This is a genomic window from Actinomycetospora callitridis, from assembly GCF_028737265.1.
In the GTDB taxonomy this organism is placed as follows: Bacteria; Actinomycetota; Actinomycetes; order Mycobacteriales; family Pseudonocardiaceae; genus Actinomycetospora; species Actinomycetospora callitridis.
Genome location: NZ_JAQZAK010000002.1, coordinates 738,134 through 794,338 on the forward strand (window position 1 = coordinate 738,134; position 56,205 = coordinate 794,338).

General features: G+C 71.9%; 58 protein-coding genes and 1 pseudogene (1 of these 59 running past the window's edge). 6 read left to right on the plus strand and 53 right to left on the minus strand.

Features of this window, described 5'->3' with window-relative positions; translation table 11 throughout:
- Together PH191_RS09345 and eccCa are read right to left on the minus strand one after the other, a co-directional pair.
- On the minus strand, positions 1-552 hold the beginning of the coding sequence (locus PH191_RS09345; RefSeq protein ID WP_274194334.1) for a type VII secretion-associated protein. The gene continues 1,572 nt to the left of window position 1, outside the view; only the first 552 of its 2,124 coding nucleotides appear in the window; the start codon lies at positions 550-552; the stop codon falls past the left edge of the window.
- Positions 549-4,616: a type VII secretion protein EccCa gene (gene eccCa / locus PH191_RS09350; RefSeq protein ID WP_274194335.1), complete on the minus strand. Its 4,068-nt coding sequence runs from the start codon at positions 4,614-4,616 to the stop codon at positions 549-551. The genes PH191_RS09345 and eccCa overlap by 4 nt, the downstream gene beginning before the upstream one ends.
- Positions 4,617-4,781: 165 nt before the next feature.
- On the opposite strand from eccCa, the gene eccD reads away from it, so the two are divergent.
- Genes eccD through PH191_RS09380 form a run of 6 tightly spaced genes read left to right on the plus strand, consistent with a single transcriptional unit; the run spans position 4,782 to position 10,371 of the window.
- Complete coding sequence (gene eccD / locus PH191_RS09355; RefSeq protein ID WP_274194336.1) at positions 4,782-6,302, plus strand: type VII secretion integral membrane protein EccD; 1,521 nt, start codon at positions 4,782-4,784, stop codon at positions 6,300-6,302.
- Positions 6,299-7,636, plus strand: a complete 1,338-nt coding sequence (gene mycP, locus PH191_RS09360; protein ID WP_274194337.1) for a type VII secretion-associated serine protease mycosin — start codon at positions 6,299-6,301, stop codon at positions 7,634-7,636. Before eccD ends, mycP begins: the two co-directional genes overlap by 4 nt.
- Positions 7,633-8,865 carry a type VII secretion protein EccE gene (eccE, locus tag PH191_RS09365; RefSeq protein WP_274194338.1) on the plus strand — a complete coding sequence of 411 codons (1,233 nt, stop codon included), beginning with the start codon at positions 7,633-7,635 and terminating at the stop codon, positions 8,863-8,865. The genes mycP and eccE overlap by 4 nt, the downstream gene beginning before the upstream one ends.
- Complete coding sequence (locus PH191_RS09370; protein ID WP_476293809.1) at positions 8,862-9,617, plus strand: hypothetical protein; 756 nt, start codon at positions 8,862-8,864, stop codon at positions 9,615-9,617. The genes eccE and PH191_RS09370 overlap by 4 nt, the downstream gene beginning before the upstream one ends.
- 16 nt (positions 9,618-9,633) lie before the next feature.
- Positions 9,634-9,948, plus strand: a complete 315-nt coding sequence (locus PH191_RS09375; protein WP_274194339.1) for a Rieske (2Fe-2S) protein — start codon at positions 9,634-9,636, stop codon at positions 9,946-9,948.
- A 45-nt stretch (positions 9,949-9,993) separates the two neighbouring features.
- Positions 9,994-10,371, plus strand: a complete 378-nt coding sequence (locus PH191_RS09380; protein ID WP_274194340.1) for a VOC family protein — start codon at positions 9,994-9,996, stop codon at positions 10,369-10,371.
- An 82-nt stretch (positions 10,372-10,453) separates the two neighbouring features.
- Here the strand turns inward: PH191_RS09380 and truA are convergent, their stop codons facing one another.
- The 51 genes and pseudogenes from truA to PH191_RS09635 form a co-directional block, all read right to left on the minus strand.
- Positions 10,454-11,266 (minus strand): tRNA pseudouridine(38-40) synthase TruA, encoded by an 813-nt coding sequence (gene truA / locus PH191_RS09385; RefSeq protein WP_274194341.1) that lies wholly within the window; start codon positions 11,264-11,266, stop codon positions 10,454-10,456.
- A gap of 50 nt (positions 11,267-11,316) precedes the next feature.
- Positions 11,317-12,069, minus strand: coding sequence for a 50S ribosomal protein L17 (gene rplQ, locus PH191_RS09390; RefSeq protein WP_274194342.1), 753 nt, complete (start codon positions 12,067-12,069; stop codon positions 11,317-11,319).
- An 86-nt stretch (positions 12,070-12,155) separates the two neighbouring features.
- Positions 12,156-13,229, minus strand: a complete 1,074-nt coding sequence (locus PH191_RS09395; protein WP_274194343.1) for a DNA-directed RNA polymerase subunit alpha — start codon at positions 13,227-13,229, stop codon at positions 12,156-12,158.
- A 102-nt stretch (positions 13,230-13,331) separates the two neighbouring features.
- On the minus strand, positions 13,332-13,937 hold the full coding sequence (rpsD, locus tag PH191_RS09400; RefSeq protein WP_274190744.1) for a 30S ribosomal protein S4: 606 nt from the start codon (positions 13,935-13,937) through the stop codon (positions 13,332-13,334).
- 19 nt (positions 13,938-13,956) lie between these two features.
- A complete protein-coding gene (gene rpsK / locus PH191_RS09405; RefSeq protein WP_116708483.1) occupies positions 13,957-14,367 on the minus strand; it encodes a 30S ribosomal protein S11 in 411 nt (136 codons plus the stop codon).
- A gap of 32 nt (positions 14,368-14,399) precedes the next feature.
- Positions 14,400-14,780, minus strand: a complete 381-nt coding sequence (gene rpsM, locus PH191_RS09410; protein WP_274190745.1) for a 30S ribosomal protein S13 — start codon at positions 14,778-14,780, stop codon at positions 14,400-14,402.
- Between the two features lie 183 nt (positions 14,781-14,963).
- A complete protein-coding gene (gene rpmJ / locus PH191_RS09415; RefSeq protein WP_018330934.1) occupies positions 14,964-15,077 on the minus strand; it encodes a 50S ribosomal protein L36 in 114 nt (37 codons plus the stop codon).
- 22 nt (positions 15,078-15,099) lie between these two features.
- Positions 15,100-15,321 carry a translation initiation factor IF-1 gene (infA, locus tag PH191_RS09420; RefSeq protein WP_030532868.1) on the minus strand — a complete coding sequence of 74 codons (222 nt, stop codon included), beginning with the start codon at positions 15,319-15,321 and terminating at the stop codon, positions 15,100-15,102.
- A 215-nt stretch (positions 15,322-15,536) separates the two neighbouring features.
- Positions 15,537-15,989 carry a DUF1707 SHOCT-like domain-containing protein gene (locus tag PH191_RS09425; RefSeq protein WP_274194344.1) on the minus strand — a complete coding sequence of 151 codons (453 nt, stop codon included), beginning with the start codon at positions 15,987-15,989 and terminating at the stop codon, positions 15,537-15,539.
- Between the two features lie 64 nt (positions 15,990-16,053).
- Positions 16,054-16,815 carry a type I methionyl aminopeptidase gene (gene map / locus PH191_RS09430; protein ID WP_274194707.1) on the minus strand — a complete coding sequence of 254 codons (762 nt, stop codon included), beginning with the start codon at positions 16,813-16,815 and terminating at the stop codon, positions 16,054-16,056.
- Between the two features lie 88 nt (positions 16,816-16,903).
- On the minus strand, positions 16,904-17,461 hold the full coding sequence (locus PH191_RS09435; protein ID WP_274194345.1) for an adenylate kinase: 558 nt from the start codon (positions 17,459-17,461) through the stop codon (positions 16,904-16,906).
- A gap of 60 nt (positions 17,462-17,521) precedes the next feature.
- Positions 17,522-18,841: a preprotein translocase subunit SecY gene (secY, locus tag PH191_RS09440; protein WP_274194346.1), complete on the minus strand. Its 1,320-nt coding sequence runs from the start codon at positions 18,839-18,841 to the stop codon at positions 17,522-17,524.
- 212 nt (positions 18,842-19,053) lie between these two features.
- On the minus strand, positions 19,054-19,512 hold the full coding sequence (gene rplO / locus PH191_RS09445) for a 50S ribosomal protein L15 (protein WP_274194347.1): 459 nt from the start codon (positions 19,510-19,512) through the stop codon (positions 19,054-19,056).
- On the minus strand, positions 19,505-19,696 hold the full coding sequence (gene rpmD / locus PH191_RS09450) for a 50S ribosomal protein L30 (protein WP_274190759.1): 192 nt from the start codon (positions 19,694-19,696) through the stop codon (positions 19,505-19,507). The genes rplO and rpmD overlap by 8 nt, the downstream gene beginning before the upstream one ends.
- A complete protein-coding gene (rpsE, locus tag PH191_RS09455) occupies positions 19,696-20,331 on the minus strand; it encodes a 30S ribosomal protein S5 (RefSeq protein WP_274190760.1) in 636 nt (211 codons plus the stop codon). The genes rpmD and rpsE overlap by 1 nt, the downstream gene beginning before the upstream one ends.
- Before the next feature lie 40 nt (positions 20,332-20,371).
- A complete protein-coding gene (gene rplR / locus PH191_RS09460; RefSeq protein WP_274194348.1) occupies positions 20,372-20,800 on the minus strand; it encodes a 50S ribosomal protein L18 in 429 nt (142 codons plus the stop codon).
- The gene (gene rplF / locus PH191_RS09465; protein WP_274194349.1) at positions 20,800-21,336 is read right to left on the minus strand and encodes a 50S ribosomal protein L6; all 537 of its coding nucleotides are present in this window, start codon (positions 21,334-21,336) and stop codon (positions 20,800-20,802) included. Before rplF ends, rplR begins: the two co-directional genes overlap by 1 nt.
- Before the next feature lie 25 nt (positions 21,337-21,361).
- Positions 21,362-21,760, minus strand: coding sequence for a 30S ribosomal protein S8 (rpsH, locus tag PH191_RS09470; protein ID WP_274194350.1), 399 nt, complete (start codon positions 21,758-21,760; stop codon positions 21,362-21,364).
- Positions 21,757-22,020: a hypothetical protein gene (locus tag PH191_RS09475; protein ID WP_274194351.1), complete on the minus strand. Its 264-nt coding sequence runs from the start codon at positions 22,018-22,020 to the stop codon at positions 21,757-21,759. Before PH191_RS09475 ends, rpsH begins: the two co-directional genes overlap by 4 nt.
- Positions 22,017-22,202, minus strand: a complete 186-nt coding sequence (locus PH191_RS09480; RefSeq protein WP_133829609.1) for a type Z 30S ribosomal protein S14 — start codon at positions 22,200-22,202, stop codon at positions 22,017-22,019. The genes PH191_RS09475 and PH191_RS09480 overlap by 4 nt, the downstream gene beginning before the upstream one ends.
- A gap of 2 nt (positions 22,203-22,204) precedes the next feature.
- Positions 22,205-22,777, minus strand: coding sequence for a 50S ribosomal protein L5 (gene rplE / locus PH191_RS09485; RefSeq protein ID WP_274194352.1), 573 nt, complete (start codon positions 22,775-22,777; stop codon positions 22,205-22,207).
- Positions 22,774-23,097 (minus strand): 50S ribosomal protein L24, encoded by a 324-nt coding sequence (gene rplX / locus PH191_RS09490; RefSeq protein WP_274194353.1) that lies wholly within the window; start codon positions 23,095-23,097, stop codon positions 22,774-22,776. The genes rplE and rplX overlap by 4 nt, the downstream gene beginning before the upstream one ends.
- A gap of 3 nt (positions 23,098-23,100) precedes the next feature.
- Positions 23,101-23,469 (minus strand): 50S ribosomal protein L14, encoded by a 369-nt coding sequence (rplN, locus tag PH191_RS09495; RefSeq protein ID WP_133829612.1) that lies wholly within the window; start codon positions 23,467-23,469, stop codon positions 23,101-23,103.
- A 43-nt stretch (positions 23,470-23,512) separates the two neighbouring features.
- On the minus strand, positions 23,513-23,755 hold the full coding sequence (gene rpsQ / locus PH191_RS09500) for a 30S ribosomal protein S17 (protein ID WP_274190952.1): 243 nt from the start codon (positions 23,753-23,755) through the stop codon (positions 23,513-23,515).
- A 146-nt stretch (positions 23,756-23,901) separates the two neighbouring features.
- Positions 23,902-24,138 carry a 50S ribosomal protein L29 gene (rpmC, locus tag PH191_RS09505; RefSeq protein WP_274190767.1) on the minus strand — a complete coding sequence of 79 codons (237 nt, stop codon included), beginning with the start codon at positions 24,136-24,138 and terminating at the stop codon, positions 23,902-23,904.
- Positions 24,138-24,554, minus strand: coding sequence for a 50S ribosomal protein L16 (gene rplP / locus PH191_RS09510; RefSeq protein ID WP_274190768.1), 417 nt, complete (start codon positions 24,552-24,554; stop codon positions 24,138-24,140). Before rplP ends, rpmC begins: the two co-directional genes overlap by 1 nt.
- Before the next feature lie 3 nt (positions 24,555-24,557).
- The gene (gene rpsC / locus PH191_RS09515) at positions 24,558-25,430 is read right to left on the minus strand and encodes a 30S ribosomal protein S3 (RefSeq protein ID WP_274190769.1); all 873 of its coding nucleotides are present in this window, start codon (positions 25,428-25,430) and stop codon (positions 24,558-24,560) included.
- Positions 25,430-25,840 (minus strand): 50S ribosomal protein L22, encoded by a 411-nt coding sequence (gene rplV, locus PH191_RS09520; protein ID WP_274190770.1) that lies wholly within the window; start codon positions 25,838-25,840, stop codon positions 25,430-25,432. Before rplV ends, rpsC begins: the two co-directional genes overlap by 1 nt.
- Before the next feature lie 53 nt (positions 25,841-25,893).
- The gene (gene rpsS, locus PH191_RS09525; RefSeq protein WP_116708465.1) at positions 25,894-26,175 is read right to left on the minus strand and encodes a 30S ribosomal protein S19; all 282 of its coding nucleotides are present in this window, start codon (positions 26,173-26,175) and stop codon (positions 25,894-25,896) included.
- A 23-nt stretch (positions 26,176-26,198) separates the two neighbouring features.
- Complete coding sequence (gene rplB / locus PH191_RS09530) at positions 26,199-27,041, minus strand: 50S ribosomal protein L2 (protein ID WP_274190771.1); 843 nt, start codon at positions 27,039-27,041, stop codon at positions 26,199-26,201.
- Positions 27,042-27,043: 2 nt separating this feature from the next.
- A complete protein-coding gene (gene rplW / locus PH191_RS09535) occupies positions 27,044-27,349 on the minus strand; it encodes a 50S ribosomal protein L23 (RefSeq protein WP_274194354.1) in 306 nt (101 codons plus the stop codon).
- Positions 27,346-28,011, minus strand: coding sequence for a 50S ribosomal protein L4 (gene rplD / locus PH191_RS09540; RefSeq protein ID WP_274194708.1), 666 nt, complete (start codon positions 28,009-28,011; stop codon positions 27,346-27,348). The genes rplW and rplD overlap by 4 nt, the downstream gene beginning before the upstream one ends.
- Before the next feature lie 218 nt (positions 28,012-28,229).
- Positions 28,230-28,883 (minus strand): 50S ribosomal protein L3, encoded by a 654-nt coding sequence (gene rplC / locus PH191_RS09545; RefSeq protein WP_274194355.1) that lies wholly within the window; start codon positions 28,881-28,883, stop codon positions 28,230-28,232.
- A gap of 59 nt (positions 28,884-28,942) precedes the next feature.
- Positions 28,943-29,248 (minus strand): 30S ribosomal protein S10, encoded by a 306-nt coding sequence (gene rpsJ / locus PH191_RS09550; RefSeq protein WP_116708461.1) that lies wholly within the window; start codon positions 29,246-29,248, stop codon positions 28,943-28,945.
- 442 nt (positions 29,249-29,690) lie between these two features.
- Positions 29,691-30,884: an elongation factor Tu gene (gene tuf, locus PH191_RS09555; protein ID WP_274194356.1), complete on the minus strand. Its 1,194-nt coding sequence runs from the start codon at positions 30,882-30,884 to the stop codon at positions 29,691-29,693.
- Positions 30,885-31,072: 188 nt separating this feature from the next.
- On the minus strand, positions 31,073-33,175 hold the full coding sequence (fusA, locus tag PH191_RS09560) for an elongation factor G (RefSeq protein WP_274190774.1): 2,103 nt from the start codon (positions 33,173-33,175) through the stop codon (positions 31,073-31,075).
- Between the two features lie 99 nt (positions 33,176-33,274).
- Positions 33,275-33,745, minus strand: coding sequence for a 30S ribosomal protein S7 (gene rpsG, locus PH191_RS09565; RefSeq protein WP_274190775.1), 471 nt, complete (start codon positions 33,743-33,745; stop codon positions 33,275-33,277).
- A 1-nt stretch (position 33,746) separates the two neighbouring features.
- Positions 33,747-34,121, minus strand: coding sequence for a 30S ribosomal protein S12 (rpsL, locus tag PH191_RS09570; protein WP_116708457.1), 375 nt, complete (start codon positions 34,119-34,121; stop codon positions 33,747-33,749).
- 659 nt (positions 34,122-34,780) lie between these two features.
- Complete coding sequence (locus PH191_RS09575) at positions 34,781-38,692, minus strand: DNA-directed RNA polymerase subunit beta' (RefSeq protein ID WP_274194357.1); 3,912 nt, start codon at positions 38,690-38,692, stop codon at positions 34,781-34,783.
- Positions 38,693-38,774: 82 nt separating this feature from the next.
- On the minus strand, positions 38,775-42,254 hold the full coding sequence (gene rpoB / locus PH191_RS09580; protein ID WP_274194358.1) for a DNA-directed RNA polymerase subunit beta: 3,480 nt from the start codon (positions 42,252-42,254) through the stop codon (positions 38,775-38,777).
- Between the two features lie 425 nt (positions 42,255-42,679).
- A complete protein-coding gene (locus tag PH191_RS09585; RefSeq protein WP_274194359.1) occupies positions 42,680-43,906 on the minus strand; it encodes a hypothetical protein in 1,227 nt (408 codons plus the stop codon).
- 31 nt (positions 43,907-43,937) lie between these two features.
- Positions 43,938-44,420, minus strand: a complete 483-nt coding sequence (locus PH191_RS09590) for a hypothetical protein (RefSeq protein WP_274194360.1) — start codon at positions 44,418-44,420, stop codon at positions 43,938-43,940.
- Between the two features lie 159 nt (positions 44,421-44,579).
- Positions 44,580-45,866: an MCE family protein gene (locus PH191_RS09595; RefSeq protein ID WP_274194361.1), complete on the minus strand. Its 1,287-nt coding sequence runs from the start codon at positions 45,864-45,866 to the stop codon at positions 44,580-44,582.
- Entirely contained in the window at positions 45,863-47,071 is a 1,209-nt protein-coding gene (locus PH191_RS09600) for an MCE family protein (RefSeq protein WP_274194362.1), read from the minus strand. The genes PH191_RS09595 and PH191_RS09600 overlap by 4 nt, the downstream gene beginning before the upstream one ends.
- Complete coding sequence (locus tag PH191_RS09605) at positions 47,068-48,468, minus strand: MCE family protein (protein ID WP_274194363.1); 1,401 nt, start codon at positions 48,466-48,468, stop codon at positions 47,068-47,070. The genes PH191_RS09600 and PH191_RS09605 overlap by 4 nt, the downstream gene beginning before the upstream one ends.
- Positions 48,468-49,775, minus strand: a complete 1,308-nt coding sequence (locus tag PH191_RS09610; protein WP_337994055.1) for an MCE family protein — start codon at positions 49,773-49,775, stop codon at positions 48,468-48,470. Before PH191_RS09610 ends, PH191_RS09605 begins: the two co-directional genes overlap by 1 nt.
- Positions 49,763-50,803: an MCE family protein gene (locus PH191_RS09615; protein ID WP_274194364.1), complete on the minus strand. Its 1,041-nt coding sequence runs from the start codon at positions 50,801-50,803 to the stop codon at positions 49,763-49,765. The genes PH191_RS09610 and PH191_RS09615 overlap by 13 nt, the downstream gene beginning before the upstream one ends.
- Positions 50,800-52,257 carry an MCE family protein gene (locus tag PH191_RS09620; protein ID WP_274194365.1) on the minus strand — a complete coding sequence of 486 codons (1,458 nt, stop codon included), beginning with the start codon at positions 52,255-52,257 and terminating at the stop codon, positions 50,800-50,802. The genes PH191_RS09615 and PH191_RS09620 overlap by 4 nt, the downstream gene beginning before the upstream one ends.
- Positions 52,254-53,090: an MlaE family ABC transporter permease gene (locus PH191_RS09625; protein WP_274194366.1), complete on the minus strand. Its 837-nt coding sequence runs from the start codon at positions 53,088-53,090 to the stop codon at positions 52,254-52,256. The genes PH191_RS09620 and PH191_RS09625 overlap by 4 nt, the downstream gene beginning before the upstream one ends.
- Before the next feature lie 42 nt (positions 53,091-53,132).
- Complete coding sequence (locus PH191_RS09630) at positions 53,133-53,864, minus strand: MlaE family ABC transporter permease (RefSeq protein ID WP_274194709.1); 732 nt, start codon at positions 53,862-53,864, stop codon at positions 53,133-53,135.
- 1,055 nt (positions 53,865-54,919) lie between these two features.
- Positions 54,920-55,918: pseudogene (locus tag PH191_RS09635) on the minus strand (ABC transporter ATP-binding protein); the annotation flags it as partial.
- Positions 55,919-56,205 lie beyond the last annotated feature (287 nt).

Consider the following 56,205-nt stretch of genomic DNA (forward strand, 5'->3'; position numbering starts at 1 on the left):
GCGCGCCCCGAGGTCGAGCACCGCGACGGGCCCGGGCCGCGCGCGACCCTCGTCCTGCGGGCGCATCCACGCGGCGTGCGCGACGGCCGCGACGGGCTCGGCGAGCAGGGTGAGCCCGGCGGCGAGCCCGGACCCGGCCCGCCGCAGCACCTCGCGGCGCCCCGCGTCCCAGCCGGCCGGGTGGGTGAGGACGAGGTGGCGCGGCCGGTCCCCGCGCAGCAGCGGGCCCGCCCGCTCGAGCGCCCCGGCGAGCACGGCGCCCCACGCCTCCGCGATCCCGACCACCCGGGTGCCGAGCAGGAGGTCGGGATCGTCGACCCGCAGACGCGGCGTCGGCTCGTAGCGCGAGGGATCGGTCGGGGCCAGCCGCCGGGCGGCCGCCCCGACGGCGAGCGCCGTGCCGTCGGCGGGGGCGAACACGGCGGCGAGGTCGAGCGGCACCTCGGCGGGTTCGACGGTCTCCGCGGAGGCGCGTGGGTCGGGCGACACGTCCACGGCCGCGGCCACCGTCGTCACCCCGAGGTCGATCGCGACCGTGGGGCCCTCGCTCACGGTGCGGCGTCCGGGCCGGTGATCGGCGGATCCGGGGCGCGCCACCCGACCTGCACGAGCCGCTCCCCGTGGCGTCGCCCGACGAGCCACCCGCGCCCCGGCGGCTGCGGACCCGGCCGCACGGTGCCCAGCAGCACGCCCTCGTCCCGGCTGCCGCTCATGACGATCCCCGGGGACGAGAGCTCACGCAGGCGGGCGAGCACCGGCTCGAACACCGCGCGGGACGCGCCGCCCGTGCGCCGCGCGACGACGAGGTGCAGGCCGACGTCGCGGGCCTGGGGCAGCAGGTCGAGCAGGACGGCCAGCGGGTTGGTCGCGGCGCCCGCGACGAGGTCGTAGTCGTCGACGAGGACGAAGACGTCCGGGCCGGTCCACCACGAGCGCGCCCGCAACTGCTCGGGCGTGACGTCGGGGCCGGGCAGCCGGCGCTGCAGCGACTCGACGAGCTCGGCGAGCGCCTGGGTCAGCGCCGCGGCCGACGACGTGTAGGAGATGAGGTGGTCGCTGGCCACCGCCCCGAGCAGCGAGCGCCGGTAGTCGACGATCACCAGCCGGGCCTGGTCCGGCCGGTACCGGGTGACGATCTGGTGGGCCAGCCCCCGCAGCAGCGCCGTCTTGCCCGACTCGGCGTCGGCGAAGCAGACGAAGTGCGGGTCGGCGGAGACGTCGAGCAGGACCGGCGCGAGGCGCTCCTCGGACAGCCCGAGCGGCAGGAGGTGCGGCGGGCCCTCGTCCGGGCCGGGCAGCGCCTCGACCCCCACGCGGTCCGGGAGCAGTCGCACCCGCGGCGCCCCGGTGCCGCCCCAGGCCGCCGCGACGCGGGCGACGAGCTCGCCGGTGGCGCGCCCGAGGTCGGCCGTGTCGGCCACGCCGTCGAGACGCGGCAGGGCCGTGAGGACGTGGCGCTTGTCCGGCGAGAGCCCGCGCCCCGGCCGCCCCGACGGCACGACGGCGGCGACGCGGCGGTCGACCTCGGACTCCGACGGGTCCCCGAGCCGCAGCTCGAAGCGGGTACCGAGCAGGTCCTTGAGGGCGGGCCGCAGCTCCGCCCAGCGGCTCGCCGTGATCACGACGTGCACCCCGTACGAGAGGCCGCCGGTCGCCAGCGAGATCACCGTCTGCTCGAGGCCCTCGTGCTCGGTGCGGAAGGCGTGCCAGCCGTCGACGACGAGGAAGACGTCGCCGAGCATGTCGCTGCCGCCGGTGCCGGGCGCGAGCTCGCCGCGGCGGCGCCGGGCCCGCAGGTCGGCCATCGACTCGACCCCGGCCTCGCGGAACCAGCGCTCCCGGCCCGCGAGCAGTGTCGTCACCTCGGCCACCGTGCGCCGCACGAGCTCGGGCTCGCCGCGCCCCGCGACCGTGCCGACGTGCGGCAGCCCCGCCAGCCCGGAGAGCGTGCCGCCGCCCAGGTCCACCGCGTAGAACTGCACCTCGGCCGGCGTGTGGGTCAGCGCGGCCCCGGCGACGAGCGTGCGCAGCAGTGTCGACTTCCCCGACTGCGGCCCGCCGGCGACCACCACGTGCCCCGCCGCACCGGCGAGCTCGGCCCACAGCACGTCGCGGCGCTGGTCGTAGGGGCGGTCGACGACGCCCACCGGCACCGCGAGCTGCCCGTTGGCGGGGAAGCCGGGCGCAGTGAGCCCGCGGTCCGGGGTCGCGGTCAGGGGCGGCAGCAGCGCGTCGAGCGTCGACGGGTCGGCCAGCGGCGGCAGCCAGACCTCGTGCGCGGGCGGGCCCTGGCCGCGCAGCCGTTCGACGACGACGTCGAGCACCGACGGCGTCCCCGCCCCGCGCGGCACCGACGGCCCGTGCGGGCCGATCACCGCGGGCGGCCCGCCGGCCGGGGCGTGACCGTTGCCGTTGCCGTGGCTCTCGAGCACCGCGCCCGGCTCCACCCAGCTCGCGGTGAAGGGACGCGGGCGCATCTCGCGGGGCACCGGGGACGGGTCGGGCGCGGCGGGCTCGGCGGAGCGGTACGGCGCCGACACGTAGCCGGCCTTGAACCGGGTCATCGTCGACGACTCGACCTTCAGGTAGCCCGAGCCCGGGACCGGCGGCAGCTCCGCCGCGTCCGGGACCCCGAGCACCGCCCGCGAGTCCGACGGCGAGAACGTCTTGAGCCCGATGCGGTAGGACAGGTGCGAGTCGAGGCCCCGCAGCCGTCCCTCCTCGAGGCGCTGCGATGCGAGCAGCAGATGCATCTGCAACGAGCGGCCGAGCCGCCCGATCGCGACGAACAGCTCCGCGAAGTCGGGCTTCTGGCTCAGCAGCTCCGAGAACTCGTCGACGACGACGAACAGGGTCGGCAACGGGTCCAGCGGCGCGCCGTTCTCCCGGGCGCGCTCGTACTCGGTGACGTTGGCGAGGTTGCCCGCGGCGCGCAGCTTCTCCTGCCGGCGCTGCATCTCGCCCGCCAGCGCGTCCTGCATGCGGTCGACGAGGCTGAGGTCGTCGGCGAGGTTGGTGATCACCGCGGCGACGTGCGGTGCCCCGGCGAGCCCGGCGAACGTGGCACCGCCCTTGAAGTCGACCAGCACGAGGTTGAGTGCCTCGGACGAGTGCGTCGTGATCAGCCCGAGCACGAGGGTCCGCAGCAGCTCGGACTTGCCCGACCCGGTGGCCCCGACGCACAGCCCGTGCGGGCCCATCCCCTCCTGGGCGGCCTCCTTGATGTCGAGCTCCACCGGCTCGCCCTCGGCCGAGACCCCGAACGGCACCCGCAGCCGGTCGCGCACCGGGCGCGGGCGCCAGGCCGCGGTGACGTCGAACGTGTCGGGCTCGCCGTCGACGCCGAGCAGCTCGAGGATGCCGGGGCTGGTCAGCAGCGGTTCCTCGTCGTGCGCGCCGGCCGCGGGCGGGCGGCAGGGCGCGAGCCGCCGGGCGAGCGCCTCGGCCTCGGCACCGCCGAGGGTGTCGGGCCGGCCGAACCACTCGACGCCCTGCTGGCCCCGGGCCCCGATGCGGCCCTCGCCGTCCGCTCCGAGGACCAGCCCGAGCCCCCGGCGCGCGGTCAGCGTGCCGAGCGCGTCCGACAGGTCGATCACGGTGACGCCGGCCAGGCCCTCGTCGAGCACGACCTGCTCCGAGCGCGTGACCTCGGCGTCCTCGAGCACGACGACCACGTGGCGGGTGTCGGCGGCCGGCGCGGCGCCCCGGGTGAACCGGCCCCGCCCGGCGAGCTCCGGGGCCAGCCACGACTCGACCGCGGCCAGCGAGGACGTCACCATCCGCACCGGCCCGGCGCCGTCGGACAGCCGCGGGTGCGCGACGTGCGGGAGCCACTTCACCCACTCCCACTCCGCGCGGGCCGGACCCGTGGCGGCCACGGCGACCACGAGGTCCTCGGGGCTGTGGAACGTCACGAGCTGCGCGAGCAGCGCCCGCACGAGCCCGCGGCGGCTCGCCGCGTCGCCGCCGGTGACGCCCACCGACGCGAACGCGCGCAACGACACCGCGGTGGGCAGGTCCGGGACGATCGAGTGGGTGCGCACGAAGCGGCGCAGGGCCACCGTCGACACCGGCTCGAGGTCGTCGACGGGGCCGGTCTGCGGGGGGACGAGGGCGGTCGCGAGGCGCTGGGAGCCCCGGCCGACGCGCACGTGCGCGAAGTCCGGGTCGGACGGGCGGCGCTCCCACATCCGCGGGCCACGCGCGAGACCGACCAGGGTCGCGGGCTCGGGGTGGGTCCACTCGAGGGCGCGCCGCTGGTCGACCGCCGTCTCGCGGGCCCGCCGGCGCATCTGCGCGAGGTAGCGCAGGTAGTCCTTGCGGTCCTCGTCGGCCTCCGCACGGCGCTGCCCGCCGCCACGCGTCGCGCCACCGGCGACCATGCCGATGGTGGAGAGCGCGAACATCCCGCCGAAGAGCCACGAGGTGGGGTTGTCGACGCCGATGACGACGATGAACCCGAGCGAGCCGAGCACCATGAGCAGCGGCAACAGCCGCAGCAACGGGGACGTCGGCACCGCGCGGGGGATCTCCGGCGGGGCCTCGAGGTGGACCTCGCCCGACGGCACCTCCGGGGGCGCCGGGCGGGCGGCGCGCCGGAAGACCCGTGTGCCCACCGGTCGCCCCCCATCCTCCGAACGCACCACCCGGCCCCCGCGGTCCGGCCATACTAAGGAGCCGCGGCCCGCCCGGGGTCCGTCTCGGCGAACCTCCGGACGGTCCCCGGACGGCACCGATGCCAAGATCCCCGAACGACGGTCGCCGAGAGCCGGGAGGAGCGCATGACGGACACCGCCCGCCCGGGTCGCGCGCTGCCGGGGGCCGCCGGCGACGGGGCCCGCGCCTCGTTGCCCGCGGGGTCGGCCGCGCCGGTCACGGCCGCGAGCCGGGTGTCGGTCCTCGCGCCCCGCACGCGGGTCGACGTCGCCCTGCCCCCGGACGTCCCGCTGGCCGACCTGCTGCCGGTGCTGCTGGACATGACCGGCGAGTCGGGCGCCGGCGCCCGCGGCGGCGCCTGGACGCTCGCCCCGCTCGGGCAGGGCCCGGTCGACCCGTCGCGCACGCTCGCGTCCCTCGGTGTCCTCGACGGCGACCAGCTCGTGCTGCGACGACGGGCCGACGCGGCGCCGCCCCCGCTGTTCGACGACGTGGTCGACGCCGTCGCCGAGGCCACGCCGGCGAGCTACCGGGCGTGGGGGCCGGGGCTCGCGGGTGTCCTCGGGCTCTGCGGGCTGGCCCTCGGACTGGCGGGGGCGGTCCTCGCGCTCGTCGTCGCCGGCCGGGGTCCGGGCACCGCCGGGGGGCTCGGCACGGCCGCGGTGGCCGGCGTCGCCGCCCTCGGGGCGCTCGCCGCGGCCGCGGTGTGCACCCGGGTGGTCGACGGCACGGCCGCCGGATCGGTCCTCGCCGTCGGCGCCGTCGCCCTCGCGGGGGTGGCGGGCGTCGCCGCGGTGCCGTGGGGACCCGCCGGTCCCGCTGCCTCGCTCGCCACGACGTCCGGGGCGCCGCAGCTGCTGCTCGGCGCGGTCCTCGCCGGGGCCGTCGCCGCCGCCTCGCTCCTGGCGCTCGGACGGGCCGGGCGCGCCGGCGTCGCCGCCCTGCTCGGCGCCCTCACCGCGGCGGTGCTCGTCGCCCTGGCCGCCGGCATCGCCACCGTGGTCGACGCGGGCGACGCCGCGGGCATCGCCGCCGGGGCCGGCGCGCTCGCCCTCGTCGCGTCGGCGCTGCTCCCGCGCACCGGGATCGCGTTGGCGCGCCTCCCGCTGCCCCGCGTCCCGGCGTCGGCCGAGGAGCTCGCCGACGACCCCGGTGTCGCCGAGCACGCCGACATCGAACGACGCGCCGACCGCGCCCACGCCGCCCTCTCCGGCCTGGTCCTCGGGTGCAGCGCCGTCACCGCGGGCGCCGTCACGGTGCTCGCGCTGGCGCCGGTGGGCGGCTGGCGGGGTGTCGCCGGCTGGGTGCTCGCGGTCCTGCTGACGCTCCTGCTCGCCCTGCGCTCGCGCACCTACGCCAACGGCGTCCAGGCCGTCGCCCTGCTCGTCTGCGCGCTGCTCGCGGGCGCGGGGCTGGTCGTCGGCTGGCTGCTCGTCGCCCCGCCGGCCGTCGCGATGCTGGCCGTGCCGGCGGTCGCCCTCGCGGTCGGCGCGGGAGCGTTCGTGCTCGGCGTCGTGGTGCCCCGGCGGCGGTTCTCCCCGGTGGCCCGGCGGGCCGTCGACATCGCGGAGGCCGTCGGGATCGCGGCCGTGCTCCCCGTGGCGCTGGCCGTCATGGACCTCTACACCGCGATGCGGCTCCTGTGACGCGCTCGCTCGCCGGCGCCCTCGTGCTCACCGCGCTCACGGTGCTGCTGGGCGCCGCGCCCGCCGGGGCGACCGATCCCCTCGACGCACCGTCCAGCGCCCCGACGCCCCCCGCGCCGGACCGCGCGGCGCTCGACGCCCTCGACGCCGCCCCGGACGCCGTGCCCGGCGCGCGCCGCGAGGCCCCCTGCCCCTCGCCGACCCCGCCGTCGGGCACCGGGTTCGGCGACCTCCCGCCGGGCCCCGACCCCGCGGACGCCTGGGTGGACGGTCGCGGCGAGGGCCAGCTGGTCGCCGTCGTCGACACCGGCGTCGCCGCCCACCCCCGGCTCGCGGGACGCGTCGTGGACGGCGGCGACTTCGTGGCCGGCGCCTCCGGCCTCGACGACTGCGACGGGCACGGCACCGCGGTGGCCGGGGTGATCGCCGCGAGCCCCGCTCCCGACGACCTGGTGGTGGGCCGGGCGCCCGCCGCCCGCGTCCTCGCCGTCCGCCAGACCAGCGCCTTCTTCGGTGTCGACGGCCGCGCCGGGGTCGGCGACGTCACCAGCCTCGCCCGAGCCGTCCGGCACGCCGCGGACACCCCGGGGGTCGGGGTGCTCACCCTCGCCCTGACGGCCTGCCGCACGCCCGCCGAGGTCACCGACCCGTCCGACGCGCCCGCCCTCGGAGCCCTGCGCGCAGCCGTCCGCGACGCGGTCGACCGCGGTGTCGTCGTGGTCGCGGCCGCAGGCAACACCGGCCCGGCCTGCGCCCCGAACACCGGCGGCCCGGTGCGCAGCGTCCCGGTGCCCGCCTGGTTCGGCGACGACGTGCTCGCCGTGGGCGCGGTCGACGACGCCGGCGCCCCCGACCCGTCGTCGCTCGCCGGACCCTGGGTCGACCTCGCCGCCCCCGGACGCGAGCCGTCGTCGCTCGCGGCCCGCGGCCCCGGCCTCACCACCACCCTCGGCGCGCCCGACGGCTCCTCGGGGCCCCTGGTCGGCACGAGCTTCGCCGCCGCGCGGGTCGCCGCAGCGGCCGCGCTGCTGCGTCAGCGCTCCCCCGAGACCCCCGCGCGCGAGATCGCCGCCGCGCTCGTGCGCTCCGCGGCCCCGCCGCCCGGGCTGACCCCCGGCGTCCGCGACGACGCCGTCGGCTACGGGGTGCTCGACGCCGCGGCCGCGGTGCGTGGCGGCCCGCCCCGCACGGGGCCCGAGGTGCGACCCGAGCCGCCGGCGCCCCCGACGGAGGGGCCCGCGACCGGGTGGATCACCGCCGCCGTCGGAGCCGTCGCCGCCGTCGTCGCGGTGGGCGCCGTCGCGGCCCGCCGCCGGCGGGGTGGTGCGTGGTGAGCCTCGTCGTCACCCCGTCCCGTCCGGCGCCGCCGGTGTCGCGCCGGCCGTCCGGGCCCTGCCTCGGGGCCGTCCCGCTCGCCGGCGTGGTGGTGGTCGAGGTCGGGCTCGCCCTCGCTGTGGCGCTCGTCGCCCTCGACCCCGGGCTGCTGCCGCTCGCCGGGGTCGTCCTGTCCGCCGCGCTCCTCGTCGGGCTGCTGCGGGTGCGCGGGCGCCGGCTCGTCGTGTGGATCGGGCTGGCGCTGCGCTACCGCCTCCGGGCCCGCGAGCGCGAGTCCGAGCCGCTCGATCCCGACGCCGACCCCCGCCTGCGGACGCTGCGCCTGCTCACCGGCGACCTCACCGTGGCGCGCACGCGCGACCACGACGGCCGCGAGGTGGGGATGCTCGGGCACGGCGGCGGCTGGAGTGCCGTGCTCGCGCTCGACCCGACCTCCGCCGACGGTGCGCCCGGCCTCGTCGCGGGCGACGCCTCGTCGGGCACCGCGACGTTCCCGCTGGCGGCGCTCGCCGGCTGCCTGGCCGACCGGGGCGTGGTGCTCGACGCCGTGAGCGCGCTCTGGCACTGCCGCCCGGTCGCCGAGGACACCCCGGCCGCCGCCGCGTACCGCGAGGTCCTCGGCGCCCTGCCGCCGCTCGCGCGCCGCGACGCGTGGCTCGTCGTGCGCCTCGACCCGGCGCGCTGCCCCGACGCGGTCGCCGAGCGCGGCGGCGGGGTCGCCGGGGCGCACCGGGCGGTGGTCGGGGCGCTCGCGCGAATCGGGCGGGTGCTCGCCGAGCACGGCACCGCGGTCCGCCCGCTCGGGGTCGACGAGGTCCTGGAAGCCGGCCTCGAGGTCTCCGACACCCCGGGCGAGCCGGGACGACTCCGGGAGCACTGGCGCGCGGTGGTCGTCGGCGAGGTCGGGCACGCGGCGCACGCCGTGACGCGCTGGCCCGATGCGGACTCCCCGGAGCGCCTGACCGCCCTCACGGCCACGGCCGCGCGCACCTGCACGCTCGCCCTGACCCTCGAGCCCGACCCGCGAGCCGACCGGGACGGGGACGCGCCGGCGACCGTCGGGCTGCGCGGCACCGTGCGCCTCACCGCCGACACCCCGGACGCGCTCGAGGAGGCCGGCCGCGAGCTGGTCGCCCGCGGGCACGCCCTCGGGATGACCCTCGACCCTCTCGACGGCCAGCACGCCGCCGGGCTCGCCGCGACGCTCCCGCTCGGGGTGGCGCCGTGACGACGCCCGGCGCCGCGGGCCGCGTCGCCCCCACCCGCGCCGACCCGGAGCTCGCGCCGACGTTCTCGGTGCCGCCGGAGATGCTCGACGCCCTCGGACCGCCCGTGCGCCCGGCGGGCGTCGTCCTGGGCGCCGACACGGACGGCGAGCCGGTCGCGGTCACCCTCGTGCGCCCCGCCCCCACCCGCGTCGTCCTCCTCGGCGGGCTCTACCTCGCCCGCCAGGTCACGCTGCGCGCGGTCGGCACCGGTACGCACGCGGTGATCGTCACCGGACGGCCGCCGGTGTGGGACGCGGTCCGGCGCGCGGGCGAGGTGCCCGGCGCTGGGTCCCCTGACACCGACGACCCCGCCGACCCCGCCGCTCCCGTCCGCGTGGTGCGCGAGCCCCCGGCCGACCTCGCCGCCGGGGGCGAGCCCCTGCTCGTCGTCTACGACCGGGGCGCGACGGCACGCGGCCCCGCCCCGGCACGGCGTCCGCGGCAGACGACGCTCGTCGTGCTGCCCTCGCTCGTGCCCGCGGTGTCCGACCTGGCCGACGACGCCGACCTCGTCCTCATCCAGCGCCTGCCCCCGCACGAGGCCGAGCTCGCCGGACGGCTGTGGCGACTCACGCCCGCGATGACCGAGACCCTGCGGACCCTCCCCGACCGCGGGATCGTGGTGCTCGGGCGCAACCTCTGGCGTCGGGTCGACCTCGTCACCGGCCCGCGCGAGACCGCGATCCTGGGCCCGGTGCGCCGGGGGGACTAGCCGGCGAGGAGACACGATGGACGACACGTTCACCCCGGTCCTGGCCGTCGCGGACCTGCCCGAGGGCGCGATGACCGCGGTCATGGTCGGCGGTCGGCGGGTGCTGCTGGTCCGCGTCGACGGCGGGGTCCGCGCGTACGACAACCGCTGCCCGCACCGGGCCTGGCCGCTCGAGCGGGGCACGCTCGCCGCCGGCGTCCTCACCTGCGCGAACCACCGCTACACGTTCGACGTGGCCACCGGCCGCGGGATCGAACCCGGCGACTGCCACCTGGTCGCGCTGCCCTGCCGCGTCGAGAGCGGAACCGTCGAGGTGGCGGCCGGGGGCTGACCGGCCCTTGACCTCGACCACCCTCGAGGTCGGACGCTCGAGGGCATGCCCATCGAGCTGAACCACACCATCGTCGAGACCCGGGACCAGGACGCCGGCGCGACCTGGCTCGCCGAGGTCCTCGGCCTGCCCGCACCCACCCGCTTCGGGCCGTTCACGGTCGTCGAGGTCGCCCACGGCACGAGCCTGGACTTCATGGACGTCGACGACCCGCACCCGCAGCACTACGCGTTCCTCGTCCCCGACGACGAGTTCGCGGTCATCGCCGCCCGCCTGCGGGACCGGGGCGTGCCCACCTACGCCGACCCCGGCCACCGGCGGTCGGGATACAACACCAACGACGGCGGCCAGGGCGCCTACTTCGAGTCCCCCGAGGGCCACAACCTCGAGATCCTCACCCGGCCCTACGGCAGCGGGGGCTGATCCGCCGGATCGAGTGCGTGGCGTGACGGACGCTCGACGTCAGCATCGGGGGAGCACGCCGACAGGGGCACGCCGCTGACACTCACACCTCGTCCCGACGCCGCCGCGTCCGCGCGGCGCGGTCCGCGAGGTCCGCGGCGTCCGGGTAGTCGACCCCGGTCAGCCGCAGCCCCCGCGCGGCGACGACGGTGACCTCGCTCGACCGCGCGCGCGCCGCGAGCAGCGCCGCGGGCCACTCGACGGGCCGGCGGCCCTCGCCCACGGCCAGCAGCGCGCCCACGACGGACCGGACCATCGAGTGGCAGAACGCGTCGGCGCTCAGCCGGGCGACGAGGACGTCGGGCTCGCCCGGCTCCGCGTCCCAGCGCAGGTGCTGCAGCTCGCGCACAGTGGTGGCGCCGGCGCGGGGACGGCAGTAGGCCGCGAAGTCGTGCTCGCCGAGCATGGCCGCACCGGCCGCGTTCATCGCGTCGACGTCGAGGGGTCGTGGCCAGCGCAGCGTGTCGCGCGCGCGCAGCGGCTCGGGTCCCCACGGGGCGGTGCTGACGCGGTAGGCGTAGTGGCGGCGCATCGCGGAGAACCGCGCGTCGAATCCCTCCGGGGCAGGCGTCACCGCGCGCACCCGGACGTCGGGCGGCAGCATCCGCGCCAACCGGCCGATGAGCCCGGGATGCGGCTCGATCTCCGCGGGCAGGTCGACGTGGCAGACCTGCGCGTCGGCGTGCACGCCGGCGTCGGTGCGCCCGGCGACGGTCAGCGCCACCGGCACCCGCCAGATCGTGGCGAGGGTGTCCTCGAGGACGCCCTGCACCGTGCGCAGCCCGGGCTGCCGGGCCCACCCCGAGAAGTCGGTGCCGTCGTAGGCCAGGTCCAGGCGGAACCGACGTACAGACACCGCGAGCCCGCCCCCGGGATCGGGAGCGGGCTCGCGGGTGGTGCTGTCGGTCAGGACTTGTCGTCCGTCGCGCCGTCCGTGGTCGCCGACGAGTCGGCGTCCTCGGACGTGTCGAGGCCGGCGCTGGTCGCGGAGTTGTCGGCCATGCCCTCCGGGACCTCGGTGGCCTCCCCGTCAGTGACATCGCCGTCGGTGACATCGCCGTCGGTGGTCGCCGACGAGTCAGCGTCCTCCGTGACGGTGTCGTCCGCGGTGTCCTCCGTGACGGTGTCGGCCGCGTCGGTCGGCTCGGCCGGCTCCGGCGAGGCGTCGCTCTCGGCCGCCGCGATGGTGGCCGCCGTGGCGGCGGCACCGGTCGCGGTGTCACCGACCTCGGCGCCCGGGCCCGACGGGGACGTCGGCGGGGCGGCCACGCGGGTGGCCTGCGAGGCCTCGGCGCTCGCGGTCCGCTCGTTCACCAGCTCGATGACCGCCATCTGCGCGTTGTCGCCCTTGCGCGGCAACGTCTTCACGATGCGCGTGTAGCCACCGGGCCGGTCGGCGAAGAACGGGCCGATCTCGGCGAGCAGGCGGTGCACGACGTCCTTGTCCCGGATCTGCTCCTGGATGAGACGCCGGTTGTGCAGGTCGCCCTTCTTGGCCTTGGTGATCAGCCGCTCCGCGTACGGACGCAGCCGGTCGGCCTTGGCGCGCGTGGTGTGGATGCGCCCGTGGGTGAAGAGCGACGTGGCCAGGTTGGCCAGCATCAGCTTCTGGTGGTCGGGGGAACCCCCGAGCCGCGGGCCCTTGCTGGGCTGGGGCATGTCGAATGCTCCTGTCTCGTGACGCCTTTCCTCCCCGGCCCGCGTACGGACCGGGGAGGGGGCAGCACGTCAGAGTTGGTGGGGTGCTAGAGCTGCTCGGTCTCGGCGTAGTCCTGGCCGTCGTCCTCCGAGGCCCCGTAGCCGCCGAAGCCGCCGTCGGAGCCGTAGGACTCGAAGCCCTCCGAGGGGTAGTCCGCCGCGGCGGCGGACGGGTCGAACCCGGGCGGGCTGTCCTTGAGCGCGAGGCCCAGCCCGGCCAGCTTCATCTTGACCTCGTCGATGGACTTTGCACCGAAGTTGCGGATGTCCAGGAGGTCGGCCTCCGAGCGGCCGACGAGCTCGCCGACCGTGTGGATGCCCTCCCGCTTGAGGCAGTTGTAGGACCGGACCGTGAGGTCGAGGTCCTCGATGGGCATCGCGAACGCGGCGATCGAGTCGGCCTCGGCCGGCGAGGGCCCGATCTCGATGCCCTCGGCGTCGACGTTGAGCTCACGGGCCAGCCCGAAGAGCTCGACGAGGGTGCGCCCGGCGGACGCGATCGCGTCGCGCGGGGTCATCGACGGCTTGGTCTCGACGTCGAGGATCAGCTTGTCGAAGTCGGTGCGCTGCTCGACGCGGGTCGCCTCGACCTTGTAGCTGACCTTGAGCACCGGCGAGTAGATCGAGTCGACCGGGATGCGGCCGATCTCGGCGCCGGACGCCTTGTTCTGCGCGGCCGGGACGTACCCGCGACCACGCTCGACGACGAGCTCGACCTCGAGGCGGCCCTGGTCGTTCAGGGTCGCGATGTGGAGGTCGGGGTTGTGCACGGTCACGCCGGCCGGCGGGACGATGTCGCCCGCCGTCACGGTGCCGGGGCCCTGCTTGCGCAGGTACATCGTGGCCGGCTCGTCCTCCTCGGAGCTCACGACGAGCTCCTTGAGGTTCAGGATGATGTCGGTGACGTCCTCCTTCACCCCCGGGACGGTGGTGAACTCGTGGAGGACACCGTCGACGCGGATGCTGGTCACGGCCGCGCCCGGGATGGACGACAGCAGGGTGCGACGCAGCGAGTTGCCGAGGGTGTAGCCGAAGCCCGGCTCCAGCGGCTCGATGACGAACCGGGAACGGGTGTCGTCGATGGCGTCCTCGGACAGTGCGGGACGCTGAGAGATCAGCACGTGCGAAACCTTTCCGATGCGGCGTCCGCTATTTGACGCCGAACGTGAGACCCGGCCCGGGCACGATCGCCCGGGCCGGGGGTCTTGCGTACTTCCGTGGGCCTACTTCGAGTAGAACTCGACGATCAGCTGCTCCGAGACCGGCGTGTCGATCTGCGTCCGCTCCGGGAGGGAGTGGACGAAGATGCGCAGCGAGTCGGGAACGACCTGGAGCCAGCCCGGGACGGGCCGCTCGCCGAAGTTCTCCTTCGCCACCACGAGGGGCAGCATGTTCCGGGACTTGTCCCGGATGTCGATGATGTCGTACTGCGTCACCCGGTAGCTGGGGACGTCGACCTTCTGGCCGTTGACCAGGAAGTGGCCGTGGCCCACGAGCTGGCGGGCCTGACGACGGGTCTGCGCGATCCCGGCGCGGTAGACCACCGAGTCGAGACGCGACTCGAGGAGCTTGAGGAACTCGTCGCCGGTCTTGCCCTCGCGACGATTCGCCTCCTCGTAGTACTTGCGCATCTGCTTCTCGAGCAGGCCGTAGGTGAAGCGGGCCTTCTGCTTCTCCTGCAGCTGCAGCAGGTACTCGGACTCCTTGATGCGGATCCGGCCGTGCTGACCCGGGGGGTACGGGCGGCGCTCGAAGGACTTGTCGCCGCCGATCAGGTCGACCTTCAGGCGGCGGGACTTGCGGGTGGCTGGTCCTGTGTAGCGAGCCATCGTGTGTCTCCTCTCCGCCCTAGACCCGGCGACGCTTCGGCGGGCGGCAACCGTTGTGCGGCTGCGGGGTGACGTCGGAAATCGTGCCGACCTCGAGGCCGGCCGCCTGCAGCGACCGGATCGCGGTCTCGCGGCCCGAGCCCGGGCCCTTCACGAAGACGTCGACCTTCTTCATCCCGTGCTCCGCGGCCTTGCGGGCGCAGTTCTCGGCGGCCATCTGCGCGGCGAACGGCGTCGACTTGCGCGAGCCCTTGAAGCCCACGTGTCCGGCCGAGGCCCAGCTGATGACGTTGCCGGTCGGGTCGGTGATGGAGACGATCGTGTTGTTGAACGTGCTCTTGATGTGCGCGTGCCCGTGGGAGACGTTCTTCTTCTCCCGACGACGGACCTTCTTGGCCCCGGCCGCGCCCTGGCGAGTCCTGGGTGGCATCTAGCTCTTCTCCTGATCGAGGGGGGCCTGCATCACTTGCGTGCGGCCTTCTTCTTGCCGGCAACCGTCTTCTTGGGGCCCTTGCGCGAGCGGGCGTTGGTCTTGGTCCGCTGCCCGTGCACCGGCAGGTTGCGGCGGTGCCGCAGCCCCTGGTAGCTGCCGATCTCGACCTTGCGCCGGATGTCCGCCTGGACCTCGCGGCGCAGGTCACCCTCGACCCGGAAGTGGTTCTCGATGTACGCACGCAGTGTCGCGGCATCGGAGTCCGACAGGTCCTTCGACCTCAGGTCGGGGTCGATGCCGGTCTCGGTGAGGATCTCCTTGGAACGGCTACGGCCGATCCCGAAGATGTAGGTCAGCGCGATCTCCATCCGCTTCTCGCGGGGGAGATCGACGCCGGCGAGTCGTGCCATGTGGCGACGTGCTCCTCGTGTCGTCCGGGAGGTCTGGCTCCCCGCCCGTCCCGGACCTCACGGGTCCGGGCCCCGGCCTCCCGAGCCGGGGGTGTTCCGCCGGGGCATCGATCTCTCGAGCCGACGTAGGTGCGGGGAGGAATGGGATGCGGCCGCGTGTGGCCGCGAGTGCCCGGTACTGCGTCAGCCCTGGCGCTGCTTGTGGCGCAGGTTGTCGCAGATGACCATGACCCGCCCGTGACGGCGGACCACCTGGCACTTCGCGCAGATGCGCTTGACGCTCGGCTGGACCTTCACGTCCTCTTCCTCGCTGTGTGGATCACTTGTAGCGGTAGACGATCCGGCCGCGCGACAGGTCGTAGGGCGACAGCTCCACCACGACCTTGTCCTCGGGGAGGATCCGGATGTAGTGCTGACGCATCTTGCCGCTGATGTGCGCCAGGACCTTGTGCCCGTTCTCGAGCTCCACCCGGAACATCGCGTTGGGCAGGGGTTCGATGACCCGGCCCTCGACCTCGATGGCGCCGTCCTTCTTCGCCATGTCCTCCGCATTCTTCTCGACGTACGCTGCCGTCCCCGGCTCGGTGCCACCGCGTCGCGACGACACGTCCACAAGGGACGGGGAGCGCGCTCGACACCGGGACCGACACACGAGCGCGCGTGGACCGGCACGACACGCGCACCAGCTGTCGAGTGTACGCGTGGCGTGTCGAGAGCCTCGCCACCGGGGCCCTCGACCAGCAGGTGCGGACCACGTCAGCGACGGATCGGCATCCCGGCGCACGGACCGGGGAACGGGAGTCCCGCCCGGGCGGCGACGGCCCCGATCGCCAGGGCGACCCCCCACGGTCCGGCGACCCAGATCCACCACGGTGCCACGGCCCCGCCCGTGCCCACCGAGACGGCGGCCCAGATCACGAGGTTGATCACCGAGACCACCGCCCAGACCGCCACCGCGGCGCGCATCGGCGAGGGCGCCGGCCGCGCCCCTGATCGGACCGCGCCTCCCGAGCGCGCCGGCGCCTCGGCCGGCAGGTCCGCGGTCAGCGGCAGGAGGTCGGACCCCACCACCGCTCCGTGCGCCGCGCGCACCCGCTCGTCGTACTCCGCGAGCGTCAGCCGCCCCTCGGCGTGCGCCTGCCCCAGCCGCGCCGCCACCCGCTCGCGGTCCGCGTCCGCCACCCGCAGTTCCCCGGCCACCACGACCACCCCGTCTCCTCGACCCTGCGGCCGAGGATAACAGCGAGCGGATAGTTCCGCTATCCGCTGTGGCTCACGCAGGCGCGGTCAGGATGCGGGGTCCGTCGTCGGTGACGGCCACCGAGTGCTCCCAGTGCACGGCCCGGCTGCCGTCCGAGGTGACGACGGTCCAACCGTCGGCGAGCTCGTCGGTCTCGTCGGTGCCGCCGGTGAGCATCGGCTCGATGGCCAGCACCATCCCGCTGCGCAGGCGCATGCCCGTGCCGGCCCGTCCGAGGTTCGGCACGAACGGGTCCATGTGCATGGAGGTCCCGATGCCGTGCCCGCCGTAGTCGGCGACGATCCCGTACTCGCACCCGTCCGCGGCCGCGCGACGGCGGGCCTCGTCCTCGACGGCGTGCGAGACGTCGCCGAGCCGGCCGCCCGGCACGAGGCGCTCGATGCCGGCGTACATGGCCGCCCGGCAGGCCGCCGACAGCGACTCGTCCGCGGGGCGCGGGGTGCCCACGGCGACCGTCACCGCGGCGTCCCCGTGCCAGCCCTCGAGGATCGCGCCGCAGTCGATCGAGATCAGGTCACCGTCGGCGAGCACCGTCGTGGGCGACGGGATGCCGTGCACGACCTGCTCGTTGACCGAGGCGCAGATCGAGGCCGGGAAGCCCTGGTACCCGAGGAACGACGGCTCCGCGCCGGCCTCCCGGATCGTGGCGTGCGCGATCGCGTCGAGGTCGGCCGTGCTGGCCCCGGGCCGGACCGCCTCGGTGACGGCGGCGAGGGCGGCCGCGACCACGAGGCCGGCCGCGCGCATCGCCTCGATCTGGCCCGGCGTCTTCATCTCCACGAAGCGTCCCCGCACGCGGTCGGCGATCCCGCCGACCCCCGAGGAGACGACCTCCGTGATCGGCCGACGCGTGTTGCCCAAGTCAGTCGTCGGGCTCGTCGGCGAGCGCGTCCATGGCCCGGTCGGTGATCTCCTCGACCGACCCGAGGGCGTCGACCCGCACGGCGATGTCGCTGTAGTGCGCGATGAGGGGCTCGGTCTCGGAGCGGTAGACCTCCTGGCGGTGCCGGATGGTCTCCTCGGTGTCGTCCGAGCGGCCGCGGGCGGTGAGGCGCTTGACCAGCTCCTCATCCTCGACCTCGAACACGAGCACCGCGTCCAGGCGCTGTCCGAGGTCGCTCAGCACGGTCTCGAGCTCCTGCGCCTGGGCCGTGTTGCGCGGGAACCCGTCGAGCAGGAAGCCCTCGGCCGCGTCGGGCTGGGCGAGACGGTCCTTGACCATCTTGACCGTGACCTCGTCCGGCACCAGGTCGCCCGCGTCGACGTAGCGCTGGGCCTCCTTGCCGAGCTCGGTCTCGTTCTTCATGTTCTCGCGGAAGATGTCACCGGTGGAGATGTGCGGCGCGTCGAGACGCTCGGCCAGCCGCGCAGCCTGCGTTCCCTTGCCCGCTCCCGGCGGCCCCACCAGAACGATCCTCACGACAACGCTCCTTCGCCCGACATCCGTGTGGTCCGTGTACCGCGCCGACCGGCTACCCGATCAGCGCAGGAAGCCCTCGTAGTTGCGCTGCATCAGCTGGCTCTCGATCTGCTTCACCGTGTCCAGCCCGACGCCCACCATGATCAGAACAGCCGTGCCCCCGAAGGGGAAGTTCTGGTTCTGTCCCTCACCGGTCAGGCCCAGGAAGAAGTTCGGCAGGACGGCGATGATGCCCAGGTAGAGCGCGCCCGGCAAGGTGATCCGGGACAGCACGTAGCTGAGGTACTCGGCCGTGGGACGGCCGGGCCTGATGCCGGGGATGAAGCCCCCGAACTTCTTCATCTCGTCGGCGCGTTCCTCGGTGTTGAACGTGATCGCGACGTAGAAGTACGTGAAGAAGATGATCAGAGCGAAGTACAGCAGGATGTGCAGCCAGTTGGACTGGTTGGCCAGGTACGTCTGGACGAAGCGCGAGAAGCCGGAGTCCTGGTTGCCCGTGATCCGTGAGAGCAGGTCGGGCAGGTAGAGCAGGGACGACCCGAAGATCACGGGGATGACGCCGGCCTGGTTGACCTTCAGCGGCAGGTAGGTCGAGGTGCCGCCGTACATGCGGCGTCCGACCATCCGCTTGGCGTACTGCACGGGGATGCGCCGCTGGCCCTGCTCGACGAACACGACGCTCGCGATGATGACCAGTCCGAACGCGCACACGACGGCGAAGGCGATGCCGCCGGAGGTCGCGAGGATGTTGCCGCCCTCGGCGGGGATGCGGGCCGCGATCGAGCAGAAGATCAGCAGCGACATGCCGTTGCCGACGCCGCGCTCGGTGACCAGCTCGCCGAACCACATGATGACCGCGGTGCCGGCCGTCATGACGATGACGATGACCGCGAGGTCGAAGACGTCGGCGCCCGGCAGGATCGGGAACTGGCTCGGGTCGCAGTCCTGGAAGAGCTGACCGCGGTCGGCCAGGGCGACGATGCCCGTCGACTGCAGGACGGCCAGCGCGATCGTCAGGTAGCGCGTGTACTGCGTGAGCTTGCCCTGACCGCTCTGCCCCTCCTTCTTCAACTGCTCGAAGCGGGGGATCACGACGGTCAGCAGCTGCACGATGATGCTGGCCGTGATGTAGGGCATGATGCCCAGGGCGAAGATCGACAGCTGCAGGAGCGCGCCGCCGGAGAACAGGTTGATCAGCGAGTACACGCTCGCCGCGTCGCTGCCCTGGACCTGCCGCAGACATTCCTGCACGTTCGAGTACGAGACGCCGGGTGCCGGGAGCGTGGCTCCCAGTCGGTAGACCGCGACGATCCCGAGCGTGAACAGGATCTTCTTGCGCAGGTCCGGTGTGGTCAGAGCTGACCGCACGGCGCCGAGCACTCGGACCTCCAGATGTCGTTCGGCCGCACCGCGGAACTCCACACCCGCGCGGGCCGGGGGTCACCACACGCACCGCGTCATGGGCGGTGCGCAGGGCCGCGCCGGGTCGGAAGGCGACCCGGCGCGAGACTACACCGCGACGCAGGACCGGCCCCGGCCCGCTCCTGCACAGGAGCGGACCGGGGCCGGTGCGTGCGTCACGACGGGTACTGCTACTCGGCGACGGTGGCGCTGCCGCCGGCAGCGGTCAGCTTCTCGCTCGCCGAGCCCGAGAACGAGTGCGCGGTGACGCGCAGCGCCACCGACCCGACCTCGCCGGTGCCGAGCACCTTGATCGGACGGCCGGCGCGCACGGCGCCCGCCTCGACGAGCTCGGCCGGGCCGACCTCGCCGCCGTCCGGGAAGAGCCGGGCGAGGTCGCCGACGTTGACGACCTGCGCGACGACCTTGTTGCGGTTGCGGAAGCCCTTGAGCTTCGGCAGACGCATCTGCAGCGGCATCTGGCCGCCCTCGAAGCCCGCGGGGACGTTCTTCCGCGCGCCGGTGCCCTTGGTACCGCGACCGGCGGTCTTGCCCTTCGAGGCCTCACCGCGGCCCACACGGGTCTTCGCGGTCTTGGCACCCGGGGCCGGGCGCAGGTGGTGCAGCTTGATCGGGGACGACTCAGCCATCGCTCCCCACCTCCTCGACCGTCACCAGGTGACGAACGGTGTTGATCAGGCCGCGGTTCTGGGGCGTGTCCGGGCGCACGACGGTGGCACCGATGCGCCGGAGCCCCAGGGTCCGCAGCGTCTCGCGCTGGTTGCGCTTGCCCCCGATCTGCGACCGGGTCTGGGTGACCTTGAGGTCGGCCATCACGACGCTCCCTGCGCGGCGCGGGCACGCAGCATGCGCGCCGGCGCCACGTCCTCGATCGGCAGGCCACGACGGGCGGCGACGGCCTCGGGGACCTGCAGTCCCTTCAGCGCCGCCACGGTGGCGTGCACGATGTTGATCGCGTTCTGGCTGCCGAGCGACTTCGACAGGATGTCGGCGATGCCCGCGCACTCCAGCACGGCGCGCACCGGGCCACCGGCGATGACGCCGGTACCGGGGCTCGCCGGCCGCAGGAGGACGACGCCCGCGGCGTCCTCGCCCTGGATCGGGTGCGTGATGGTGCCGCCGACGCGCGGGACGCGGAAGAAGTTCTTCTTCGCCTCCTCGACGCCCTTCGCGATCGCGGCGGGCACCTCCTTGGCCTTGCCGTAGCCGACGCCGACCATGCCGTCGCCGTCACCGACGACGACCAGGGCGGTGAAGCTGAAGCGCCGACCACCCTTGACGACCTTGGCCACGCGGTTGATGGCGACTACGCGCTCGAGGTGCGGCGTGCGGTCCTGCTGGCGGTCGCGGCCGCCCTGCTGGCGGTCGCGACCGGCGCTGCCGCCCTGACGCTCGCCGCCCTGTGCGCCCGAGCCCGCGGGCCCGTCGCGCCGTGTGCGTCCCGGCATCAGGCGTTCCTTCCAATCGTGTTCGTCCTGGGAGTCCGCATCAGAACTGCAGACCCCCCTCGCGGGCCGCATCCGCGAGCTGCGCGATGCGACCGTGGTAGCGGCGACCGCCGCGGTCGAAGACGACCGCGTCGATGCCCTGGGCCTGGGCCCGCGAGGCGACGAGCTCCCCGACCTTCGCGGCCTGGGCCTTCTTGTCGCCCTCCAGCCCGCGCACGTCCGCCTCCAGCGTGGAGGCGTGGGCGAGGGTGTGGCCGGCGATGTCGTCGACCACCTGCGCCGTGATGTGCCGGGTCGAGCGGGTGACGACCAGACGGGGACGCGTCGGCGTGCCGGCGATCTTCTTGCGCAGCCGGACGTGGCGACGGGTGCGACCCGTGCGGCGCGTCTCCGAGACGTTCTTGCCCAGGTGGCCCGAGGCCTTATTCTTGGGCGCTGTCGTGGTCGTGCTCTCGGTGTTGGTAGCCATCACTTGCCCGTCTTCCCGACCTTGCGGCGGATCTGCTCGCCGGCGTACCGGACGCCCTTGCCCTTGTACGGGTCGGGACGGCGCAGCCAGCGGATGTTGGCGGCCACCTGGCCGACCAGCTGCTTGTCGATGCCCTGCACGGAGAACCGCGTGGGGCTCTCGACCGTGAACGTGATGCCCTCGGGCGGGTCGATCCGCACCGGGTGGCTGAAGCCGAGCGCGAACACCAGGGTCGAGCCCTGGAGCTGCACGCGGTAGCCGACGCCGTGGATCTCGAGCTTGCGCTCGTAGCCCTGGCTCACGCCCTGCACGAGGTTGTTGAGCAGCGAGCGCGACAGGCCGTGCAGCGCACGGTTGTCCCGCTCGTCGTCGGGGCGGGCCACCGAGATGACACCGTCGTCGACCGAGACCCGGATGGGCTCGTCGACGGTGTGGCTCAGCGTGCCCTTCGGTCCCTTGACGGTGACCTGCTGGCCCTCCACCGCGACGTCCACGCCGGACGGCACGGTGATCGGGGCCTTGCCGATACGTGACATGGTTGGTCCCTCTCCTTCCGAGCCGTTACCAGACGAAGGCGAGGACTTCCCCGCCCATCCGTCGCTGGTAGGCCTGCCGGTCGGTCAGCAGACCGGAGGACGTCGAGATGATGGCGACGCCGAGACCGCCGAGCACCCGGGGGAGCTCGTTGGACTTGGCGTAGATGCGCAGACCCGGCTTCGAGATGCGCTTGATGCCGGCGATGCTGCGCTCGCGGTTCGGGCCGTACTTGAGGTCGACCACGAGGGACTTGCCCACGGTCGCGTCCTCGGTGCGGTACCCGGCGATGTAGCCCTGGTCCAGGAGGACCTGCGCGACGTGGGTCTTGAGCTTGCTGTGCGGCATGGTCGCGCTCTCGTGGAACGCCGAGTTGGCGTTCCGGATGCGCGTCAGCATGTCCGCGATCGGGTCGGTCATCGTCATGACCAGGTCACCTTCCTCGCCGTGGTTCCCCGGGTCGGGCGCACGGAGGCCGTGCGCGCGGTCCCGATGACGGGCCTGCGGCGTGTGGAGCTCTTCTGAGCGGTGGTTCGGGGATGCGCCGTGGGCGAGGCGACGCCGACGAGCATGTGCTCGCGGTGCGCCACGCGCTGGATCAGGCGCAGGAGCGCGGGGTCGATCGCGCCCTCGCTCGGGGCCTCGGGGACCTCGGCGGTGTTCGCGGAGGTGTTCGCCGGGCTCACCAGGACGCCTTGCTGACGCCCGGGAGCTCGCCCCGGTGCGCCATCTCGCGCAGGCACACGCGGCAGAGCCCGAACTTCCGCAGCACGGCACGGGCGCGCCCGCAGCGGTTGCACCGGGTGTAGCCGCGGACCTTGAACTTCGGGGTCTTCGCGGCCTTGTTGACCAGAGCCTTCTTCGCCATTCTCAGTTCTCCCTGAACGGGAAGCCGAGCTGACGGAGCAGCGCCCGGCCCTCCTCGTCGGTGGTCGCGGAGGTGACCACGGTGATGTCCATCCCCCGCGGCCGGTCGATCGAGTCCTGGTCGATCTCGTGGAACATCGTCTGGTCCGACAGACCGAACGTGTAGTTGCCGGAGCCGTCGAACTGCTTCGGCGAGAGACCGCGGAAGTCACGGATGCGCGGCAGCCCGATGGTCAGCAGCCGGTCCAGGAACTCCCACATCCGCGCGCCGCGCAGCGTCGCGCGGGCGCCGATCGGCATGCCCTCGCGCAGCTTGAACTGCGCGATCGACTTGCGGGCCTTGCGGATCTCCGGCTTCTGGCCGGCGATGAGGGTGAGGTCGCGGACCGCGCCCTCCATCAGCTTGGAGTCCCGTGCGGCCTCGCCGACGCCCATGTTCACGACGACCTTGACGACGCCCGGGATCAGCATCGGGTTCGCGTACCCGAACTGCTCCGAGAGCGCGTTCTTGATCTCGTCGTGGTAGCGCTGCTGCAGCCGCGGACGGGTCGTCTCGGGAGCTTCGGTGGTGGTCACGAGAGGTCCTTCCCGCTACGGCGCGCGATGCGCACGCGCTTCTGCTCGCCCTCGCCACCCTCGCGGCTGCCGACGCGGGTCGGCGTGCCGTCGGGGTCGACGACCATCACGTTGGAGACGTGGATCGGCGCCTCCTGGGTGACGATCCCGCCGCTCTGGGCGCCGCGCTGGTTGGCGGACTGGGCCGTGTGCTTCTTGACGCGGCCGACACCCTCGACGAGGACCTTGTCGCGGTCGGGGAAGGCCTTGATGACCTTGCCCTTGGCGCCCTTGTCCTTGCCGGCGATGACGACGACCGTGTCGCCCTTCTTGACCTTCATCTGCTACAGCACCTCCGGCGCGAGCGAGATGATCCGCATGAACCTCTTGTCGCGCAGCTCGCGGCCCACGGGGCCGAAGATGCGGGTCCCGCGGGGCTCACGGTCGTTCTTGATGAGCACGGCTGCGTTCTCGTCGAACTTGATGTACGAGCCGTCCGGGCGGCGCTTCTCCTTGCGGGTGCGCACGATGACGGCCTTGACGACCTCGCCGCGCTTGACACCGGCGGCCGGGATGGCTTCCTTCACGGTCGCCACGATGACGTCGCCGATGCCCGCGTAGCGGCGGGACGAGCCCCCGAGAACGCGGATGCACAGAATCTCCCGTGCACCCGTGTTGTCGGCGACACGCAGCCGCGACTCCTGCTGGATCACTTCTTCTCCTGACCTGCCCGCACGAGCGGACGGTTTCCAAGGATCACTTGGCCTTTTCGAGAATCTCGACGAGACGCCAGCGCTTGGTGGCCGACAGCGGCCGGGTCTCCATGAGGAGCACGCGGTCGCCGGGGCCGGCGGTGTTGTTCTCGTCGTGCGCCTTGACCTTCTTCGTGCGCCGGATGACCTTCGAGTAGCGCGGGTGCTTCACCCGGTCCTCGAGGCTGACGACGATGGTCTTGGCCATCTTGTCCGAGACGACGAGACCCTCACGCACCTTGCGCAGGCCACGGTCGTCGTTGCGGGCCTCGGCCGGGGTCTGCTGGGCCTTGTCGGCCTGCTTGACCTCGGCGCGGACCTGCTCCTGCTCGTCACGCTCGGGGGCGGTGGCGCCCGAGCTTGCCGGAGTGGTGGTCTCAGCGGTGCTCTCGCTCATGCCGCTCCCTCCTCGTCGGGGGCGACCGACAGGCCGAGCTCGCGCTCGCGCATCACCGTGTAGATGCGCGCGATGTCGTGGCGCACGGTCCGCAGTCGACGGTTGTTGTCCAGCTGCCCGGTCGCCATCTGGAAGCGCAGGTTGAACAGCTCGGCCTTCGCCTCACGGGCGCGGGCGACGAGCTCCTCGGCGTTGAGCTCCCGGAGCTCGCTGGCGGGGGTTCCGGCGGCCATCAGAAACTCTCCTCACGGCTCACGATGCGGCAGCGCATCGGCAGCTTGTGCTGCGCGCGACGCAGCGCCTCGCGGGCCGTGGCCTCGTTCGGGTAGCTCATCTCGAACATGACCCGGCCCGGCTTCACGTTCGCCACCCACTTCTCGGGCGAGCCCTTACCGGAACCCATACGGGTCTCGGCCGGCTTCTTGGTCAGCGGCCGGTCCGGGAAGATGTTGATCCACACCTTGCCGCCACGACGGATGTGCCGCGTGATGGCGATACGGGCGGACTCGATCTGCCGGTTGGTGACGTAGGCGTGCTCCAGGGCCTGGATGCCGTAGTCGCCGAAGGACATCTGGGTGCCGCCCTTGGCGGCGCCCGTCCGGTCCGGCCGGTGCTGCTTGCGGTACTTGACCTTGCGGGGGATCAGCATGACTCAGGACTCCGTCTGCGTGGTCGCCTCGGGAGCGGCGCCGGCGGGGGCCCCGCCCGTGGTCGCACCCGCGCCTGCCTGCTCGGCAGCCGCGGCGCGCCCGGCCTCGGTGCTCGTCCCGGTCGTGCCCGACGAGCCGGAACGACGCCCGCGGGGACGGTCGTTCGAGCCGCCGCCACGGCCACGGCCGCCACGCGGGTCACGCGTCGCGGCGTCGAGCGCGGCCTGGCGCTCGGACTCGCGCTTGCCGCCGACCACGTCGCCCTTGTAGATCCAGACCTTCACGCCGATGCGGCCGAAGTTGGTCCGGGCCTCGAACAGGCCGTAGTCGATCTCCGCGCGCAGCGTGTGCAGCGGCACGCGCCCCTCGCGGTAGAACTCGGAGCGCGACATCTCGGCGCCACCGAGCCGGCCGGAGCACTGCACCCGGATGCCCTTCACGCCGGGGCTGCGCATGGCCGACTGCATGGCCTTGCGCATCGCGCGACGGAACGACACACGGTTGGACAGCTGCTCGGCGACGCCCTGCGCGACGAGCTGCGCGTCGGCCTCGGCGCCCTTGACCTCGAGGATGTTCAGCTGGACCTGCTTGCCGGTCAGCTTCTCGAGGTTGCCGCGCAGGCGGTCCGCCTCGGCGCCGCGGCGCCCGATGACGATGCCCGGACGCGCGGTGTGGATGTCGACGCGGACGCGGTCACGCGTGCGCTCGATCTCGACCTTGGAGATGCCGGCCCGCTCCATGCCCTTGGAGAGCATGCGGCGGATCTTGACGTCCTCGGCCACGTAGTCGGCGTACTGCTTGTCGGCGTACCAGCGCGACTTCCAGTCGGTGGTGATACCGAGGCGGAAGCCGTGCGGGTTGATCTTCTGGCCCATCAGCGGCCACTCCTCTTCGAACGCGCTCGGCCGCCCTTCGCCGCGGCCACCTCGGTGACCTCGACGTAGATGTGGCTGGTCCGCTTCCGGATGCGGTATGCCCGGCCCTGCGCGCGGGGCTGGAACCGCTTCATGGTCGGACCCTCGTCCACGGTGATCGTGGAGATCACCAGGTTCGCGCGGTCCAGATCGACGTTGTTCTCGGCGTTGGCCACCGCGCTCGCGACGACCTTGGCCACCGGCTGGGCGGCCTTGAGCTCGGCGAACTGCAGCACCGAGGCGGCCTCGCCCACGGGCATGCCGCGCACCAGGTCCACCACGCGACGGACCTTCATCGGCGACATGCGCACGTAGCGCGCCCGCGCCACGGCCCCGCGCGGGGCCGTGTCGGTGTCGGCTGGTGCAGACATCTCTGACGTTCCTTCCTGATTCCGGGCCATGGGGGTCCCGCGCTCCGCGTCGACTAGCGACGGCGGGAGCGGCGGTCCTCCTTGACGTGCCCGCGGAACGTGCGGGTCGGGGCGAACTCGCCGAGCTTGTGCCCGACCATGGACTCCGAGACGAACACGGGGACGTGCTTGCGTCCGTCGTGCACGGCCAGCGTGTGGCCGATCATGTCCGGGATGATCGTCGAACGGCGCGACCAGGTCCGGATGACCGTCTTGCGGTTGGCCTCGTTGAGCGCGTCCACCTTCTTGAGCAGGTGGTCGTCGACGAACGGGCCCTTCTTGAGACTGCGTGGCATCGCTTCGCTCCCTCCTGCTCTCGTCAGCGCTTCTTCTTGCCCTTGCCGGTGCGGCGGCGACGCACGATCATGCGGTCGCTCTCCTTCCGGCCTCGGGTACGGCCCTCGGGCGTGCCGGCGGGGTTGACCGGGTGGCGACCACCGGAGGTCTTGCCCTCACCACCGCCGTGCGGGTGGTCGACCGGGTTCATGGCCACACCGCGCACCGACGGGCGCTTGCCGCGCCAGCGGTTGCGGCCCGCCTTGCCCCAGTTGATGTTCGAGTGCTCGGCGTTGCCGACCTCGCCGATGCTGGCGCGGCACCGCACGTCCACGTTGCGGATCTCGCCCGAGGGCATCCGCAGCTGGGCGTGGGGGCCGTCCTTGGCCACCAGCTGCACCTTCGAGCCGGCCGAGCGCGCGATCTTGGCGCCGCCACCGGGGCGGAGCTCGATCGCGTGGATCGTCGTGCCGGTCGGGATGTTGCGCAGCGGCAGGTTGTTGCCCGGCTTGATGTCGGCCTTGGGGCCGGCCTCCACCGTGTCGCCCTGGTGCAGCCGCTCCGGGGCGATGATGTAGCGCTTCTCGCCGTCCGCGTAGTGCAGCAGCGCGATGCGCGAGGTGCGGTTCGGGTCGTACTCGATGTGAGCGACCTTGGCCGGCACGCCGTCCTTGTCGTGGCGACGGAAGTCGATGAGCCGGTAGGCCCGCTTGTGGCCACCGCCCTGGTGCCGGGTGGTGATGCGCCCGGTGACGTTGCGGCCGCCCTTGTTGTGCAGTGGGCGGATCAGCGACTTCTCGGGGTGGTCGCGCGTGATCTCGGCGAAGTCCGAGACGCTCGCGCCGCGCCGCCCCGCGGTCGTCGGCTTGTACCTGCGGATTCCCATGGTCAGCTCCCTGCCCCGGGCGCGCCGAACACGTCGATCGTCCGGCTGTCGGGCGTCACCGTCACGACCGCGCGCTTGGTGTCCTTGCGCTTGCCGAAGCCGCGGCGGGAGCGCTTGCGCTTCCCCTCACGGTTCAGCGTGTTCACGCTGGCCACCTGCACGTCGAAGATCTGCTGAACGGCGACCTTGATCTGCGTCTTGTTCGCGTCCGGGCGCACCAGGAACGTGTACTGGCGCTCCTCGAGCAGGCCGTAGCTCTTCTCGGAGATGACCGGCGCGATGATCACGTCTCGCGGGTCGGCGATCACTTGTCGGCCTCCTTGTCGGCGGGCGGGTCGGTGACCGTGCGCGAGGCGATGAAGGCCTCGAGCGCCGCGGACGTGAAGACCACGTCGTCGGCGCGCAGGACGTCGTAGGTGTTGAGCTGATCCGGCGTGATCATGTGGACCGCCGGGAGGTTGGCCACGCTGCGGCGGCCGGCCTCGTCCTCGCGGGCGACGACGGCGAGCACGTTGCGGAGCTCCGCGCCCGACGTCACCACGCCCGAGAGCGCCGTGCGGGCGCCCTTGGTGGACGGGGCGGTGCCCTCGATCAGCGCCGAGAAGACGTGGATGCGCTCGTGACGGGCGCGGTCCGACAGCGCGCCGCGCAGGGCGGCCGCCTTCATCTTCTTGGGGGTCCGCTGGTCGTAGTCACGCGGCGTCGGTCCGTGGACCACGCCGCCGCCGGTGAACTGCGGTGCGCGCACCGAGCCCTGACGGGCGCGGCCGGTGCCCTTCTGGCGGTACGGCTTCTTGCCGCCGCCGCGGACCTCGCCGCGCGTCTTGGTGTCGTGCGTGCCCTGGCGGGCCGCCGCGAGCTGCGCGGTGACGACCTGGTGCATCAGCGCGGTGCTGGCCGGGGCGTCGAACAGCACGCCCGGGAGCTCCACGGAGCCGTCGGTGCCGCCGCCCGGGGTGTTCACCGGCACGGAGCGCGTCTCGCCGGAGGCCGTGGCGTGCTGGTCCCGCCGGGCGAGACGACGCGCCTCGCCGGCGGTGTAGCCGCGGCGACGGGTCGAGTGACCGTGCGTCGACCGGAGCGTGGCGGTGGCCGCAGCCGTCGCCGAGCCGGTGCCGGCGGTGGTCTGCTCAGCGCTGTCGGGGCCCTCGGTGTCGGTGACGCCGGGGGTCTGTCCGTCCGGGGTGCTCACTGCTCACCGCCCTTCGCGGGGTCGACCTTGGCGGCCGACGTGACGAGGACCAGGCCGCCGCGCGGGCCGGGGACGGCGCCGCGGATCAGCAGCAGGCCCGCGTCGGCGTCCACGCCGTGCACGGTCAGGTTCTGCGTGGTGGTCTTCTCGTTGCCCATCCGGCCGGCCATGCGCGTGCCCTTGAAGACACGCGCCGGGGTGGCGCAGCCGCCGATGGAGCCGGGCGAGCGGTGCTTGCGCTGCGTGCCGTGGCTGGCCCCGAGGCCGCCGAAGCCGTGGCGCTTCATGACACCCGCCGTGCCCTTGCCCTTGCTGGTGCCCGAGACGTCGACGACGGCACCGGCGGCGAACGTCTCCGCGGTGACCTCCTGGCCGACCTCGTACTCGCTCGCGTCGCTGGTGCGCAGCTCCGCGAGGTGGCGCCGCGGGGTCACGCCGGCCTTGGAGAAGTGGCCGGTCTCCGGCTTGTTCACCTTGCGCGGGTCGATGGCGCCGAAGGCGATCTGCACGGCGTTGTAGCCGTCCACCGAGGGGGTGCGCACCTGCGTCACGACGCAGGGGCCGGCCTTCACCACGGTGACCGGGACGATGCGGTTCGCGTCGTCGAACACCTGGGTCATACCGACCTTGGTGCCGAGGACGCCGCTCATCTTCCGCTCGGGGCGCGCCGGCGCTGCATTGACTGCATTCGCTGTCGTCACTGCCGACCTCACTGGATGTTCACGTCGACGCTCGCCGGCAGGTCGATGCGCATGAGCGCGTCCACCGTCTTCGGCGTGGGGTCCACGATGTCGATCAGTCGCTTGTGGGTGCGCATCTCGAAGTGCTCGCGCGAGTCCTTGTACTTGTGCGGCGAGCGGATGACGCAGTAGATGTTCTTCTCGGTGGGCAGCGGCACGGGCCCGACCACGGAGGCGCCGGTGCGCGTCACGGTCTCGACGATCTTGCGAGCCGACGCGTCGATCGCTTCGTGGTCGTAGGCCTTGAGCCGGATGCGGATCTTCTGTCCCGCCATGGTGGCTTTGCCGTTCCTCTTCTCGTCCCGCCAGGGTGTGACCCCTGGTGGCTGGCCAGGTTCTCGAGACGCCCCGGTGCTCATGCCTCCGGCCCGGACACCCCCCGAGCGAGACCGTCTCCGGTCCACGCGGTCGGGTGTGTCGGGTCGGTCGACAGGCTCCGCCGTGTGCACTCCGCACACCGCGGCCCCGTGGACCCCGCGCTGTTCAACGTGTGTCCGTCCCGCTCCTCGACACGAGGGACGGCACGGTGGACCGCCGGCACGATGGCCGGGCGATCCGGGCCCACGATGTGGCTCTCGGACCCCCGCTCACAGCGGGGCGGTCGGCTCGATACCGACTGAGCCGACCGCCCCGTGCGAGCTAGGTGTCCAGTGTCGCACGGCCGTTCGGGCCGAGCCCCACCGGGGTCGGAGAAGGGGTCGAGCCCCTTCTCCTGTCCTACTTGCTGATCTTCGTGACCTGACCGGCGCCGACCGTCCGGCCACCCTCACGGATGGCGAACTGGAGGCCCTCCTCCATGGCGATCGGCTGGATCAGCTGGACGGACATCTCGGTGTTGTCACCGGGCATGACCATCTCCGTGCCCTCCGGCAGCGTCACCACACCGGTGACGTCGGTGGTCCGGAAGTAGAACTGGGGGCGGTAGTTGTTGAAGAACGGCGTGTGCCGCCCGCCCTCGTCCTTGCCCAGGATGTAGACCTGGCCCTCGAACTCGGTGTGCGGCGTGATCGAACCGGGCTTGCCGATGACCATGCCGCGCTCGACGTCCTCGCGCTTGATGCCGCGCAGGAGCAGACCGACGTTGTCGCCGGCGCGCCCCTCGTCGAGGAGCTTGCGGAACATCTCGATGCCCGTGGTGGTGGTCTTCGTCGACTTCGCACGGATGCCGATGATCTCCACCTCCTCGTTCACCTTGACGATGCCGCGCTCGACGCGGCCGGTGACGACGGTGCCGCGACCCGTGATCGTGAAGACGTCCTCGACGGGCATGAGGAACGGCTTGTCGGTGTCACGCTCCGGCGACGGGATGGCGTCGTCGACGGCGTCCATGAGCGACATGATCGCGTCGCCCCACTCGGCGTCGCCCTCGAGCGCCTTGAGCGCCGAGACGCGGACCACGGGCAGGTCGTCGCCGGGGAAGTCCTGCGACGAGAGGAGCTCGCGGACCTCCATCTCGACGAGCTCCATGATCTCCTCGTCGTCGACCATGTCCGCCTTGTTCAGCGCCACCACGATGTAGGGGACGCCGACCTGGCGCGCGAGCAGCACGTGCTCGCGGGTCTGCGGCATGGGGCCGTCGGTGGCGGCCACCACGAGGATGGCGCCGTCCATCTGGGCGGCACCGGTGATCATGTTCTTGACGTAGTCGGCGTGCCCGGGGCAGTCGACGTGCGCGTAGTGGCGCTTCTCGGTCTGGTACTCGACGTGCGCGATCGAGATCGTGATGCCGCGCTGCCGCTCCTCGGGCGCCTTGTCGATCATGTCGAAGGCCGACGCCTGGTTGAGCTGCGGGAACTTGTCGTGCAGCACCTTGGTGATCGCCGCGGTGAGCGTCGTCTTCCCGTGGTCGATGTGACCGATCGTGCCGATGTTGACGTGCGGCTTGGTCCGCTCGAACTTGGCTTTCGCCACTGCTCTCGTCCTCCTGGACTGTGTTCTCCTGGCTCGTCCCTCGTTACGGGACGGGCCGGGTGGTGCTCGTCGGTGGGTCCTGCCGTGTCTCGGAGGACCGAGAGGGCCGACACGAGGCTAGCGAAAGCCCTGTGACGTCCCGCGACGTGGTCCGTGACCCGGGCTCTCACCCGGGTCACGGACCCGCGTCACTCGCCGGTCGCCTTCGCGATGATCTCCTTGGCCACGTTGGCCGGGACCTCCGCGTAGGAGTCGAACTGCATGGAGTAGTTCGCCCGGCCCTGGGTCCGCGACCGCAGGTCGCCGACGTAGCCGAACATCTCCGACAGCGGGACGATCGCGCGTACGACGCGGCCGCCGGCCCGCTCCTCCATGGCCTGGATGTGGCCACGGCGGGAGTTGAGGTCGCCGATGACGTCACCCATGTAGTCCTCGGGGGTGTTCACCTCGACGGCCATCACCGGCTCGAGCAGCGCGGGGTCGGCCTTGCGGGCCGCCTCCTTGAGCGCCATCGATCCGGCGACCTTGAACGCCATCTCCGACGAGTCGACCTCGTGGTACTGACCGTCGAGCAGCGTCAGCTTGAGCCCGACCATCGGGTAGCCGGCCACGATGCCGTACTGCATCGCGTCCTGGGCGCCCTCGTCCACCGACGGGATGTACTCCCGCGGGACGCGACCACCGGTCACCTTGTTGTCGAACTCGTAGAGCGGACCGTCGGCCGTCTTCTCGAGCGGCTCGAGCTTGATGATGACGCGGGCGAACTGCCCCGAACCACCGGTCTGCTTCTTGTGCGTGTACTCGTACTTGTCGACCGTCTTGCGGATGGTCTCGCGGTAGGCCACCTGCGGCTTGCCGATGTTGGCCTCGACCTTGTAGTCGGACTTCATCCGGTTCACCAGGACCTCGAGGTGGAGCTCGCCCATCCCCGAGATGATCGTCTGGCCGGTCTCCTCGTCGAGGTTGACCCGGAAGGTCGGGTCCTCGTCGGCGAGACGCTGGATGGCCGTCGACAGCTTCTCCTGGTCGGCCTTGGACTTCGGCTCGACCGCGACGGAGATGACCGGCTCCGGGAAGGTCATCGACTCGAGGATCACCGGGTTCTGCGGGTCGCAGAGGGTGTCGCCCGTGGTCGTGTCCTTCAGGCCCACCACCGCGTAGATGTGGCCCGCGGTGGCGTTGTCGACCGGGTTCTCCTTGTTGGAGTGCATCTGCAGGAACTTGCCGATGCGCTCCTTCCGGTCCTTGGTCGAGTTGATGAGCTGCGTGCCCTGGGAGGCCTTGCCCGAGTAGACCCGGACGTAGGTCAGCTTCCCGTAGAACGGGTGCGCGGCGATCTTGAACGCCAGGGCCGCGAACGGCTCGTCGGTGTTGGGGCTGCGCTGGATCGGCGTCTCGCCGTCGAGCAGCGTGCCCTCGACCGGCGGGACGTCGGTCGGCGCCGGCAGGTAGGCGATGACGGCGTCGAGCATGGGCTGCACGCCCTTGTTCTTGAACGCCGAGCCACAGATGACCGGGTAGGCCTCGCCGGTGACCGTCACGGCGCGGATGCCGTGCTCGATCTCCTCGACGGTGAGCTCCTCGCCGGCGAAGTAGCGCTCCATGAGCGCGTCGTCCTTCTCGGCGACGGCCTCGAGCAGCGCCTCGCGGTAGGAGGCGACCTGCTCGGCCATCTCGGCCGGGATCTCCTCGACCGCGTAGTCCTCGCCCTTGGACACGTCGCCGCGCCAGGTCAGCGCGCGCATGCGCACCAGGTCGACGACGCCGTAGAACTCCGACTCCGACCCCATCGGCAGCTGCAGGACCAGCGGCTTGGCGCCGAGGCGGTCCTTGATCGTCTGCACGGTGAAGTAGAAGTCCGCGCCGAGCTTGTCCATCTTGTTGACGAAGCAGATGCGCGGGACGTTGTAGGTGTCGGCCTGGCGCCACACCGTCTCCGACTGCGGCTCCACGCCCTCCTTGCCGTCGAAGACGGCGACGGCGCCGTCCAGGACGCGCAGGGAGCGCTCGACCTCGACCGTGAAGTCGACGTGACCCGGCGTGTCGATGATGTTGATCTGGTGGTCTTTCCAGAAGCAGGTCGTCGCGGCGGACGTGATCGTGATGCCGCGCTTCTGCTCCTCCTCCATCCAGTCCATCGTGGCCGCGCCGTCGTGGACCTCACCGATCTTGTAGTTGATGCCGGTGTAGAACAGGACGCGCTCGGTCGTGGTGGTCTTGCCCGCGTCGATGTGGGCCATGATCCCGATGTTGCGGACCTTGCCCAGGTCGGTCAGCACGTCGCGTGCCACGAGATTCCTCTTCCGTCGGGTCGTCGCCGCGGGTCCCGCGGCGGGTGTTCTCGGACCGGTCGGGGACCGGGGTGGTTCGCACCCCGGCGCCCCGCGCGATCACCAGCGGTAGTGCGCGAACGCCTTGTTCGACTCCGCCATCTTGTGGGTGTCCTCGCGGCGCTTCACGGCTGCGCCGAGGCCGTTCGAGGCGTCGAGCAGCTCGTTGCAGAGCCGGTCGATCATCGTCTTCTCGCGGCGCGCGCGGGAGTACGTGATCAGCCAGCGCAGGCCGAGCGTGGTCGAGCGGCCGGCCCGGACCTCGATCGGCACCTGGTAGGTCGCGCCACCGACACGGCGGCTGCGGACCTCGAGGGCCGGCTTCACGTTGTCCAGCGCGCGCTTGAGCGTGACCACCGGGTCGGCGCCGTTGCGCTCCCGGCAGCCCTCCATGGCGCCGTAGACGATGCGCTCGGCGAGCGAGCGCTTCCCGTCGACGAGCACCTTGTTGACGAGCTGCGTCACGAGGGGCGACCCGTAGACGGGGTCGGCGACCAGCGGACGCTTCGGTGCGGGTCCCTTACGCGGCATGTCAGCTCTTGTCCTTCTTCGTCCCGTAGCGGCTGCGGGCCTGCTTGCGGTTCTTGACCGCCTGCGTGTCCAGCGCGCCGCGAATGATCTTGTACCGGACGCCGGGGAGATCCTTCACCCGGCCACCACGCACGAGCACGATCGAGTGCTCCTGCAGGTTGTGGCCCTCACCCGGGATGTAGGCGGTGACCTCGATGCCGTTCGAGAGCCGGACGCGCGCGACCTTGCGCAGCGCGGAGTTCGGCTTCTTCGGCGTGGTGGTGTAGACGCGGGTGCAGACGCCGCGGCGCTGCGGGCTCCCCTTGAGGGCCGCGGTCTTGGTCTTCTCGACCTTGTCCTCGCGGCCCCGGCGGACCAACTGCTGGATGGTGGGCATCGAGTGCGCTGACTTCCGTTCCTCTGGACTGTCTGATCGGGCTCGTACGTCCGCACCCGGGGTACCGGCTCTGACGGCCGGCCGGGGAGAGGGGCGCCGTGGCTCCCCGCTCGGGAACCGGCGCACCACACACCCATCGGCACGCGGAACGACCCGACCACGTCGGGCTCTGGCCTCCAGGGTACGCGCCTCCCGCACGGCAGCACGCGGCGGGTCGGATCAGGGCCCGGACCGCCTCCTGGCGGTCTCCGGGGATGCGCCGGCGTCCTGAGCTCCGGGGCCCCTCGAGTGTCCTCGACCGCCCGTCGGGTCGGCCATGCCGATGCGGGCTGAGATCACCGCACCGACCGGACAACCATGAGCCTACCCCGGCCCCGCCGGACGGCAAGCCGCGCCACCCCGCCGCCACACACTCTCCGGGAGATCAGGGGCGCCAGGTGCACGCCGACCGGGCCGGCGAGGTGCCTGACGCGCCCCTGATCTCCCCGCACACCCAGCAGGCGATCCGGCGAAGGGCGCCCCTCGCCCCTCTCTCCGCGCGAAGGTGCCCTTCGCGCGGACACACGGACCCCCGGACACGCGACGCGGACACACGACGGAGGGCGCCCCCGCTGGTGCGGGGACGCCCTCCGGTGTCGTGCTGGACTGCTACTCCGGGGTCAGCGGAACTGCCCGAAGTCGTAGTCGTCGAGCGGCACGGCGGCACCGCTGCCCGAGCCGAACACGTCGGGGGCGTAGTACCCGTCGTCGTAGCTCGGCAGGGCGTAGGCGGCCGCGCGGGCCTCCTCGGTCGGCTGGACCTGGATGTTCCGGTACCGGTTGATGCCGGTGCCGGCCGGGATCAGCTTTCCGATGATCACGTTCTCCTTCAGCCCGACCAGGCTGTCGGACTTCCCCTCGATGGCCGCGTTCGTGAGGATGCGCGTCGTCTCCTGGAAGGAGGCGGCGGACAGCCACGACTCGGTGGCCAGCGAGGCCTTCGTGATGCCCATGAGCACCGGGCGGGCCGCCGCCGGGTCGCCGCCCTCGGAGACCACCTTGCGGTTGGCCGCCTCGAACTCGGCGCGGTCGACGACACCACCGGGCAGGAACTCGGTGGCGCCCGAGTCGATGATCGTCACCCGGCGCAGCATCTGCCGGACGATGACCTCGATGTGCTTGTCGTGGATCGACACACCCTGCGACCGGTACACCTTCTGCACCTGGTCGACGAGGTGCAGCTGCACCTCGCGGGGGCCCATCACGCGCAGCACCTCGTGCGGGTCGGCCGTGCCCTCGAGCAGCTGCTGGCCGACGCCCACGTGGTCGCCGTCCTGCAGCGGACGCTCGGAGCCGTCGACCGGCACCGTGGCGAGCCGCATGCGCTTGGACAGCTTGTCGTAGACGACCTCCTCGCTCCCGTCGTCCGGGATGAGGGTGATCTTCCAGAACTTGTCGCCGTCCTCGAGCTGGATGCGGCCGTCGACGTCGGCGATCGGCGCCTTGCCCTTCGGGACGCGGGCCTCGAAGAGCTCCTGCACACGCGGCAGACCCGTGGTGATGTCCTCACCCGCGACGCCACCGGTGTGGAAGGTGCGCATCGTCAGCTGCGTGCCGGGCTCACCGATGGACTGGGCGGCGACGATGCCGACCGCCTCGCCCACGTCGACGAGCTTGCCGGTGGCCAGCGAGCGGCCGTAGCAGCGGGCGCAGACACCCTGGGCCGAGTCGCAGGTCAGGACGCTGCGGACACGGACCTTGCCGACGCCGGCGCCCAGGAGGGCGTCGATCGCCTGCTGGCCGATGTCGGCACCGCGGTCGAGCAGCACGTTGCCGTCGGCGTCGGTGACGGCCGAGGCCGCGGTCCGGGTGTAGACGCTGGTGTCGACGTGGATGTCGCGCACCAGGGTCCCGTCCGGGCCCTCCTCGCCGATCGGCATCGGGATGCCGCGCTCGGTGCCGCAGTCGACCTCGCGGACGATGACGTCCTGCGAGACGTCGACCAGACGCCGGGTCAGGTAACCCGAGTCGGCGGTCCGCAGGGCGGTGTCGGCCAGACCCTTGCGGGTGCCGTGCGTCGAGATGAAGTACTCGACGACCGAGAAGCCCTCACGGAAGTTCGACTTGATCGGGCGCGGGATGAACTCGCCCTTGGGGTTCGCGACCAGACCCTTCATGCCCGCCAGCTGACGGACCTGGGTCATGTTGCCGGCCGCGCCCGAGGCGACGATCCGGGAGATGGAGTTGTCGGCGGGGAAGTTGTCCTCCATCGCCTTCGCCACCTCCTCGGTGGCCTGGCCCCAGATGCGCACCATCTCGTCGTTGCGCTCCTGGTAGGAGAGCGCACCGCGCTGGTAGCGCTTGTTGACCTGCTCCGCGCGGAGCTCGTACTCGTCGAGGATCTCCTGCTTGCGCGGGGGCACGACGACGTCGTCGATGGCGATGGTGACGCCGGAGCGCGTGGCCCAGTGGAAACCGGCGTCCTTGAGCCGGTCCAGGGTCATCGCGACCTCGGTCATCGAGTACCGCTCGGCGAGGTCGTTGATGATCGCCGCCTGCTTCTTCTTCGGCAGCTGCTCGTTGACGAAGGGGTAGTCCTCCGGCAGCAGCTCGTTGAAGAGCACCCGGCCGAGCGTCGTGTCGGCCAGCCACGGGCGACCGGGCTCGTAGGAGCCGTTCGTCATTCCCGGACCGGGCACGACCGAGCCCACGAGGCGGATCTTGATCGGCGCCTGGAGGTCGAGCGACCCCAGGTCGAACGCCATGATCGCCTCGGCCACCGACGAGTACGCCCGGCCCTCGCCGGCCGTGCCCTCGCGGCGCTGGGTGAGGTAGTACAGGCCGGTCACCATATCGAGGCGCGGCATGGCCAGCGGCTTGCCGGACGCCGGCGAGAGGATGTTGTTGGCCGACAGCATGAGGATGCGGGCCTCGGCCTGCGCCTCGGCGGACAGCGGCAGGTGGACCGCCATCTGGTCACCGTCGAAGTCGGCGTTGAACGCCTCGCAGACCAGCGGGTGCAGCTGGATCGCCTTGCCCTCGACCAGCTGCGGCTCGAAGGCCTGGATGCCGAGTCGGTGCAGCGTGGGCGCCCGGTTCAGCATCACCGGGTGCTCGTTGATGACCTCCTCGAGCACGTCCCAGACCTGGCCGCGCTGACGCTCGACCATGCGCTTCGCGGACTTGATGTTCTGCGCGTGGTTGAGGTCGACCAGCCGCTTCATGACGAACGGCTTGAACAGCTCGAGCGCCATCTGCTTGGGCAGGCCGCACTGGTGCAGCTTGAGCTGCGGGCCGACGACGATGACCGAACGGCCCGAGTAGTCGACGCGCTTGCCGAGCAGGTTCTGACGGAACCGGCCCTGCTTGCCCTTGAGCAGGTCGGACAGCGACTTGAGCGGGCGGTTGCCCGGCCCGGTCACCGGCCGGCCGCGGCGGCCGTTGTCGAACAGCGCGTCGACGGCCTCCTGCAGCATCCGCTTCTCGTTGTTGACGATGATCTCGGGCGCACCGAGGTCGATCAGTCGCTTGAGGCGGTTGTTGCGGTTGATGACCCGGCGGTACAGGTCGTTGAGGTCCGACGTCGCGAAGCGGCCACCGTCGAGCTGCACCATCGGGCGCAGGTCCGGCGGGATGACCGGGACGCAGTCGAGCACCATGCCGCCGGGACGGTTCCCGGTGGCCTGGAACGCCGCGACGACCTTGAGCCGCTTGAGCGCGCGCAGCTTGCGCTGGCCCTTGCCCGAGCGGATGGTCTCGCGGAGGTTGTCGGCCTCGGCGTCGATGTCGAAGGTCTCCAGGAGCTTCTGGATCGCCTCGGCACCCATGGCGCCGGTGAAGTAGTCCGCGTAGCGGTCGTAGAGCTCGCGGTAGAGCGTCTCGTCCGAGATCAGTTGGGCACGGTCGAGCTTGACGAACGTGGTCCAGACCTCGTCGAGGCGGTCGATCTCGCGCTGCGCACGGTCGCGCAGCTGGCGCATCTCGCGCTCGCCGCCCTCCTTGACCTTGCGCCGCACGTCGGACTTCGCGCCCTCGGCCTCGAGCTCGGCGATGTCGCTCTCGAGCTTCTGCGCGCGGGCCTCGAGGTCGTTGTCGCGCTGGGTCTCGAGGCGCTTGCGCTCCCCGGAGATCTCGTTCTCCAGCGTCGACTGGTCCGCGTGACGCTGGTCCTTGTTGACGTCCGTGATCACGTACGCCGCGAAGTAGATGATCTTTTCGAGGTCCTTGGGCGCCAGGTCGAGCAGGTAGCCCAGGCGCGACGGGACGCCCTTGAAGTACCAGATGTGCGTGACCGGCGCGGCCAGCTCGATGTGGCCCATGCGCTCACGGCGCACCTTGGCCCGGGTCACCTCGACGCCGCAGCGCTCACAGATGATGCCCTTGAAGCGGACGCGCTTGTACTTGCCGCAGTAGCACTCCCAGTCCCGGGTCGGACCGAAGATCTTCTCGCAGAAGAGTCCGTCCTTCTCGGGCTTGAGCGTGCGGTAATTGATGGTCTCGGGCTTCTTGACCTCGCCGAAGGACCACTGGCGGATGTCGTCGGCGGTGGCCAGACCGATCCGCAGCTCGTCGAAGAAGTTGACGTCGAGCAAAGGTTCTCCCCTGGATGGGTGAGCGGTGTATCGAAGGTCCGCGGGCCGGCCCCGGCGTGGGGGCCGGGGCCGGCCGGTGCGGCTAGTTCACGACGTCGTCGACGGACGGCGACTCGTTGCGCGAGAGGTTGATGCCCAGGTTCGCCGCGGCACGCTCGAGGTCCTCGTCGTCGCCGTCGCGCATCTCGATGGCCGCGCCGTCCGAGGACAGCACCTCCACGTTGAGGCACAGCGACTGGAGCTCCTTGAGCAGCACCTTGAACGACTCGGGGATGCCCGGCTCGGGGATGTTCTCGCCCTTGACGATGGCCTCGTAGACCTTCACGCGGCCGAGCACGTCGTCGGACTTGATGGTGAGCAGTTCCTGCAGCGTGTAGGCCGCGCCGTAGGCCTGCATCGCCCAGCACTCCATCTCACCGAAGCGCTGGCCACCGAACTGGGCCTTACCGCCGAGCGGCTGCTGGGTGATCATCGAGTACGGGCCCGTGGAGCGGGCGTGGATCTTGTCGTCCACCAGGTGCAGCAGCTTGAGGATGTACATGTAGCCCACCGCGATCGCGTGCGGGTAGGGCTCACCGGTACGTCCGTCGAAGATCTGCGCCTTGCCGTCCGGACCGACCAGCCGCACGCCGTCGCGGTTGGGCAGCGTCGACTGGAGCAGCCCGGAGATCTCGTTCTGCCGCGCACCGTCGAACACCGGGGTGGCGGTGTTCGTGTCGGGCTCGACCCGGCGCATGTCGTCGGGCATGTCGACGGCCCACTGCTCGGTGTTGTCCGGGTCGACCTCCCAGCCGCTCTTGGCGATCCACCCGAGGTGGGTCTCCAGGACCTGGCCGATGTTCATGCGTCGCGGCACACCGTGGGTGTTCAGGACGATGTCGACCGGCGTCCCGTCGGCGAGGAACGGCATGTCCTCGACCGGCAGGATCTTGCCGATGACGCCCTTGTTGCCGTGGCGGCCGGCGAGCTTGTCACCCTCGGAGATCTTGCGCTTCTGGGCCACGTAGACGCGGACCAGCTCGTTGACCCCGGGCGGCAGCTCGTCGTCGTCGTCGCGGGAGAACACCCGGATGCCGATGACCTTGCCGGTCTCGCCGTGCGGGACCTTGAGCGAGGTGTCGCGCACCTCGCGCGCCTTCTCGCCGAAGATCGCGCGGAGCAGGCGCTCCTCGGGGGTCAGCTCGGTCTCGCCCTTGGGCGTCACCTTGCCGACGAGGATGTCGCCGTCGGCCACCTCGGCACCGATGCGGATGATGCCGCGCTCGTCGAGGTCCGCGAGGACCTCCTCGGAGACGTTCGGGATGTCCCGGGTGATCTCCTCGGCGCCGAGCTTGGTGTCCCGGGCGTCGATCTCGTGCTCCTCGATGTGGATCGAGGTCAGGACGTCGTCCTGCACGAGACGCTGCGACAGGATGATCGCGTCCTCGTAGTTGTGGCCCTCCCACGGCATGATCGCCACGAGGAGGTTCTTCCCGAGGGCCATCTCGCCGTCCTCGGTGCACGGCCCGTCGGCGAGGACCTGGCGGGCCTCGACGCGGTCGCCCTCGGAGACGATCGGCTTCTGGTTGATGCAGGTGCCCTGGTTGGACCGCGTGAACTTGTGGAGACGGTGCGTCGTGCGCTGTCCCTCGTCGTCCATGATCGTGATGTAGTCGGCGCAGAGCTCCTCGACCACACCGCCCCGGTCCGTCGCGATGACGTCGCCGGCGTCGACCGCGGCGCGCAGCTCCATCCCGGTGCCGACCAGCGGCGACTCGGAACGCAGCAGCGGCACCGACTGACGCTGCATGTTCGCGCCCATGAGCGCGCGGTTGGCGTCGTCGTGCTCGAGGAACGGGATCATGGCCGTCGCGACCGACACCATCTGGCGCGGCGAGACGTCCATGTAGTCCACGCGCGTCGGCGCGATGAGGTCGACGTCGCCGCCCTTGCGGCGGACGAGGACGCGCTCCTCGGAGAAGTGGCCGTCCTCGTCGAGCGGCGCGTTGGCCTGCGCGACGACGAAGCGGTCCTCCTCGTCGGCGGTGAGGTAGTCGATCTGGCCGATGACCACGCCGTCGACGACCTTGCGGTAGGGCGTCTCGATGAAGCCGAACGGGTTGACCCGCGCGAAGCTCGACAGCGACCCGATCAGGCCGATGTTCGGGCCTTCCGGCGTCTCGATCGGGCACATGCGGCCGTAGTGCGACGGGTGGACGTCGCGGACCTCCATGCCGGCGCGCTCACGCGACAGACCGCCCGGACCCAGCGCCGAGAGCCGGCGCTTGTGGGTCAGGCCCGCGAGCGGGTTGGTCTGGTCCATGAACTGCGAGAGCTGCGAGGTGCCGAAGAACTCCTTGATCGCGGCCACGACGGGCCGGATGTTGATCAGGGTCTGCGGCGTGATCGCCTCGACGTCCTGCGTCGTCATGCGCTCGCGCACGACGCGCTCCATGCGGGAGAGGCCCACCCGGATCTGGTTCTGGATGAGCTCGCCGACGGTGCGCAGACGACGGTTGCCGAAGTGGTCGATGTCGTCGGTCTCGACCGGGATGGAGCCGTTCTCGGCCTCGACCTCGGTCTCCCCCGCGTGCAGGCGCACGAGGTAGGAGATCGTGTTGATGATGTCGTCCTCGGTGAGCGTGCCGACCGAGGGATCGACCGCCGAGCCCAGCTTCTTGTTGACCTTGTAGCGGCCGACCTTCGCGAGGTCGTAGCGCTTGTCCTTGAAGAAGAGGTTCTCCAGCAGCGTCTGGGCCGACTCGCGCGTCGGCGGCTCGCCCGGACGCAGCTTGCGGTAGATGTCGAGCAGGGCCTCGTCCTGCCCGGCCGTGGAGTCCTTCTCGAGGGTGGCCAGCAGCGTCTCGGAGAAGTGGAACTTCTCCTGGATCTGCTCGGTGGTCCAGCCCAGCGCCTTCAGCAGGACGGTGACGGGCTGGCGGCGCTTGCGGTCGATGCGGACACCGACGGTGTCGCGCTTGTCGACGTCGAACTCCAGCCAGGCACCGCGGCTGGGGATGATCTTGACGCTGAAGACGTCCTTGTCGGTGGCCTTGTCGACCGAGCGGTCGAAGTACACCCCGGGCGAGCGCACGAGCTGCGACACGACGACGCGCTCGGTGCCGTTGATGATGAAGGTGCCCTTGTCGGTCATCACGGGGAAGTCGCCCATGAAGACCGTCTGGCTCTTGATCTCACCGGTGGTGTTGTTCGTGAACTCGGCGGTGACGAAGAGCGGGGCCGAGTACGTCATGTCCTTGTCCTTGCACTCCTCGACGGAGGCCTTGACCTCGTCGAAGCGCGGGTCGGAGAAGGACAGCGACATGGAGCCGGAGAAGTCCTCGATGGGAGAGATCTCGGAGAGGACCTCCTCCAGGCCGCCGGCGGGGAGCTCCTCACCCGCCTCCACGCGACGCTCGAACCACTCCTCGCTGCCGACCAGCCACTCGAACGACTGGGTCTGCAGGGCGAGCAGGTCGGGAACCTCGAGGGGCTGGTCCAGCTTGGCGAAGGAGACCCGGGTGGGTGCCCCGGGGAACGACGCGTGGTGGTTCGAGACCTTGGTGGCGCGGGTAACTGCCAAGATGCGTCCTTCCGGAACAACGCTGTCTGAACGCTGTCAGTAGCTTCACCGGCCGGTACGCAGCGCAGCGATCCGGTCGGCGTGGACGCGGCCCGGGCGTCGGCACACGAGGGGGCGGACAGACGTAGGGCAGCGCGATCCGACAGTCTAGCCATGCATGATGGCACCTGTCGAACGACCCCCCCTCGTGACACGCCGGGAGGGATGTCCGCCTGGGGCGGGATCGACCTCCGGGGTCTGACGCGGGGGTGCCGCGCTGCGAACAGAGTGACCGCCCGTGCCGCCGGAGTCAAGTGGGGCGCGCCCGGTGTCGCCCGGGCGGATCGACGATCCCCGTGCAGGTCAGGCCCTACATGGACCCGATCGGGCCCGGACACGACGATGCCGGGTGGACCATCGGTCCACCCGGCAGGTCGCGGGGACGATCAGCGGTTCGCGGTCAGGGGGGTCAGCTCGGCGAGCTTCCAGCGGCCGTCGACGCGCTCCATCTCGAGGCGCAGGAGCCCCGGCGCGTTGGTCGACTGGCCGGTCGTCGTGCGCTGCGCCGAGAACTGCGTCAGCGCCATGACCGTCGCCCGGTCGTCCCGCATGGAGACGACGCCGATGTTCTGGACGGTCGCGGTCTGCCGCAGCTGTTGCTGCTGCGCAGGGGTCCGGATCGTCTGGTCGAACACCGACAGGTAGCGGTCGGTGAACTGGCCCGTCGACATCGTGCGGGCGGCCTCCACGGAGTCGTCGAGCCGCGTGAAGTCGTACGAGAAGATCTTCTCGATCGACTCGCGGCTCTGCCCGACCAGCTCGGCGGTGCCCCCGACGTCGACGACGGCCTGGTTGCTCACCGGCCCGCTGGTCCAGGCCTGACGGCCCTGCCAGAACGCGAGGCCCGCGAGCACCAGGCAGACGACGATGACGGCGACGAGGGTGACCGGGAGGGCCTTCGAGTCGCCGAAGCGGGTCAGCGTCGCGCGCTGCCGCTCGAAGCGACGCGGGACCCCGTCCGCCTCCGGCCTGCGGCCCCGCACCCGGGTGGGCCTGGCCGCCCGCGTCGGGGACGCGGCGGCGTCCTCGTCCTGCCGGCCCGGGCGCACCGTGGTGGGGGCGTCCGCGCGCGGCGTCATCCGCGTGGTCCGACGGCCCTTCGGGCGCGGCGTCGTCACCGTGGTCGCCGCGACGCCCTCCGCGACCGGCTCGGCCTCGGTGGTGGCGTCCTCAACGGACTCCTGGGTGGCGGTCTCCGTGGAGGTCGTGGCCTCCGCGGCGGGGAGCGCCGTCGTCTCCTCGGCCGCGGTGTCGTCGACGGGGGCGGTGCCGACCGTCGTCGTGTCGGTGGCCTCGGCGGGCTCACTCGTCTCCACGTCGTCCGTCGCCGGGGTCGCGGTGGCGGTGTCGTCGGCGCCCGCAGGCGCCGCCGGCGCGTCCGGCGCGTCATCGAGGAGGTCGGCGGGCACCGTCGTCGGGGTCGGCGCCGGTGCGGTGGACGCCGCACGAGCGGTGTCCTCGTCGGCGACGGGGGACGCGTCGAGCGGCCCGTCGTCGAGCTCCGGGTCGGTGAGGTCGGGGCTCGCGGCCCCGGCGTGCGCGTGCTGGCGCAGGCCGGCGACCTTGGGTCGACGGGCGGCGGAGCCGGGCTTGGTGCGGGAGCGGGGTGGCACGGTCACTCCCCCTTTCTGGTGTCGGCCGCGGCTACTGCTGTCCGGTCGAGGGCGTCGCCTTGGCGGCCTTCCAGCCGTCCGGCGTACGGATCATCTCGACGAGGAACAGCTGCTGCTTGGACTGGGGCTGCGCGGTGGCGCTGCGGGCGTTGACGTCGATCGCCACGATCGCCGAGGCGGTGGCCCGCTCGGGGTCGAAGGCGGTCAGGGCCGCGGAGACCGGGGTCGCGACGACCTCGGCCTGCGACTGGCGCAGGTTCTCGGCGAACTGCTGCCGCACACGCTTGTACTCGCCGAGCATCGGCTCGGTCAGCGACGACTCCGCGGCGCCGAGGTCGGCGTCGAGCGTCGAGGGCCGCACGGTGTTGATGTTGACGACGATCTGTTCGGCGGCGTCGGTCGCCTCGTCGCGCATCGCCGCGGCGCTCGCGTTGTCGCTCTGGGTGCCCGACCACCAGTAGACGCCGCTCGCGACGGCGGCCGCGAGGGCCAGGACCGTCAGGACGGCCAGCACCGTGACGGTGCGCCGTCGGCGCCGATCGGGGGTACCGGCGGGGTCGGGGGCCTCGTCGGTGTCGGGGGCCTTCTCGGCCGTCGTCGTGGACGTGGCGCTCAGCTCCTCAGGTCGTCCGCCGGGCTGTCGGGGAGCGCCCGGCGGGGTCGTGCGTGGGGGTCAGTCGCCCAGCCCCGGGATGATCACCGGCGGTGCGCCGCGCTCGCTGCCCTCCAGGACTCCGCCCGCGGGCAGAGAGGCCAGCGCGGTGGAGTCCTGCTGCTCATTCTGCGACGGGCCCGTCCCCCCGGCGTCGGCGGGGTTACCGGGGTTCTCCGAGTTGAACGGCGCGGGCAGGTTCTGGGCCCCACGGACGTTGACGGGCGGCGCCTCGGCACAACGGACGCTGGTGTCCATGGGGATGAAGTCCTTGGCGGTCGCCGGACGCCAGCCGGCGTCGGGCTGGAGATAGCCGTTGGTGCAGTACGGCGGATCGGCGATGTTCAGCACGAGACCGAAGTGCACCCGTCCGTCCGGGCCGGCGTCATCGGCGTCCTTGAGGACGGACGGGGCCGCCGCCGACAGCGCCGGGTACGTCACGAGGATCTGCTCGACGCCGGCCAGGCGCGGCTCGATGATCCGCGTGATCGTCAGCAGGTTGGCGATCGTGCGGCTGAGGTCCGGCCCCACGTCGCGGATGAGCCCCTCGAGCTGCTGGGCGGCCGGCGGGGCCGCGGTGACGAGCCGGCGCAGGTTGGGGTCGTCGGCCTTGAGCTGCGCCGTGAACAGCTGCAGGTCTCGGCTGAACGACGTGATCTGCGGTCCGAGCTGGCTCTGGGTGGTCAGCACGATCCGCCCGTCGCGCAGCAGCTGGCGCGTCTGCGGCAGGTTCGCGATCGCGTCGGGGATCAGCGCGTTGCTCGAGTCGAGCAGGCGCTGCAGGTCGGGCCCGGCCCGGTCGAACGCGTTGAAGAGCTCGTCCACGGTGGTCCGCAGCTCGGGCAGCGGGACCGACGTCGCCAGGGCGTTGACGTCGGCGAGCAGCTGGTCGACCGGCACCGGGGTCCGCGTCTGCGACACCGGGATGACCGAGTCCTCGTCGAGGTAGGGGCCGCGGTCGTTCGGCGGCTGGAGGTCCACGTACTGCTCGCCGACGGCGGACCGGTTGGCGATCACCGCCATCGACGACGTGGGGACCGGAGGCGCCTCCTGCTCGATCTCGAGATCGACCTCGAGGCCCTGCGGGGTCACCCGCATGTCCCCGACCTTGCCGATCTCGACGCCGCGGTAGCTGACCGAGGCGTCGGGGAAGATGCCGCCGGAGTCGGCCAGCTGGACCTTGGCCGTGTACGGGCCGAGGCCGATCAACGAGTCGGCGCCGACGTAGCGCAGGCCGACGTAGCCGATGCCGATGATCGAGATGACGGCGAACAGCGCCACCAGCCGCAGCGTCTTGGTGCCGATCATCCGTCGTTACCTCCGCCGAGACCGGGCAGCTGGGGAACCAGACCCGCCGTGTTCGTCGACCCCTGTGCACCCGAGCCGCCTGCTCCCCCGCCGGCCGCGTCCCCTGCCACCGGCGTCGTGCCCGGCGGCTGGAGCAACTTGAAGATCGCGTCCACGCCCGGGACCTCGGGGCTGTTGAGGATGGCGGTGAGCAGGTCCTGGACGTTGATCTGGAGGCTGACGTCGATGTTCGCGAAGTCGCCCTTGATGACGTTGAGCGAGTTGTCCGCGAACGGGATCGTCAGCAGGATCTGGAGCGAGCCGGGCAGGGCGTCCCCCGCCTCGACGAGGTTGCGCAGGATCGGCTGCAGCGCACGCAGATCGGCGACGGTGTTGGCCTGGCTGCGGCGGATGACGTCCGTACCGACGTCGGAGAGCCGGTTCAGCGACTGCAGCGTGCCGACGAGCAGGCCCCGCTGCTGGTTGAGCACGTCGAGGCCCGGGCCGAGGTTGTCGATGACGTTGGCGATCCGCGCCCGCTGGTCGACCAGGGTGCGGCTGAGCCGCTCCAGGGAGTCGATCGCCCGCACGATGTCGGCCTTCTGCCGGTCGAGCGTGCCCACGAACTGGTCGAGGTTCTGCAACAGGGACCGCAGCTGGGCCTCGTTCCCCGTCGTCGCCGCGTTGAGCTCGCGGGCGATCGTCTGGACCTTCTCGACACCGCCGCCGTTGAGCAGCAGCGACAGCGCGCCGAGCACCTCCTCGACCTGCGCCCCGACGTCGGTGCGGTCGGCCGGGATCACCGTGCCGGCCGCGAGGCGGCCCTGCGGCGGGTCGGTGGGCGAGGGCATCAGCTCGACGAACTTCTCGCCGAGGAGGCTGGTCTGACGCAGGCGGGCCGTGGAGTTGGCCGGCAGGACGACCGCGCCGTTGACCTCGACGACGACCTGGGCGGTCCATCCGTCGGGGGCGAGCGAGATCTCCCGGACGACGCCCACCGGGACGTCGTTGACGCGGACGCTGTTGTTCGGCACGAGGTCGACGACGTTGGTGAACTGCGCCGTGACCGTGTAGGGCTCGGGGCCGAGCGCGGCGCCGCCGGGTAGCGGGAGGTCCTGGAGGGACTGCAGCCCGCAGCCGGTCAGGGCGAAGAGCGCCACGACCATGAGTGCCGCCAGCCGGGTACGGCGCGGCCGGGTCGTCGACCCTCCCTGCGGCGCGCTCACTGCCCACCTCCGACGGTCTCGAAGCCGAGGATGCCGCTCCCGGGCTCGGTCGGTGCCGCCTCGTCGGGTGCGCCCTCTGCGCCACCGGCTCCCGGTTGCGCCGCACCACCGCCGGCGCCGGCTCCGCCTGCCGGTGCCGCCGCGTCGGGCAGCGCCGTGACGGGCACGAGCGCGTTCAGCGACGGTTGGGTGCCCAGGATGTCCAGCAGATTCTTGATCGGCGCGAGCGACAGGCCCAGGGCCGAGTTGCCGACGACCTCGCCGTCGGCGTTCGTGCCGCCCAGGAGGGCCCCGCAGACCGTCGACGCCCGCGCCACCTGGGTGAGCAGGGGGTCGGCAGGCCCCGCCAGGACGTCCGGGAGCCCCGGCTGGTTCACGAGCAGGCTGCAGATCAGCGCTCGCGGATCGAGCCCGGCGCCGAGGAGCTCCGGCGCGAGGACCGGACGCACGTCGAGCGTTCCGGACCGGGCGTTGTACGAGTTCGTGAGGTTGCCCAGGGCCAGCGGCGCGACGTTGGTGAACTCGGTGACCGCCCGGCGCTGGCGCACGAGGATGTCGGTGATGTTCGCCAGCTTGCGGACGTCGGTCCGCAGGATGTCGCGGTTGTCCCGGATGAAGCGGGCCACGTCGTCCAGGGCCGGCGGCAGCGTCGCGAGCACCGTGGAGAGGTTGCCGCGCTCCGAGGCGAGGAACGCCGAGATGTCGGCGAGCTGGTTGTTCAGGTCGCGGACGGCGCCGTCGTTGCGGGCGAGCATGTTCGTGAACTGGCCGAGGTTGTCGACCGTCGCGAACAGGTTGTCGCGGTTGTCGGCCAGGGTGCCCACGGCGCCACCGAGCTCGGTGATCGTGCTCTTGAGCAGCTCACCGTTGCCGCCGAGGGCGCCCGCTGAGGAGCGGAGCAGCTGGTTGAGCGCCCCCGCCCGGTTCGCGCCGTTGGGGCCGAGGGACCGGGCGATCGTGTCGAGGCTCTGGTAGACGCGGTCGAGCTCGACGGGCGTGGCCGTCTTCTCGACCGGGATGATGGCACCGTCCGCCAGCTGCGGGCCGCCCTCGTAGGTCGGCCCGAGCTGGACGTACCGGTCGCTGACCAGGGTCGGGGCGACGATCACGGCCTGCGGGTTCGCCATGACCGGCGCGTCGTTGTCGACCTTGAGGGTGACGCGCACGACGTCGCCCTGGGGCACGATCTCGTCGACCGAGCCGACCGGGATGCCCTGGATCGTCACCTCGTTCTGGGTGTAGAGGCCGACGGTGTTCTCGAAGTACGCGGTGACGGTGCGCTGACTGCCGCGCTGCAGCGCGTACCAGAGTCCGGCCGTGGCCAGGAGTGCGAGTACCAGCGCCACGGCGAGCGTGCGGGCCGCGCTCTCGAGGAACGTCGCGATGCGGTTCGACATCAGTTGCCTCCGCCTTCGCCGCCCGCACCGCCGGGCGGCGTCCCCGCACCGGGGAGCAGCCCCCCACCGGCACCGGGCGCCAGCGCCTGGGTCAGCGCGTTCACGTCGGGCACTCCGTTCGGGAAGAGAATCTGCAACTGTTGAGGTGTCAGGCCGCCACCCAGGAGAGCCTGGAACTGCGCGAGCTGGGCCGGACTCAGTCCGGAGATCACTGCGGGCAGGTTCGTCAGGTCGACCGGACCGAGAATCTGGGCCAGCGCGTTCTGCAGAATCTGCTGCAGCAGCGCCGGGTTGAAGAGCCCGGCCAGGCTGGCCGGGTCGAGGCTCGAGCCCGGGTCGCAGTTCTGGTCGCCCGGCGGGTCGAGGTTGCAGATGTAGGCGTCGAACCAGCGCCCGTTGCCGACGACGTTGGCGAACACCCGGGCGAACGGCGCGAGCAGCCGCAGCCCGTTCTCCAGGTTCGCCGAGTTCTCCTCCAGCGTCGAGAGCACGCCGTCGAGCTGCTCGAGGGTCGGCCGCAGCGTCGCCTCGTTGTCGGCCACCAGCCCACGCAGCTGCTGGGACAGCGCGATCGTGCCGGTCAGGAGGTTGTCGATCGCTGCCTTGCGGGCCCGCAGCTCACCGAGCAGCAGGTTGCCGTCGTTGATCAGCCGCTCGACCTCGGCGTCCCTGTCGGCGAGCACCTGGGTGGTCGTTCGGGTGTTGGCGAGCAGACGGGCCAGCTCCTGGTCGCGCGAGGAGATGGTGCGCGAGAGCCGGCTCAGTCCGTCGAGCGCACCGCGCACCGGGCCGGCCGCGCCGTCGAGCGTCTCGGACAGGACCCCGAGGCTCTGGCCGAGCTGGTCGGTGTCGAGGTCCTCGACGGTCGTCGAGAGCTGTGAGAATGCCTGGATGACGTCGAACGGCGCCCGGGTGCGCTCCCGCGGGATCGAGGCGTCCGGGTCGAGCGGCGCCTCGCCGGCGGGCTCGAGGTTGATGTACTTCTGCCCGAGCACCGTCTTGATCTCGATCGACGCCGAGGTGCGGTCGCCGACCCAGGCGTCCGGCGCCTTGAACGAGATGACGACGTCCTTGCCGTCCAGCTCGAGGTCGGTGACCGTCCCGATCCGGATGCCCGCGATGCGGACGTCGTCGTCGGGCTGGACACCGGCCGACTCGCTGAAGCGCGCCGAGTACGTCGGGCCCTGCCCGATGAGGGGAAGGTCCCGGATGTTCAGGGACGCCGCGGTGAGCAGCAGCAGGATGGCGAGGCTGGCCGCGCCGATCGGCAGGGGGTTCCGCTTGCGGAACGGCTTCATCCGTTGCATCGCTGCGCCGTATCCGGGAGTTGGATCAGGGAGCCAGCATCGATCGGGGGCAGGGGGAGCGGATCGAAACTGATCGTCCCGCCCACCGCGCAGAGGTAGAAGTTGAACCAGGAGCCGTAGCTGCCGGCCCGCCCGAAGTTGTTGGCCTTCTGCGGGGTCAGGCGCAGGAATCGCTCCACGAGGTCCCGGTTGTCGTTGAGGTTGGCCGACAGCCGGCCGAGCTGGACGATGTCGTCGCGCAGCGGCGGGCGCGCCTCGTCGAGGAGGCCGGCCGTCGTCGTGGTCAGGTCGGCGATCGGCTGCAGGGTCTCCCCGATCCGGACGCGGTCGGCGGCGAGGCCGCTGACCAGCTGCTGGAGCGACACGATCAGACCGGACAGCCGCTCGTCACGGGCGTTGACCGTGTCGAGGACCGTGTTCAGGTTCGTGATCAGCGAGCCGATCACGGCGTCGCGGTCCGCGATGGTCGACGTCAGCGACGCGGTGCGGGCCAGCAGGGAGTTGACCGTGCCGCCCTCGCCCTGGAGCACCTGGATGATCTCGAACGACAGCTGGTTGATGTCGGCAGGGTTCAGCGCCTGGAACAGCGGCTTGAAGCCGTTGAACACCACCGTGAGGTTCAGCGGCGGGCGGGTCTGGTTCACCGGGATGGTCGCCCCGGGCCGCAGCATCGCGTTCATGGGTCCGTTGCCGCGAGCGACCTCGAGGTACCGCTGCCCGACGAGGTTCTGGTACTTGATCGAGAAGATCGACCCGGCCGGCAGCTTGCGGGCCTCATCGACCTTGAACGAGACCTCGGCGGTGTCGCGGTCGACCAGCTGCACGTCGGTCACCTGGCCGACCCGGACCCCGGCGATGCGCACGTCGCTGCCCGCGATGAGACCCGAGGCGTCGGTGAAGCGCGCCTTGTAGTCCTCGGTGCTGCCGAAGTACGAGTTCTGGACGGCCGTGAGCAGCACGGCCACCGAGAGCACCGTGACGACGGTGAAGATCGCCAGCTTGATCAGCGGCGCCGCGAGACCCCTCACCGGAACTCCGCCTGGGCTCCGCGCAGCGTCGCCGCGCTGAGGTACGGGGCGAAGGAGGGCACCTGCGACGGGCTCACGCCCATCTGCATCGCCGTCACCTCGGTCACCAGCTGGCGCTCCTCGGGTGAGTTGGGGGTGTTGGGCAGGCCGATGTTGGCGCCGTCGACGCGCCCGGGGGCGGACTGTCCCTCGGTCCGGCCGCCACCTCGCGCCGTCGCCGGCGAGTCGTCACCGGTCTGCGACTCCTCGTCGATCTCGCCGCCCTCGCCGCCCGCGTAGGCGTCCTGCGTGGCGCGCGAGGGATCGGGCGGGATCGACCCGTCCCGGATCGGTCCGCCGGGCGGGAACTGCGGGGCCTGGCCCTCGATCTGGTAGCAACGCGGGCCGCGGGTGTCGAGGTACTGCGGCTGCTCGCCGGGCACGTACTTGCCGTTGTCGATCGTGATCTCGGCTTCGATGAGGACGCCGGTCGTCGGGCTGAGCACGTTGTTGATCTGGGGTGTCACGTCGGTGAGCTGCCGGAACAGGCACGGGAACTCCGAGCTGTACCGCGCGAGGAGCTCGAGGATCGGCCGCGACGTGGCGGCCAGCTCGATGATGTTCTCCCGGTTGGCCCGCAGGAACTCGGTGGTCACGTCGGACGCCGAGGTCACCGACCGGAAGGTCGACTCGAACGCGGCCCGCTGCTCGACGAGGGTCCGGCTCGTGGTGACGAGGTTGTCGAGCGCGAGGATCAGGTCCGGCGCGGCCTGGTTGTAGATGTCCGCCGTCGGCGCCAGCGCCCGCAGGTTCGCCTGGAGGTCGGGCAGCGACGGGTTGAGGCCCTCGACGTACTGGTTGAGCAGCACCAGCGTGTCGCCGAGCTGCTCGCCGCGGCCCGACAGGGCCTGCGAGACCGCGCCCAGGGTGTCCGAGAGCTTCTCCGGCTGGACCGCGGTGAGCACCGGGAGCAGGTTGTTGAGCACCTGCTCGGTCTCCGTCGCGTTCGACGACCGGTCCTGCGCGATGGTGTCGCCCTCCTGGAGCGGGCGGGGGCTCGCGTCCGGCGGGATCGACAGCGACACGTAGCGCTCACCGAACAGCGTCTTCGGGATGAGCGTCGCCGTCGTGTTGCTCGGGATGGTCGGCAGGAAGTCGGGGCTCATCGCCATCTCGATGACCGCGCCCGAGCCGTCGCTGTCGATCGAGGTGATCTCGCCGACGATGACGCCGCGGACCTTCACGTCGCCCTGCTTGGAGAGCTGGTTGCCCACCGTCGCCGTGCGCAGGTAGACGGTCTCCGTCGGCTTGAACACCTTGTTGAAGTTGGCCAGGCACAGCCCGACGATCAGCAGCATCACCAGGATGAGCGCGACGCCCATCGACCGGCGGCGGATCGGGCTGAGCGGAGGCCGCTTGTCCTTGAGCTGCGGACCCTGCTCGTCGCGCTCCGTGTCCTGCGTCGGCGCGCTCATCCGGCGATCCTGATCGAGGTCGTCGTGCCCCAGATGGCCAGGGTCAGCAGGTTGTCGAGGACCGAGAAGATGACGATCGAGTTCCGCACCGCGTTGCCCACCGCGACACCCACGCCGGCCGGCCCGCCGCTGGCGTTGTAGCCGTAGAAGCAGTGCACGAGGATGATCACCAGGGCGAAGACCAGCACCTTGCCGAAGGAGTACATGACGTCCTGCGGCGGCAGGAAGAGGTTGAAGTAGTGGTCGTACGTGCCCGGCGACTGCGTGTAGAAGTTCGTGACCAGCAGGCGCGCCGCGAGGTACGAGGCCACCAGGCCGATGACGTAGAGCGGGATGACGGCGATGAAGCCGGCGACGACGCGGGTGGTGACGAGGAACGGCAGCGACGGCACCGCCATGACCTCGAGGGCGTCGATCTCCTCCGAGACCCGCTGCGCGCCGAGCTGGGCGGTGAAGCCGGCGCCGACCGTCGCGGACAGCGCCAGCGCGGAGACCAGCGGGGCGACCTCGCGGGTGTTGAAGTACGCCGTGACGAAGCCGGAGAACGCCGAGGTGCCGATCTGGTTCAGCGCCGAGTAGCTCTGGAGGCCGACCACCGAGCCGGTGAAGAAGGTCAGCGTGGCGACGATGACGACGGTGCCGCCGATGAGGGCGAGCGCGCCCGACCCGAAGGCGACCTCGGTCAGGAGCCGCAGGACCTCGCGCTGGTAGCGGGTCACCGACTTGGGGATCCAGCCGATGGTGCGCGCGTAGAAGGACGCCTGGTCGCCGAGGGTGTCGAGGACACCGAGCGGCGCGCTGGCGGCACGACGTGCGCGTGAAGTGATCGTCATCGATTCCTGGCCTGGGGAGCGGCGGTCAGAACGTCGAGCTGGTCAGAACTTGGTCGGGGGAACGAGGTTGAGGTACACGGCCGTCACGATCACGTTGATCGCGAACAGGAGGATGAACGTGATGACGACGGCCTGGTTGACCGCGTCGCCCACGCCTTTCGGGCCGCCGGCGGGGTTGAGGCCGCGGAACGCGGCGACGATCCCGGCGGCCAGCCCGAACAGGGCGGCCTTGACGAAGCCGACCAGGAGGTCGGTCGGCTTCGACAGGGCGGAGAAGCCCTGCACGTAGGCGCCCGGGGTGACGCCCTGCAGGACCACGTTGAAGTAGTAGCCGCCGGCGACGCCGACGATCGAGACGAGGCCGAACAGCAGCGCCGACACGAGGATCGAGGCGAGCACCCGGGGCACCACCAGGCGCTGGATCGGGTTGATGCCCAGCACCTCCATCGCGTCGATCTCCTCGCGGATGGTGCGGGCGCCGAGGTCGGCGCAGATCGCCGATCCGCCGGCCCCGGCCACGAGGAGCGCGCAGATGACGGGTGCCGCCTGCTGGATGACCGCCAGCGTGCTCGCCGCGCCGGAGAACGACTGCGCACCGAACTGCCGGATCAGCGACCCCAGCTGCAGCGAGATGACCGAGCCGAAGGAGATCGACACCAGCGCCGCGGGGAGGATGCAGACGCGGGAGATGAACCAGCACTGGTCGATGAACTCGCGGGTCTGGAACGGCCGCTGGAAGATCCCGACGATGACGTCGAGGCCGAGAGCGAACATCTTCCCGGTCGCGGTGAGCGCGCCGGCGCCGGGGAAGTTCCCGGTCGCGAGACGGTTGCTCACGAGCCGCTCCGGCGGAACATGCGACGCAGACCGCCGAGCTTGCTGTCGTCGTCCTCGCGGCCGCGCGGCACGTCACCGGACGACTCGCCGCCCGGCGGGGCCTGCTGCGGGGACCCCGGCCCGCCCTCGGCGGGCGGGTCGTTCGTCGTCTCCCCGCGGGGGTCGGGGGCGGCGTCCTGGCCGGCGTTCGGCTGGGCCCAGCCCGAGCGCTCGGTCTCGCGGCCGCTGCGGGCGCCCTGCTGGCCCTGGCCCTGCTGCTGGCCCTGGCTCTGCTGGCTCTGACCCTGCTGCTGGCCGCCGTCCTCGCGCGCCGGGCGGGCCGCCATCGGGACCAGGCCGGCGACACCCTGGTCGCCTCCCTGATCGGCCGGGGCGCCGGCGTCCTCGCCGCGCCAGTGGTGGCGTCCGGTGGTCTCGGCGTCGTCGGACCGGGCCGCGGCGGCACCCGCGGCGCCCGCCGCTCCCGCGGCGGCGACCTGCTCGGTCCGCTGGTCCTGGGCCTGCTGCTGGCCGCCCTGGTCCTGGCCGCCCTGGTCCTGGCCGGAGTCGTCCCGGACGACCTGGATCTGCTCGGTCGGCGGGTCGTCGCCCCGGTCCTGGTCGGAGCCCTGCTGGCTCGAGTCCTGCTGGTCCTGCGACTGCTGGTCCGAGGAGCCGGCGCCGCTCTCGTCGGACTGCTCGTCGCCCTCCTTCGTGTGCTCCCCCGCCTGGGGCAGCACGACGGTGCCGCCGGCGTCCTCGTCGGCGGGGACACCCACGAGGGGCTCGTCGGACTCCGGCGGTGCGGGCGGTGCCTTGCGGGCCTCGGCGTCCGCGTCGGGGTCGCCGCTGCCGGCCTGGTCGCCCTCGCCCTCGCCCTCGCCGGCCGGGGAGTCCTCGACCATCGAGTTGTCCTCGGCCTCGGCCATGGCCTGGTAGCCGAACGGGTCGGCGTCCTCGGGCGGGTTGTTCCGGGTGATCTCGATGAGCTCGGTGCGGTCCTGGTCCCGGGAGATGCCGTAGCGCTCCTGGTCCTCCTCGGTGAGCTGCTCGAGGATCGCCGTCTGCGCCTTGGGCGGCAGGGTGTGCAGGACCTGCATGACGCGGTCCTTGCGCCGCTGCACCGCCTTGCGCTCGGGCACGCCCTCGCTGACCTCGAGCTGCGGGTCGATGAAGGACTCCTCGGACTCCGCCGCGCCGCCCTTCTTCTTCAGCTCCTCCATCTCGGCCTCCATCTGGGCCGAGTCCTTCTCCTCGGACATCCCGATCGGGCCGATGCGCCGGCCCTGGAGGAACTGCTGAACCACCGGCTCCTCGGAGGTCAGGAGCACCTCGCGCGGCCCGAACATCACCAGGTTCTTGCGGAACAGCATCCCGATGTTGTCCGGCAGCGAGCGCGCCGTCCCGAGGTGGTGGGTGACGATGAGGATCGTCGCGTCGAGCTGGGCGTTGAGGTCGACGATCAGCTGGTTGAGGTACGCCGTGCGCACCGGGTCCAGGCCGGAGTCCGGCTCGTCGACCAGGATGATCTCGGGGTCGAGCACCAGCGCGCGGGCCAGACCGGCGCGCTTCTTCATGCCGCCGGAGATCTCGCCGGGGAGCTTGTCCTCCGCGCCGCCGAGACCGACCAGGTCGAGCTTCTCCATGACGATGTCGGCGATTTCCTTCTCGTCCTTCTTGGTGTGCTCACGAAGAGGGAAGGCGATGTTGTCGAAGATGTTCATGGAACCGAACAGCGCGCCGTCCTGGAACAGCACCCCGAACAGTTTCCGGATCTCGTAGAGCTTCGACTCCGAGCACCGCACGAGGTCGGTGTCGTGGATGAAGATCGAGCCCTTCTCGGGCTTCAGCAGTCCGATGATCGACTTCAGGAGCACCGACTTACCCGTACCCGACGGGCCGAGCAGGACACTCACCTCACCGGCCGGCAGCGTCAGCGTGACGTCGGACCAGATGTTGGAGCTGCCGAAGGACTTCGAGAGGTTCTTGATCCCGACCTCGACGCCCGCCATCGGAGTCCTCCCACTGTCGTCGTCGTGTCGACCTGATGCGCGCCCGCTGTGTCACCGACGTCATGTGGCCGGCACCCCGCGAGAGGGGCGTCACGTCTACAACGACGGGGTTCTGCCGGAGGTTACTCACGCGCAAAGTTGGGCAGACGCCGGGGCGTGATCGACCGGACACGACGGTTCCTTGCGCCGCACGGGTGGCGACGAGCGGTCGGACTCACGCGTTCGGTGGACCGGTCGATGCCGCGTGACGCATCAGCGTGTGCCGCACCACTCGCTCCGGGGACGCC

Excerpts from the sequence above, each read along its gene's own strand:
- eccD (WP_274194336.1), top strand. The coding sequence starts at position 4,782 with ATGACGGACACCGCCCGCCCGGGTCGCGCGCTGCCGGGGGCCGCCGGC.
- PH191_RS09375 (WP_274194339.1), top strand. The coding sequence starts at position 9,634 with ATGGACGACACGTTCACCCCGGTCCTGGCCGTCGCGGACCTGCCCGAG.
- PH191_RS09380 (WP_274194340.1), top strand. The coding sequence starts at position 9,994 with ATGCCCATCGAGCTGAACCACACCATCGTCGAGACCCGGGACCAGGAC.
- rplQ (WP_274194342.1), bottom strand. The coding sequence starts at position 12,069 with ATGCCCCAGCCCAGCAAGGGCCCGCGGCTCGGGGGTTCCCCCGACCAC.
- rpsD (WP_274190744.1), bottom strand. The coding sequence starts at position 13,937 with ATGGCTCGCTACACAGGACCAGCCACCCGCAAGTCCCGCCGCCTGAAG.
- rpsK (WP_116708483.1), bottom strand. The coding sequence starts at position 14,367 with ATGCCACCCAGGACTCGCCAGGGCGCGGCCGGGGCCAAGAAGGTCCGT.
- rpsM (WP_274190745.1), bottom strand. The coding sequence starts at position 14,780 with ATGGCACGACTCGCCGGCGTCGATCTCCCCCGCGAGAAGCGGATGGAG.
- infA (WP_030532868.1), bottom strand. The coding sequence starts at position 15,321 with ATGGCGAAGAAGGACGGCGCCATCGAGGTCGAGGGCCGGGTCATCGAA.
- map (WP_274194707.1), bottom strand. The coding sequence starts at position 16,815 with ATGAAGACGCCGGGCCAGATCGAGGCGATGCGCGCGGCCGGCCTCGTG.
- rplO (WP_274194347.1), bottom strand. The coding sequence starts at position 19,512 with ATGGCTGAGTCGTCCCCGATCAAGCTGCACCACCTGCGCCCGGCCCCG.
- rpmD (WP_274190759.1), bottom strand. The coding sequence starts at position 19,696 with ATGGCCGACCTCAAGGTCACCCAGACCCGGTCGCAGATCGGGGGCAAG.
- rpsE (WP_274190760.1), bottom strand. The coding sequence starts at position 20,331 with ATGCCGGGACGCACACGGCGCGACGGGCCCGCGGGCTCGGGCGCACAG.
- rplR (WP_274194348.1), bottom strand. The coding sequence starts at position 20,800 with ATGGCTACCAACACCGAGAGCACGACCACGACAGCGCCCAAGAATAAG.
- rplF (WP_274194349.1), bottom strand. The coding sequence starts at position 21,336 with ATGTCACGTATCGGCAAGGCCCCGATCACCGTGCCGTCCGGCGTGGAC.
- rpsH (WP_274194350.1), bottom strand. The coding sequence starts at position 21,760 with ATGACGATGACCGACCCGATCGCGGACATGCTGACGCGCATCCGGAAC.
- PH191_RS09480 (WP_133829609.1), bottom strand. The coding sequence starts at position 22,202 with ATGGCGAAGAAGGCTCTGGTCAACAAGGCCGCGAAGACCCCGAAGTTC.
- rplX (WP_274194353.1), bottom strand. The coding sequence starts at position 23,097 with ATGAAGGTCAAGAAGGGCGACACGGTCGTCGTCATCGCCGGCAAGGAC.
- rpmC (WP_274190767.1), bottom strand. The coding sequence starts at position 24,138 with ATGGCCGCCGGAACCCCCGCCAGCGAGCTCCGGGAGCTCAACGCCGAG.
- rplP (WP_274190768.1), bottom strand. The coding sequence starts at position 24,554 with ATGCTGATCCCCCGCAAGGTCAAGTACCGCAAGCAGCACCGGCCGGAC.
- rpsC (WP_274190769.1), bottom strand. The coding sequence starts at position 25,430 with ATGGGCCAGAAGATCAACCCGCACGGCTTCCGCCTCGGTATCACCACC.
- rplV (WP_274190770.1), bottom strand. The coding sequence starts at position 25,840 with ATGTCTGCACCAGCCGACACCGACACGGCCCCGCGCGGGGCCGTGGCG.
- rpsS (WP_116708465.1), bottom strand. The coding sequence starts at position 26,175 with ATGCCACGCAGTCTCAAGAAGGGCCCGTTCGTCGACGACCACCTGCTC.
- rplB (WP_274190771.1), bottom strand. The coding sequence starts at position 27,041 with ATGGGAATCCGCAGGTACAAGCCGACGACCGCGGGGCGGCGCGGCGCG.
- rplC (WP_274194355.1), bottom strand. The coding sequence starts at position 28,883 with ATGAGCGGCGTCCTCGGCACCAAGGTCGGTATGACCCAGGTGTTCGAC.
- rpsJ (WP_116708461.1), bottom strand. The coding sequence starts at position 29,248 with ATGGCGGGACAGAAGATCCGCATCCGGCTCAAGGCCTACGACCACGAA.
- rpsG (WP_274190775.1), bottom strand. The coding sequence starts at position 33,745 with ATGCCGCGTAAGGGACCCGCACCGAAGCGTCCGCTGGTCGCCGACCCC.
- rpsL (WP_116708457.1), bottom strand. The coding sequence starts at position 34,121 with ATGCCCACCATCCAGCAGTTGGTCCGCCGGGGCCGCGAGGACAAGGTC.
- PH191_RS09595 (WP_274194361.1), bottom strand. The coding sequence starts at position 45,866 with ATGATCGGCACCAAGACGCTGCGGCTGGTGGCGCTGTTCGCCGTCATC.
- PH191_RS09605 (WP_274194363.1), bottom strand. The coding sequence starts at position 48,468 with ATGTCGAACCGCATCGCGACGTTCCTCGAGAGCGCGGCCCGCACGCTC.
- PH191_RS09610 (WP_337994055.1), bottom strand. The coding sequence starts at position 49,775 with ATGCAACGGATGAAGCCGTTCCGCAAGCGGAACCCCCTGCCGATCGGC.
- PH191_RS09620 (WP_274194365.1), bottom strand. The coding sequence starts at position 52,257 with ATGAGCGCGCCGACGCAGGACACGGAGCGCGACGAGCAGGGTCCGCAG.
- PH191_RS09625 (WP_274194366.1), bottom strand. The coding sequence starts at position 53,090 with ATGACGATCACTTCACGCGCACGTCGTGCCGCCAGCGCGCCGCTCGGT.
- PH191_RS09630 (WP_274194709.1), bottom strand. The coding sequence starts at position 53,864 with ATGTTCGCTCTCGGCCTCGACGTCATCGTCGGGATCTTCCAGCGGCCG.